Genomic DNA, 57,671 nt, shown 5'->3' with positions numbered 1-57,671 from the left:
GTCCCTTGAAACAGTCGGTGTTGAACACCTTTCTGACAGGACACTGAACAGCCTCAGTGGAGGACAGCGACAGATGGTGCTGATAGCCCGTGCTCTTGCACAGGAACCTGCACTGCTTTTACTGGATGAGCCTACTGCACACCTGGATTTTGGAAATCAGGTGTTGGTCCTTGAAACCGTTCAGAAACTTTCAGCATCAGGAATGTCAATTGTTATGAACACTCACATGCCTGACCATGCTTTCCTGGTAGGCAGCAATGCTGTTGCTCTGACAGGTGGAAAACTGCTCGCTTGCGGACCGGTTCCATCGGTTGTGAACAGTCAGATAATGTCATCGGTCTATGGCATAGATGTCACTGTGAGAGATATCACTGACATTAACAGAAAAGTATGCGTCCCATGTGGAAGTGGAAAGTGCTGATACTTTCCGCTTTTCAACCGGGAATCAAAAATTAGAATACAATTTAAAAAAGAAAATTGAGTTTGAAGATCAATCCAGAAGATCGATCTCAAATCCGACAACCGGCTGACCAAGGCCGAAGTTAACTATAACCTGTGGGAACAGTTCTCCCATGACACCTATTTTTTTGCCATTTACGAGAATGTCAGCCCTTCTGCCTTCCATAAATGCAGGGTCTTCTGATTCTACAACCTCATATTCCACAAGTCTTTCACGCATAAGTGCATCAACGAGTTCCCTTACTTCAGTGAAGTTTGCCTGTGGGCTTATGGAAACTGCTGCAAGGTGCAGACCGTTCTTTCCGTCGATAACAACATCACCAGCCTCAAAGATCCTCTGTGGAAGCTCCCTGTGCTGGTTCATGGAAAGGATCTCAATGAGGTTAGGCAGGATAGTTGTCCTGACCATAGTCTGATCCTCGCTTATCGGATGCATTACATAGGTGACATCATCGGTCTTTTCCCTGCACATCCAGTCGAAGTGAACCCTGTCGCTAGTAAGTGTGAAAGGCATGACCTGAAGATATCCAAGTCCGGTCATAATCTCACGCATATCAGAGCTAATGTCTGAAAGCATGTGTGACTTACCTACTGTTGCATTCATTGGGAATACTGCAGGGATCTTGTCAAAGCCATATCCGACTGCAATATCTTCAATGATATCTGAGTTATCAAGAATATCCGCACGGTAACGTGGGATCTGTACTTCAATGCGTCCGTCAGCAAGTTCTTTTGCACCAAAACCCATTCTTCCAAGCTGGTTAATTATCTCATCAGCCGGAAGTTCCATACCAATAAGACCATCGATCTCTTCTCTTTCGAGTACTTTTAACCTTGGGCTCAGGTCAAGAGGGATAGATTCGGTTCCATCTGCATTTACAACCTTAACATACTCAATCTCTCCGCCACGTTCTGCAAGAGCTGTTGTGACTATGTTCAGAGCTGTGTACACTTCGTTGCTAAGTCCTGTAACATCCACCAGAAGATCAGTTGTATCCTCAGTTACCATTGTAAGTGTACCGTTAATGATTGGCGGGAATGAGAGTACATTGTTGTTTGCATCAAGGATAAGTGGATACATGTCAAAACCATCAAGGATATGTGCAAAGCGTGTTCCTTTCGGATGCTTCTCAAGTATTTCCCTCATGGTCATTGGTTCTGTGAAATCAAGAGGAACAAAACTATAATCCGGGTCAGCTGCGATGTATCTGAAAGGAGGCTGTACTTTTGAGAGGTCGTGCACACCTATTGATACTTTCTTACGGTCACGTCCAAGTCCCCAGTGGAGTGATTCCTGAAGGTCCATCAGGGTCTTGATAGCACTTGAAGTAAACTTTACACCACGGACTATTGCACAGCCAAAAACAGGACGGACTGAATCTATATTCTCATCCTTTGTGATCTCTACTGTGTAAGGTTTGACCTCATATTCCCTGAAACCGGGATCAATATCCAGAAAACCACGCAGTGCACGTGCAACACCCTCAACACTGTAAAGGTCCGGGCGGTCAGGGAAGAATTCGATATCAATAGAATCATCTTCTATACGCTCGATATCTGCGCCTATCATCGGCACGCGTTTAATAATAGTATCCTTGTCTGTTCCAGTTAATTTTTCAAGGTCATCATATGGTAAGGTTATAATAGGCATAGGGTTTTCCTCAGTTCCTTCCCTGTTTTGTTCTAGCTATAATCTAGCAGAACATATCCAACTTTACATTTAATATTTGTGTTTAAATGTGGATAAATGGGGTTTTCAGGGAGACATGTAGTTAGTTTGGAGAGTTCTTGTTCGTTTTTTTAGAGGAATTGGAACCCTATGCCTGAAACATTATGAATGCTAAGATCGAATGTAAGATTAAATGCTCAGAAAACACTGAGCATTGCAACGTATTTTCCTGCAAATATGAATATTGACCACATGATAGGTTCAAATGCTGCGAAGACGTAAGATGTGTATTCTTTTCTGGACCTTACAACCCTGTTAATGTAGCTTACAGCATAATAGAACATTGGAATAATTGCAAGTGTGAAAGCTGGTAGTATACCCATTACAACACATTCCAGCATGAAGATGATTGATACTATATTGATAAGTCTGAGAATAAATGGGTATTTTCTGTCTCCAAGAATGGCAGGAACTGTCAGAAGACCATCTTTACGGTCGCCTTCCATATCTCTTACATCAAAGAGGATCTGTATATTCATCATGCGGATGAAGACAAAAAGTGCAAGCATCATTGCACCGTATGTTATTGGTAATGAATAATAGACAAAAGCAAAAATTGCCATGAATGCCCAGACGATAGAAACAAAGACGTTCTTGAATGCCGGTATCTTTTTTGTAAGCTTCTTAAAGTGGCTTCCATAAAGAAGACCAAGAACCAGGATTGCAATTCCTATTGCAGTTATAGTGAATGATGTGAAGAATATCATTATAGTAAAAAATACCGTAGATGAGATAATAACTGTACATTTGCTCTTGTTCTTGCATAATAGATACTTTGCACGGCTGCTGTTTGTAGCTTCATCAGAAGAGGCCCCCTGTGTATAATCATAAAGATAGATCGCGTAGAACATAAGATATGTCACAAAAAGAATATCCCAGCTCACAGGGATCATAAACATAATGCAGCAAGCCATTACAACAGAAACTGACCCTATAGCGAAGAGATGTCCACCAAAGACGAGTTCTCTCCAGAGCATATTCATAAGCATTACGATATCATTTCTAAATCCTAATCCGGAACTGACTGCATGTACATTAGAACTCATAAAAGTTGATAACTTTGGACATGCATGTCAATATAATGAATATAATTGTATATTTATAGAAAAAAATATGTACATCTAGTATATACCAATGAACATACACCACTTAGATAAATATCTACGAAACTACGAAGGATGAAAAGTAATGATATTGGGAATTTCTGCATTTAAAGTCTGCAGATATGTAGGAACTATCGAAATAAACTAATAATGTAAGAGAGAAAAGTTACATTCCTACAATACCTTTAATTACCAGTATAGTATAATTATAATAAGAATATAATATAATCAATCATGCTTCTGATACCTTAAACATTATCAAATAATTAATAATAGATTATGAAATCAAATTATTCATCCAGCGGTGAAAAAATGGCCGATGATCAATCTAATGTTTCTGAGGAAGAATCTTCCATTCATAATAAAAAAGATAATCCTAAAGAAGTTTCCAGTGATCAGGGAACTGATGATGAGATCCTGAACACGGATATAATGAAGGAAATGTCGGAAATAGAAAAAGACCGAGAGAAATTCGAGAAAGATTTTGCTCAACTGCTTAGTACCACTGAGGCCATAACTGCTGAAGACAACGAGGATCAGGAAACAGAAGAGGAAAATGATGATGACTTTGGGATATTACTTCCAAGATCACCTAATTTCGGTCCTCCAAAGCCATTGATCACTGATAATATTGACGTGGAAAAAACTCCAGAAACGACTATAGAAGAAGAGATCACTGGAAAGGAAGAAGAGACCAATACCAACACAGAAGAAATTGAGAGTATCTCGTTGGAAGAAGAATCAATATCAGCGGATACTCTGGAAATCGACTCCGAAAATGAAGAAGAGGAAGCTCCTCAAGAGCAGACGGAAGAGATAGAAGAGAAACTGGGATTTGTTGATAAGATCAAAAACCTCTTCAAGCAAACCGAGATAGAGATCGATCCGTATGATCCTGAGCTCCACGGGCCTATTGCTGAGTTTAAAGGCGTGGAAGGATATGAAGAAGTTGAACGCTACTGGGTCAATGAACCATATGCATTCATAGTTATCCTATACAACGAAGAACGCAACAGTCATCTTTATTATATCGTTGAACCTGAACTTACTGATTTTGAACATACTTTCCTTCTTGAAATAAAAGACAGGTTAAGAGATGTGCTTTTAGTGGAAGAGATCAACGAAGAGGAAGATGACAAAGAAGCTGTTCTTGACTCCAAGATAAGGTCAATTATTAAAGATTACACTATCGAAATTACACCACCAATGCTGGAAAAGATCTCATATTTCATCAAAAGGGACTTTGTCAGGTTCGGAAAGATAGATGCCCTGATGATGGATGACTCCATTGAAGATGTGTCCGGCAATGGCCATGATGTCCCAATTTTCCTTTACCACAGGGCACACCAGAATATCGCTACCAATGTCGTCTATGAAGAAGATGAACTGAACTCTTTCATTATTCAGATGGCTCAGAGAAGTGGAAAACACATCTCAGTTGCAGAACCTATGGTTGATGCGACCATGCCGGATGGTTCAAGGATACAGATGACACTGGGTACAAGTGTTACAGCACACGGCAGTACATTTACCATCCGTAAGTTCAGCGACACACCAATTACACCTGTTGACCTTATCAAATGGGGAACCTTCTCCTCAGAATCAATGGCATATCTCTGGCTTTGCATTGAGAACAACAAGAGTCTGATCTATGCAGGAGGTACTGCATCAGGTAAGACTTCTTCACTTAACGCAGTTTCACTCTTTATTCCTGAAAAAGCCAAGGTCATCACACTTGAAGATACAAGGGAACTCAAACTTCCACATCCTAACTGGATCCCAAGTATCACAAGAGATTCATTCACAGCAGATGAAAGAGGAGCTGTTGACATGTATGACCTGCTAAAGGCAGCCCTCAGGCAGAGACCTGAATTCCTGCTTGTGGGTGAAGTAAGAGGTAAAGAAGCACTCACACTTTTCCAGGCAATGTCAACAGGACACACCACATTCTCGACAATGCACGCTGACTCTGTTGCATCTGCCATTCACAGACTTGAGAACCCGCCAATAAGTGTTCCACGTACAATGATCCAGGCGCTGGATATCATGAGTATCCAGTCCCAGACATACACAAAAGGTAAGCGTGTAAGAAGGAACATCAAACTGGTAGAAATCGTTGACATTGATCCTAATACAAGGAACATCAGGACAAACGACATCTTTGTCTGGGATTCAGAGTCTGACATGTTCATACGTACTGGTGAATCAAAAGCACTTTTCGATATTAAGATGAGACGTGGTTGGGCACAGGGTAAGGTAGACCAGGAATTGTACTATCGTCAGAAGATCCTTGAATACATGGCAAACAACGGTATCACAGATTTCCAGGAGATCTCTGATATAATCAACGCTTACCAGTCCACACCGGAAAAGGTCCTGAAGAAATTACAACTGGTATAATGCTGGTGTAAAAAACTGGGTGTGATAATGTGACTGAGACAAATGAAAGTTCTGAGATACTGACAGAGAATGTCCAGGAAGATATTATCGATAAAATAGAAGATGGGGATATATCTGCCGAAGATCAGACAGCTCAGGAACTGGCAACTGATGATCAGAAGGGAAAAAAGAAAAAGAGATCAAAAAAGTCAAAGAATAATTTGGACCTTGATCAATACATAAAGAAGGCTTCAATTTATGTAGAGATACTTAAAAAGATACCTTACGTACTTCTTGGCGACAAGATAAAAGCCAGAAGAGAAAACTATGAAAACCTTCAAAAACAGCTTAACCAGGCACGTATACCAATATCTCACGAGATGTATATCTCAAATGCCATATTCTATTCTATTGTTGCAGGAATTGCAGGCGCTCTTATAGGATTATTCCTTACATATACAGTGGTTGTCCTTGTAGGATTACCGGACCAGTTAACAAATGTCACATTCAGTCCAAGAATGGCGTGGTTACTGTCCTTTAAGGAACTATTTGTCGGCGTTTTCATTACGGCTATTTTCATAGTAGGAATGGGAGGAATAGTCTATGCGCTTTTCATGCTTTTTCCGGGATTCCAGGCAAGTGAAAGAAAAGCAAAAATTGACATGCAACTCCCTTATGCTGTTACATTCATGTATGCGCTCAGTAAAGGCGGAATGAATATCATTGATGTGTTCAGGGCACTTGCAAGATCCGAGGACACATATGGAGAAGTATCCAAAGAAATAGATTCCATCGTAAGGGATATGGATTATTTCGGACATGATCTGAGAACTGCACTTTCAAGCGCTTCGGAAACAACTCCATCAGAAAGGTTCCAGGACCTTATGTATAACCTTCTTACTGTCATTGACAGTGGAGGAAATATACCTAACTATTTCCGTGACAAATCAGAACAATACCTTATCAAGGCAGAAGTAGATCAGAAAGGATTCCTTGAAACCCTGGGACTACTGGCTGAATCATACGTAACTGCCTTTGTAGCAGGTCCACTTTTTATTATCATCATGGGTGTCATGATGGCTGTAATGGGTTCAGGAACCACCACCATGGTATATGCCATCATCTACGCAGTATTGCCCATAGGTTCCATAATGTTCGTTGTGATGATCAGTATTATCACACCGACAGAGCTTGGTGAACCAAAGCTGCTTCCTACCACCGAAACGCTGAACCACGGGATACCGGATGTTCCAGAAAATCTGAAACAGATTTATGATGACGAGGGTGAGCTTCTAGATGAGACTGAAGATAAAGTCCGTAATAGAGGTTATTTCGAAGGTTTCATCAAATCCAAGAAATCCCTTGCTTTGAAGGGTATAGCATTGAACCCTCTAAAACCAATGCTTAAAGAGCCGCTTACCACACTTGCCATCACAATCCCACTGGCTTTGCTTGTAGTCCTTATACCCATGCTAATGAACATGAACATGATACGCAATCCAGTCTTCTTCGTGGATTTTATCGATGACAAGATAGTACTTGCACTGTTCATAATCATTTTACCACTTTCAATATTCCATGAGATAAAGACCAGAAGGAAAAGAAAGCTTGAGAACAGCTTCCCGGATTTCATGAAGAAACTTGCCAGTACCAACGAAACTGGTATGACACTCAGAGATTCGATCAGGCTTATGGCCAAGTCCGATACCGACACACTGAGCAAGGAGATCAGGAAGATCTGGCATGATATCTTCTGGGGACTTGAGATCAATGATTCATTGATACGATTTGCAAATCGTCTGAGAACTCAGGTGGTCACAAGGTCACTCTCACTTATCACTAAAGCCAATGAGTCAAGTGGAGATATAGGTGAGGTTCTGATGGTAGCTGCAAGGGATGCAGCATCCGAGCAGGGTATGAAGAGAGAACGTAGCATGAGCATGATGATCTATATCGTCATTATCTACATATCTTTCTTCGTTTTTGTCGGTGTTATCTTTGTCATTTCCACGACCTTCCTTACTGAGATGGCAGAAGCAGGACAGCAGATGGCAGCTTCGGGCTCACAGACGGGAGGCTTCCTTGGTAGCTTTGACCTTGAAGCATACACACGCCTGTTCAAGCATGCATCCATAATCCAGGGAATGAGTTCAGGACTCATGGCAGGTGCCATGGGAGAAGGAAATGTCATGTCCGGCCTGAAACACTCTGTTATCATGGTGGCAATCGGATATGCGATATTCACGCTTTTTGTCTGATAGAACGAATTTTGGAGAATAAATGCCAGGAAGTTAAACTTGTCCTGGCAAATACTTTTTTAGAATCAGAATCCTTTGTACTGTTAGTAAAGAGGATTTGTTCATGAAAATAGCCGGATTAGACGAAGCTGGAAAGGGACCGGTAATAGGACCAATGTGCATTGGCGGAGTTATGATTGATGGTGATAAGGAAAGCACATTAAAGAATCTTGGAGTTGCGGACTCAAAGAAACTCAGTCCTAAGAAAAGATCCCAGCTTGCCGGCCAGATAGAGAAGTATTCTGAAAAGGTATTTGTTTTAGAAATCTCTGCACAGCAGATCGACGAACTCAGAACCCTTATGAGTATGAACGATATCATGGTGCTGGCATTCTCAAAGGTGCTTGAACAGCTCCATCCTGAAACTGCATATGCCGATGCTGCAGATGTAAATGAGGAAAGATTTGGTGTCAGACTTCTGGAAGAATACAGGAAAAACAATCCTGAAAAAGCTGATCATCTGACAATTGTTTCAAAACATAGGGCAGATGCAAGTCATCCTATAGTATCTGCTGCATCAATCGTTGCTAAAGTTCGCAGGGACCAGCTTATAGAGGATTTAAAAGCTGAGAATGGTGTGGATTTTGGAAGCGGATATCCTTCAGACCCTAAAACAAAAAAGTTCCTTGCTGACTGGTATGGTGAGCATGGAGAATTACCTGATTATGTGAGACATTCCTGGAAGACGGTGGAGAATGTAATCAAGAATGCTGAAAATGAAATCAATCAGGAATAGAGAAAAGTCAGAATTAAAATTAATTGGAGTTTAAATAAAAAAGAGTAGAATCAATTTTTGGAGATGAACTCCACCATTGATTCGAATATTCTGATACCGTCTTTTGAACCGAGTATTTCCTCGGAAGCTCTCTCAGGGTGTGGCATCATACCAAGTACGTTCTTCTTTGCACTTACAATGCCTGCAATGTTCTCCTGTGAGCCATTAGGATTTGCTTCGTCTGTGACTTTACCTTCCTTGTCAACATATCTGAATGCGACCTGACCGTTGTCCTCAAGTCTTGAAAGGGTTTCTTCGTCTGCGTAGAAATTGCCTTCCATGTGAGCAATAGGAATACTGACTACTTCGCCTTTCTTGAATTTCGATGTAAATGGTGTGTCAGTTGTTTCAACTCTCAGAAGTGTGGATTCACATTTGAATTTCGGATAGTTGTTGGTCGTAAGAGCTCCATCCAAGAGACCTGATTCAGTGAGAATCTGGAAACCGTTGCATATACCTATTACAGGTTTACCTGCTTCTGCAAGTGTTTTGATGGAAGACATGACAGGAGTACGTGCTGCAATGGCACCGGCTCTAAGGTAATCTCCGTATGAGAATCCTCCCGGGACAACTATCCCGTCAAAACGGGAAAGGTCTTCTTCCTTGTACCATACAAGTTCAGCGTCAACTCCGAGAACATCCTTTAAGACATGCAACACGTCAAGGTCACAATTGCTGCCACCAAACTGTACAATACCTATACTCATTGCAGTTCCCTCAGGGAGATAGCATAATTATGGATGATCGGGTTTGCGATGAGCTTCTGGCACATCTGTTCGACTATTTCTCTGGCATCGTGGATGTTCTCTGCCTGAAGATCGATTGTGTATTTCTTTGCTGTTTTTACACTGTCGGTCTTATAGCCTAAATGTTCGAGTGCCCTTTTGATGGTTGTGCCTTCAGGGTCAAGCATACCGCTTTTAAGTTCAATGGTTACATCTGCCTGATATTGCATTTGGAATCCTCATTTGATGATGTATATTGATAATAATATGACAGTTAACTAGGCAATTAATAATAACGCCTTATATTATAAGCTTTGCATTGGGACATGCTATTTCCAATTCCCGAACACAAAAATAAAAACAAAAATAACAATGATGAGATCATAAAATAGAAGATCATGAAAGCTCTTTTTTTGCATATAGCAAACGCTGAACCATTGTTATGTGTGTAAGGATAACTATCAGGACAATGGATTCTACAAGATATCCGCTAAGTGAACCTGCAACAAGGATTAGCATACGTTCCGGTCTTTCGGCAATACCTATGTTCATTGAAGCTACACCTGCACTCTCTGCCCTGGAACGCACGTAACTCACAAGGTACGAACCCATGATGGCAAAGACGACCCATAACCAGAGTGGAACGGAGAAAAAACTGGTCTGAAAAATAGCACCGGTTACTGAACCGTAAATGATACCAGCGAATATAATTGCATCTGCATACCTGTCACATACGGAATCCAGTACAGCCCCGAATATTGTCATACGGCCTTTTGCCCGGGCAACAGCACCGTCTATCATATCGAAGAAACCGCTGAAAAGGATAAGTAAACCTCCTGTAATCAGGTCACCTGTAGCGAAAACAAACGCAGCCCAGACGCTAATCAGAAGACCGATTATGGTAAGCGAATTCGGAGATAATGGAATCCATTTCACAAACGGTAATATCGAAGACCTGATAGTATCTTTGAGTTCACTGAACATTATATTCCTCTGTCCTGTAATGGTTGTAACTATCTAGAATCTCATTCTATTTCATCTGTTGCATTTTATGAAATAAAAGGCCACAGAGTAAATAGAGTACCTCATCATAATGATACTCATCAGACAGTATAGTAGAGAAAAACTTAAATAGTTAATTGAGAAAGCTGCAATTGCAGTTAGTGATTTCGCAGGATAGAAAAATCAAGTTGTGAAAATACCTGGGGTTTTGTACCCTTTCTGCTAAAAAAATCGAGGATAGTAAATGAAGACCGAACGTAAGATTCTGGTATGCGAGAACGGAAAGCTGGTACTGAGGAAGATATCACTTGCCTATAAGGACTCCAATGGAGAGACCGCATATCTGTTCGAGCCTGAAAAGAAGGCAGAAAGCCAGACCGAGAACTACTACGAACGTATAGAGAACAATTTCCTGCTCATTGGTCTTCTCAGGAAAGTTGACATGTCCAAACTCAGCAACGAAAAAATTCAGGCTCTTATGCTCAGGAAGCACGAAAAGGAAGAGAATTTCCTCAGGGCCGGAAGAGCCAATGGGTACAACCTTGGCCTTGATATGAACCCTGATGATATTTTGAGATTCTACATATCACTTTCACCCGAAGAACGTGTTGCTCTGGAATGCAAGCCCTGAGCACATTTTCTTTTAACTTTATTTACAATTCAACTAAAGTTTATTCATTTTGTTCAAATAATCCTCTCTTTTTCATTTTTTACTTTTCACACCACAATACTCAAAGCATTTATCAGACTTTAACGCTTCTTTGAACTAAAACAGGTCACCGATCAGAATATGTGCTCAATTACAGGCTTTTTTAACAATGACAACTCACTGGAGTATACCCTCAGTTCCCTTGAGATCACAAAGAACAGAGGGCTCGATGGTATTGGGATCTGCACTGCTGAAAGTGTTTTTCGTGCAGAAAATGTTGATTCACTTAGAATAAACACTGAAATTCCAGAAAGTAATGTACTGGGACATAGGCTACATTCAATGGTCAACTTCGTCCTTCAGCCTCTTGTCTATAAAGGCAGGATAGTTGCTAATTGTGAGATATACAACTGGAAAGAGCTAGCTGAGAAATATGAGATCGAAGCCGAGAATGATACTGATCTGCTGATACAGCTAATTGAGAAGAGAAACGGAGATAATGAGAGCAACATGATGCATCTCATAGACGAGGTTCTCCGTGAGGTTATCGGTGTCTATGCCATCGCATACTGGCTGGGGGATACAGTTTATATTGCAAGGGATATTGTTGGCCTTAAACCACTCTGGTACAGCAACTCTGGTTCTGATGGATTTGCATTTTGCTCTGAGAAAAAAGCACTTGCCAGAAATGGTTTTGCAGATATCAAAGAACTGAATCCAAGAGAGATACTTGCCTACAATATCAGAACCGGAAACCTTGAAAAATTTAACAGGGAATTTTTTTCCATTACGCCGGAACACGAAGGCAGCATTGCTGAAATTGAAAAAGTAATGCTTGAAAAACTGGAAGATGCTATATCTATCCGCATGCCGGAAGAGAAGTTTGGTATCCTTTTTTCAGGAGGACTTGATTCTACAATAATAGCCTCCCTGTGCAAACTCATGGGAAAAAAGCCTGGAATTGATTTTACATGTTACACAGCAGGTCTTGCAGGAGTTCAGCTCCCACCTGATGTGGAATATGCAAAGAAAATGGCAGAAGAACTCGGACTCGATCTGAAAATCAAAATCATAGACCTTGACGAAGTAGAGGAATATCTCAAAGATGTGGTTCCTCTTGTTGAGGACAGCAACGTTCCAAAAGTTGGTGTTGCTCTCACCATATATGCAGCATGTATTGCTGCAAGAGAAGACGGCATCAGGGTGATGTTCTCAGGCTCAGGAGCCGATGAGATATTTGCAGGTTATGATCGCCACAAACGCTCCACAGATATAAGCAGGGACTGTTATGCTGATGTTCTGAAGATATACGAGAAAAATACCTACCGTGACGATGTTGTTTCCATGAACAACAACATTGAATTACGTGTTCCTTATCTTGACAAAAGGTTCGTTGATTATTGTCTGAAGATCCCACCTGAATACAAGATCAATGAAGAACAGAACAAGCTCATACTCCGCATGCTTGCAGAAGAGATTGGTATTCCTGCCGAAGTCAGTCAGCGCAGGAAACAAGCTGCACAATATGGAAGTCGCTTTGACAAAGCCATCGGCAAACTTGCAAAGAAAGCAGGATGTAAAACTAAGACTGACTATCTGAAGCAGTTTTACGGACAGCCAAACCTCAAACTCGGCGTGCTATTCAGTTCAGGCAAGGACAGTAATTATGCGATGCATGTGATGCAGCAGCAGAACTACTCAATTGAGTGCCTTATCACGATCAAAAGCCAGAATCTTGATTCATACATGTTCCACACTCCTAACATTGACCTTGCACGCCTGCAGGCAGAAGCAATGGAACTTCCACTCATCGAAGAACTCACAAAAGGGGAGAAAGAAAAAGAGCTAGATGACATGAAGAATGCCATTATCCGTGCTAAAGATGAGTTCGGTATTGAAGGAGTTATCACAGGTGCCCTTTACTCAAATTACCAGCGTGAGAGAATAGAGAGAGTTTGTGACGAACTCGGACTCAAAGCATTTTCACCTCTGTGGCATATTGACCAGGAGAAAGAAATGTACCAGCTCCTTGACCTTGGTTTTGAATTCATCTTCAGCAGTGTAGCTGCATACGGACTCAACAAAAGCTGGGTAGGCCGTATTATCAGCGAGAAAGATATTGAAAAACTTGTAAAGCTCAACGAGAAGATAGGATTAAACGTTGCAGGCGAAGGCGGCGAATTTGAGAGCTTTGTAACTGACGGACCGATGTATCACAAAAAGATAGAAATTAAGGAAATGGAAGTTATCGAGAGGGACGAATACACAGCAAAAGTGGTTATCACCAATGCAGTGCTTGTGGATAAAGAGTAATAATCATCTTGAAATAAAGGACATTCTAATTTCCGACCATAAGTCATAAAGTTTATAATATTGCATCAAAATATACAATAATTAATAGTAAGATAGAAGTAATAATATGAGTGATGGACTAGCTGCGGGTATAAGTGCACTCGCTATGATTATTGTTTTTCTTTTTGTTGTCCTTCCTGCACTGGAAGATGCAACAGGTGTTGTGCAATTCAGTGGAATTTTTACTTTAGGGTTCATTCTAATGGGACTGGCTATTTTTGCCACATTGTTGAAAGGGAGATAAAATGTCATTTTCAGAATGGATTGATAGACAAATAAATCGTCATTTTGGAAATTATATTCCTACAAAAATTATGACATTTTCAGCATTATTAGTCATTTTTAGCACAATTGGATTCAATACAAACATTTATGCATACTACACAGGTTTAACAGTAGAGAATAAAATATCTTTTGTATTTATAGTGCTGGTAGTGTTGCTAATTCTCATGTTTGTCTATTTAAATGACAAGATAGACCAACTTAACATATTAGTTTCAAAAGACAGTGATTGCGTTACAAGTGAAGAAAATAACATTAGTAAAAATGATAACAAAAAAAATTTGTGAAAACATTTAGTAAAGACTAATTCACATTTCCCTGTTATCAATAACTCTTTTACTCTTCTTTTCACTACGTGGCAATGCTCCAATCGGAACACATTCCACATCAACGCTTACACCTATGAAATCATGGAAAGCCTTGTTCATCTGCTTTGATCTTTCTTTGTTGACCTCTGGGTCATCAGCATTCTCGATCTCAACCCTGAAGAGCATACTGTCCCTTCCGCCTTCCCTTTCAAGGATGATCTGGTATTCACTGCTAACACCTTCCACCCTCATGATGACATCCTCTATCTGTCCGGGGTAGACATTCACAGCCTTGATCTTGATGCGGTCATCAGTACGTCCCAGCAGACGGTCAATACGCGGGAAAGGACATCCGCATTTACATGGTTCCGGGTAGATACGTGTCAGGTCCCTTGTCCTGTAACGTATGAGCGGAGCACCTTCTTTTGTGAGTGTGGTAATCACAAGCTCACCGAGGGTTCCATCCGGCAGGGTTTCACCTGTCACGGGGTCTATTATCTCAAAGAGCAGATGGTCAGACCAGTAATGAAGACCATCGTGCAGTGAACAGTCAAGAGCAATTCCAGGTCCGTAAATCTCGGTCAGGCCAAAGATATCATAGGTATCTATTCCCAGTTCGTCTTCGATACGTGCTCTCATTTTAGGACTCCATCGTTCAGAACCTATAATACCCGTAGTCAGGTGTATCTTGTCCTTCAGTCCTCTTTTTGTAATCTCCTCTGCAAGAAGGAGAGCATAGGATGAAGTGCTCGCAAGAGCTGTAGATTTCAGATCCTGCATCATCCGAAGTTGTTTCTCTGTGTTTCCCGGACCCATAGGAACAGCCATTGCACCCAGAAGTTCCGCACCTGCCTGGAATCCGATACCTGCGGTCCATAATCCGTAACCGGGAGTTATCTGTATCCTGTCCGTATTTGTGAGCCCTGCCATCTTATAGCAGCGCATCATCATATCAGCCCAGATTTCCACATCACCCTTTGTGTACGGGATTATAACAGGACTTCCGGTTGTTCCGGAAGATGAATGTATTCTCACGATTTCTTCATCGGGAACAGCCTGCAGCCCCAGTGGATAGGCATCCCTGAGTTCTTCTTTTGTAGTGAAAGGAAGCTTGCTGATATCTTCAAGAGATTTTATCTCGTTAATGTCAACGCCTGCTTCTGCAAATTTTTTCCTGTAAAATGGACTGCCTTCAGTAACTCTTTTCAGAAGGGCCATAAGACTGGCAGTTCTTGTTTCCACGGATGTATCATAATCACAGAGATTGCGGTAATCAGCATCGTTATTCTCTTTATCTGCAAGCTTCTTGCCGTTATTATCATGACAGTTACACATTCAACTCACCCTGTGATCATTTAGCCTCATTTGCTTCCTTGCCGGATTTTTCTGATTTTCCTGAAACACTTTCAATAGCATTATCAAAGACCCTGCGGTTGACTTCCCTGTACTTTTCAGGAATCATCTTCTCAAGCACACCCCACAGATATTCTTCGGAGAATGGAAGAAGACCAGCACCTGCTGCCGCTGCTATCATGGCAACATTAGCAGCCTTGTATGTTCCGGCATCCCTTGCAAGTCCGGTGAAATCAGCTGTAATGGTTTGCGGACAACTGTCCTTCAGGAATTTCAGAATCGTTTCTGGGTCGTATTCATCGAAACCCTGTGTTGAAGGCATAATGGCATGCTCATTGACAAGCATATTACCATCTTTTCCAAGGAAAAGAATATTCCTTGCAGCCTCGGCAGGTTCAAGACCTATAAGCAGGTCTGCTTTTCCATGTGGTATAAGTGAACCGCATACATCCTCACCAATTCTCACATGGCTGGTAACAGAACCTTCCCTCTGGGCCATTCCTATGGTTTCGGCAGTGGCTACATGATAACCTGCATCCATGGCAGCGGTAGCAAGCAAACGGGAAGCCAGCACAACACCCTGACCACCGACACCTGCAATGATAATATCGAATTTCATTTTCAGGCCTCCTTCAGTACAATTGCACCAGCCGGACATATCTGTGCACACAGGCCACAGCCACTGCATGTGTCCTGAATTACCGGAATTCCAGATGCGATTGAGAATATGGCAGGACAACCAAGCTGGTTGATGCATAACTTACAGTTGGTGCATTTGTCCTCATCAACGACATATTGTCCTGTTGCCTTGCATATAGCAACACATTTACCTTTGAACACCACAGCAGACGGACCTTCAAATTCCATTGCCTCGATGGCTATATCCATACACTTATCGAGGTCATCGGCTTCAATTGTCTTTACCATGCCGACGCCACAGCTTTTGAGAACTTCTGCAATATCGATCATCTTTGCAGGTGAACCCATGGCTGTCAAACCTATACCAGGATGAGGCTGGTGTCCTGTCATTGCTGTTGTGCGATTATCAAGCACTGCAATCGTTATGTCAGCATTATTATAGACAGCACTGACCACAGCAGCAATTCCCGAATGGAAGAATGTGGAATCTCCTATGAAGGCCACCTGTTTTGCTTTCTTACCCTGCATGAATTCAGGAGTATGAGAAAGACCTGCTGCAATGCTTATGCCTGCACCCATACAAAGACAGGTGTCCACCATGTTAAGAGGACGGGCATTTCCAAGAGTGTAACATCCAATATCACCTGAGAATACAGAATCGATTCCTGACTGCTTTTTCATTTTAGCAGCGGCTTTCTTGAAAGCATAGAATACTGTGCGGTGCATGCAACCTGCACATAATGTCGGAGCACGAATTGGAAGTGGTGGAATATCCTCTGGTTTTACAGCTGCAGTTGAATGAGAGAGAACGATATTCTCAGTACCTATTTTATCAAGTACACGGTTGATGCTATCGACAACAACATCAACATTATACTCGCCACTTACAGGGAAAGAACCGTTCTTCTTTCCGCGGATATTGATACTAAGATGATATTTGCCTGCTATCTGCAGGAACTGTTCTTCCATATAAGGGTCAAGTTCCTCCACAACTATCAGATCGGTTAAACCTTTCATGAACTCAAGAGCCGCTTTTTCCGGGAAAGGATATGCAGTGCCTGCTTTGAAAATGGAGAAAACATCAGAATGCTCCTTTATTGCTTCCTTTGCGTAAAGAGAGGAAACACCGGAAGCTGCAATTCCTATCTTGCTGCTTCCTTTTGTGATAGAGTTGAAAGTATTATCGTTAAAGTACTCTGAGAAAAGGTCAGACATTTTGACCTGCAGCTCTTCAAGAAGAGGATGGCGCTGGGCTGTCAGTTTTGGGAATATAATCCATCTGCTGTCTTTCACAAATCCTTCAATGTCCTTTGATACCGGATCGATATCCTCGATAAGCACATCCTCGCAGCCGTGGGAAACCCTTGTAGTCGTTCTCAGTATAACCGGAGTTTCAAGCTCATGTGAAAGCTTAAAGGCCAGTTTTGTCATGTCATAGGCTTCCTGTGGGTTTGAGGGATCAAGAACCGGAATGTTGGAAAAGTGACCGAACGCTCTTGTGTCCTGCTCGGTCTGGGACGAATGTGGTCCGGGATCATCGGAAACGAGAATTACAAGTGAGCCTTTGATGCCTATGTAGGAAAGACTCATGAGAGGGTCTGAAGCTACATTCAAGCCGACCTGTTTCATTGTTACTATAGTGTTCGCACCGGAATATGCAGCTCCGACTGCTGTTTCAAGTGCTACTTTCTCATTGGTTGCCCATTCGGCATAGATGCCGTACTTTTTTGCATGTGAAATGATAGTTTCCATGACCTCACTGGATGGTGTGCCAGGATAACCGCTTGCGATCTGGAGGCCAGCTTTCATGGCTCCAAAAGCAATGGCTTCGTTGCCCATTAGTATACGTTTACCGGTCAATGTCATTCCTCTTGAATGAAGATAATTAGAAGATAAGAAAGCGAGTTTAAGATATGCATATGTGGAATATGAATCCATATATCGATTAATGCTGACCTATGCACTTGTTTGATGAAATATAAATGTTTTGACGGTAGATTTTTGGAGTTCATAGGACTAATCAAAAAAGAACAAAAAAGATGAAGAACGCCACCTTAAACAGATGGCGTTATCTAAATTCAACTTTTAAAATTGTCCGAGCATACAACAACTGATACACCAGATCTTGTAACTATCTTACACAGGTTCTCTATCATTTCAGAATATTCGTCACTGTCAACTGATTTTCCCTTACGGAGAGTTTCCTTCAGGAGATCATCATCCACATAAATGCAATGTGTACCATGCATGGAAAGACGATCATATTTTGCCATTGCTTCTTCTTTTTTGTCAGCAGGATAGGAAATGACCCTGACCTTTACAGATTTGCATCCTTTATCAGGTGATACCTGTTTGTATTTTGTTACCATACCAGCAGCAGCGGTTTGATTCGTGTGAGGGTCAATAACTATAAAAGAACCAGTTGCCCTGTTCTCGGAATAGAGATCTGCAAATACCGGACTCTTCAATTCAACCTTGGCCTTACCGATACTATTCAGTCCCAGGGACTGCGATGACTTCATGCTGATATCGTCAGGGTCGAACTCATGTATCACTTCTTCGAAATTACCCTTTACTACACTGGTTGTATGCTTGATCAGGTAATCCTTACCAATCTCCATCGGAGTGTTGTCCATCCAGACTATATTCGCCTCAAAACTACCGGCAATAGCAGGAATATCGTCTGCCTTGGCGATCATATCACCGCGACTTATATCGATATCATCTTCAAGACAAAGTGTCACTGCCATAGGAGCAAAGGCATAATCTAAGTCTCCATCATAAGTTACAATCCTTGAGACCTTGCTTGTCTTACCAGATGGAAGCACCCTTATTTTATCACCTTTATGGACCACACCTGAAGCTATTGTACCACAATAACCCCTGAAATCATCGCCACCACCCCAATTCACATACTGGACAGGGAACCTGAGATCATTCATATTACGCCCACCGGAAACGTTCACATTCTCCAGATAGTCAAGCAATGTGGAACCCTTATACCAGGGCATATTCTCACTTCGCTCAATGACATTATCGCCTTCAAGCGCACTTATTGGAATATAGTAAACAGATTCATCCGCTAACTTGTCAGCAAAAGCATTGAACTCATTCACAATATTCTCGAACACCTCTTGCGAATAGTCTACCAGATCCATCTTATTGACAGCAATAACGAAGTTACGGATACCAAGAAGTGATGAGATGAATGAATGCCTTTTAGTTTGTGTAACAACTCCGTTCCTTGCATCAATAAGGATCAGAGCAAGTGATGCATTGGATGCACCTGTAGCCATGTTCCTTGTATATTGTTCATGACCCGGTGTGTCAGCAATAATGAAGCGTCTCTTTGGAGTTGAGAAGAACCTGTAAGCAACATCTATGGTTATTCCCTGCTCTCTTTCCGACTTCAGACCGTCGGTAACCAGTGAATAATCTATTTCCTGATTCCTGTGGGTTCTGGAAAAGGTCTTAATAGTGTTTAGCTGATCCTCGAATATTGATTTTGAATCGTAGAGCAACCTGCCTATGAGAGTGGATTTTCCATCATCGACACTACCTGCAGTGGCAAAGCGCAGCAGATCGATATTCTGGCTCTGTTCGATGAGAGATTCGGAACTCAAAAGTATCCCTCCCTCTTCTTTTGCTCCATAGAGCTATCCTGATCGTGGTCTATCACCCTTGTAATACGCTCTGAGTGACGTGCAACCATCATCTCCTCGATGATCTTCTCCAGAGTATCAGCCTCAGACCTCACTGCACCTGTACAATAATGGCATCCAAGCGTCCTGAAGCGACACATAACATCCTTGACCTCGTCCTCATACTCATCTGTATAAACAGGAATAAGCTGGCCATTCTTTTCAATAACAGGTCTTTCCTTCGCAAAGTAGAGAGGAACAATATCGATATTCTCATGATAGATGTAAGTCCAGATATCAAGCTCTGTCCAGTTAGAAAGTGGGAATACCCTGATTGATTCCCCTTGGTCTATCTTTGAATTGAAGAGGTTCCACAGTTCAGGCTTCTGGTTCTTTGGATTCCACTGACCATGTTTGTCACGGAAAGAATATATCCTCTCCTTTGCCCTTGATTTCTCCTCATCCCTTCTTGCACCTCCGAATGCAGCATCATAGCCGCCTTCTTTCAGTGAATCAAGAAGTGCTTTTGTTTTAAGATCTGCACAGCACTTGACAGTTCCAACTGAGAGAGGATTCACTCCTCTTTTGAGAGCTTCCTCATTCCTAAGAACCCTCAGGTCAAGCCCATTTTTCTTTGTATACTCATCTCTGAATTCATACATTTCAGGGAACTTGTATCCGGTATCGATATGCAACAACGGGAAAGGCACTTTTTTAGGGTAAAAGGCCTTGATAGCAAGATGGGTCATTACCGATGAATCCTTTCCCACAGAATACAGCATTACAGGATTCTCGAACTCCGCAGCTACTTCCCTGATGATACCAATACTTTCAGCTTCAAGTGTTTTCAGATTTGAAAGATGGTAAGATTCTTCCGTAGTTTTCATGCAGAACCTCCATTAATTGTTATAGGTGATTTCAGTGACATTCGTAATTGTCCTTAGAATTGTCCATTGATATGATATTCCCGGCCTTCTGTCATTTTTGAGACTTTATATTTCCTGAATGCAGACCGCATTCCTTCTTTGTAGCCTCTTCCCACCACCAGCGTCCTTCGCGCTCATGTTGTCCCGGCAGGACAGGCCTGGTACATGGTTCACATCCAATACTAACGTATCCTTTCTCATGAAGCTCATTATAAGGAACATTGTTCTCCCTTATATAGTCCCAGACCTGTTTTGAGCTCCAGTTTGCCAGAGGATTGAACTTTATAAGATTACCATCTCCAAATACAGGATCTAACTCTATCACAGGGATATTTGCACGTGTATTCGGACTCTGGTCTTTGCGCTGTCCTGTTATCCACGCAGCTCTTGTGCTCAGTGAACGCCTGAGAGGATCCACCTTTCTGGCAGCACAACATTCACTATGTCCGTCTTTGTAGAATGAGAACATACCCTTTTTCAGGACAAGTTCTTCGGTCTTTTCCCTGTTAGCGAAGAAAATCTCAAGCGGGATTTTATAGTGCTCTTTTACAACATCGAAGAAACTGTATGTTTCAGGATGGAGGCGACCTGTATCCAGAGAGAAAACACTTACCTCAGGAATTATCTTTGTAGCCATATCAATGAGCACAACGTCCTCGGCACCACTGAATGCAATGGTGATATCCTTGCCAAACCTGTTTAGTGCGTACTCGAGTATCTCCTGTGGAGAACTGTTTTTGTACTCATCAGCTAGCTCTTCTATTTTTGTTTTTTCTGGCATAGTTGAATTTCCATGTAATATGAATTAAAATGTAAGGTCATTTTGTATAACATAGAAAGGAACCACATCACAGATATATGCTACCGCTCACCTTAATTGCAGTAAATTCCGTACAAAGTAATCAAAACCTTTTTAAAATATTGATATTTTGTATTGTGCATTAAAGCACATTTTAGTTCATTGAAGGAGGAGATTAATACTTGGTGTTGATACGCAACATTTTAGCTGAAGTTTACTTCAAACCCCGCTATGTGGATGAACGGAGGAAAAGCTGATGCCATTGCCTTATCTATATTTAATTGCGGCTGTTATTGTTATGCTTGGAATAACTTTCTTTTTCGTACTGAGGCGTGACCATGATTAACCAGATACTTCTTGTTTTATACGTTATCGGAATATTGTTTTTATCATTGAAACTCAAACAGGGGACCTTTTCAGGATTTGTGATATCAGACCGTAATATCACACACCCTGCTGTTATCGGTATAGCATACATGGCAGCATATTTCAGTGCAGCCTCATTCCTTGGAGGCGGTGGATACGGACTGGTTGCAGGACTGCCATGGGTAATATGGGCAGTTTTCTTCCACGTTGCTTTTGCATGTATAGCATTCCTTGTTGCTCCAAAAATATGGGCAGCTTCACAGGAATACGACGCAAAAACAGTGCCACAGCTTCTGGAACGTCGCTACGGTTCCCAGAAAGGAAAGGTGCTCCTTGCGGCCATAATGCTCCTGATGTACACTGTTTATCTGGTTGCCATCTTTAAAGGATGTGCAAATCTTTTCCAGGGACTTCTAGGAGTAACCTATGTTCAGGGACTGATAATAGCTGTAATAATTGTTGCTCTCTATTATGTGATCGGTGGACTGCCAGCCATTCTCTGGATCAGTTTCCTTCAGGGACTTATCATGTTAGTTGGTGCCGTATTCCTGTATGGCGGACTTATATCAAGTGGCGGCGGTGCTGACATATGGACCGCTATTCCTGCAGATATACTGAACATGAGTGGAGCCATGGTTCCGTGGCAAAAGACATTCGGAACTGCCTTTGCCATAAGTCTTGGACTGCTGGCACTTCCTGACCTGCTTATCATGCTGTTCTCAGCAAAGGATAAGAGAGTTGTTAGATTTGCAGGAATATACGGACCGATCTCCATCACAATCTACGCCCTGTGTATCTTCTCACTGGGAATTCTGGCATACGGAGCTTTCAGTCAGGAACAGCTTGCACCTTACATCGCAAACCCTGACGGACTTGTGCCATTCCTTGCAACTTCACTTCTTCCAACAGGATTTGACAGCATAGTTCTTCTTGCAGCTATTTCAGCCGCAATGTCCACTATGAGTGCAATTGTACTTGTTACAACAACATCCCTTACTTCAGACATATTGAAGTACTTCAAACCGGAAACAACAGATGATACAGAGCTAAGGATAACAAGAATGGTCGGAGTTGTTATCATCATTGTCTCTGCTTTCTTTGCAATTGATGTACCACAACTTATCGTGCCCCTTGTTTCCGTAAGTATGGGGGTTATCGCATGCTGTGTTTTCGTACCACTTTTCTTCGGCCTTTACTGGAAACGCGGTACATCAACCGGATTCATTGCAAGCCTTATTGCAAGTTTTGGCTCCATTGTCCTGTGGCAGCTCTTTGGCAACCCACTTATCCATCCGGTTTTCATCGGGCTGATATGCGGAACTGTGGCTTATCTGGGTGGCAGTCTTGCAAGTCCTACACAGGCAGCCGGAACAGACAATTAATAAAAGAATTTAAAAAAAATGATTTGAAACTATGCGGAGAATTACTCCGCAATGTCTTTTTTTATACATTATTGCAATAGCCTGAAACCGTATCACAAAAACAGTTTTAAGTCTTTAAATCTATGAAAATATCAGGTGTTCTGATTTGAAGAATGTAATAAGCAAAAGTTTTGAGATACAGGACTACATGCTTGATGATACAGTAATCAATGGCTTCTGGATGAATCTTATAGACAGGGAAAAGCTGACAACGGAACTTGTTTATTCTCCTGCAGAATCTACATCTTTTAATTCAGAGGAAACTAAAAGACTTGTCACTGAGATTACAGGAAAATGTGATTATTTTAAGTCTCAGGTCCCTGAAAATATAAACTGTGAAGTTGTCTTCAAGGATTTTGAAGATATGAAGTATTCAGCAAATACTGGTGAACTTCAGTTTGATTCAAAAGAACTGTATGAGATAAGAGTCGTTTACCGGTTCTGTGTCGGATACCATATCTGACATTATTATTTTATTTCAAAGAAAGAAAAAAATGAAAAGAGCATTAAAACTGCTCTTTCTTATTCTGATTTCTGTCTTCTGTTTACAAGGAATGCTAGTGAAAAAATACGATTCCTGCAAGCACAGTCTGTCTGAGGTATCAGAAGTTGTTTTATCTAATGAAATCCTCACCAAGCACACTTTCAGCCAGCAACACCGAAACATCCTTGATATTCATTTCCTCGTCCTTAGACTTGCAGGCACCTTCCATGTGATGCACACAGAAAGGACAGTATGAAGCAAGCATATCAGCCTTATCTTTGTAACTCTGCACCGTCAGCATGGCGATGTCATTTGCAATATCCGGGAAGTTTGGTTTCAGACCGGCTGGTCCTCCACAGCATACCTGTTCGCCGTCAAAGAGCTCTTTTATTTCCACGCCCATGCTTTCAAGGATACTACGTGGAACATCCTTTGAATCTCTCAGTGGACAGGCATCCCTGACAGCAACAGTGAGATCAAGTTTCTTCGGCTTGAGTGTGCCATCTGCTATCATATCCTTAAATACATTCAGGGAATGCTCAACCTCAAAGTTCAGTTCACGATAAAGTTCAGGATAATCATGACTCAGGACAAGATAACAACCCGGACATGAGGCTATAACCTTCTTTACTCCAAGTGACTCAATATAATCCACGAACTTCTTTGCATGCTCAGCAGCCTGCTCAAAATGACCACTATCAATAAGGAAAAGTCCGCAGCATTTCTCCTCTTTTAGAATCATGGGTCTTATTCCTGCATGATTAAGCAGGCGGATAGTGGCTCTGGCAACTTCTTGCTGACTATATGATACCCAGCAGCCTGCCATGTAAGCAATCTCTGAACTTTCGGCAAGGTCAATGTCATCAGTAATCCAGTCAAATCTCTTTGAAGGATCTTTAGCACCTGGACTGTTGTGCTCAATGATATTATTTGAAATAGTTGTGGTCTTTGCAGGCTCTCTTCCCTGTTCTGCCAGCAATTGCCTCTCATACTGGATGATATCGGTAATTGGTATATTTACAGGACAGACATCATCACATGCACCGCAGCGGGTTGAAAGATAAATGTTGTCGTACTCTTCCTTTGTAAGCTCCTCACCTGCAACTACCTTTGCAAGACTCTCTATCTTACCCTGTGGAGTGTAAATGTTACCTTCTGTAACCTTATTCACAGGACAAACATCCCAGCATTTCTTGCAGTCGATACAATAACTTACCTCAAGCTCGAATTTATTCATCATTTCACCTTTGATTCCATTCATTATCCCAGTAATCTTTGTCCCTATTCTCATCTGCCGGAGCTTTTAACTCCTCAGGATAAGGATAAAGGAACCTATCTTTATATGAATCCTCATCAAGAAACCTAAAGGAGATCATTCTGAGAACTTCAATAATAGCATCCCAGCTAATCCTGTTTTCAGCATAGCGTCCCAGCATTTCCTCAAAGAAAGAAGTTTCTTTATTATCTTTGTCAGCAAACATTAAGAACATCTTCCTCGCAGTTTCAATTTTTAGAACGTCAGAACCAGGTTTTCTTAGTATTTCCTTCAAAAGTGACATGTACTCTTCAAATACCTGGCCTGTATTCTCAGCGTCTGCAAGCAATCCGGACATCTTATCAAACACTGCCGGATTGCATGACATGAAAAGAAAACGGTTCTCCTCATTAAAATCCAGCAGTGAACCTATGGAAGCATTGGCTCTCATCTGCCTGAAATCTGCAAAGGCATAGAGACTTGTCAGGAAATGATGCCGTATGCGTGGATTCAGCAGTCTTTCACTCTCTTCCATGGGATAACCAAGGTATCTGTTGATAACATGACCTGCAAAGAATCCTGCAGACCTTTCGACAACCGGAGACATTGCATCCCTGGCATAGACCTTCACATTTCCAAGACCCATGCTAGGAGAAAGTCCCTTGAAAATAAAACCATCAACCTTTCCCAGACCGTCAAGAAAATTGTCAGCAAACTTATTCATTTTCTCTGTTAGGTCCAGACCTGTGTCGGGCTGAACAAGCCTGTATTCATCATTCTTTCTGATTATCCTTAGAGGTGCTCTGGGAACACCAAGACCAATTTCAACTTCCGGACAGACTGTTTTCACATCTGCAAATTGCATCAGGTCCCGAACAATAGGAGAGCTTACCTTCTGTCCATTAAATCGCACTTTATCAAATTCAAGGCACCTGCTTACCAGAAGCACCGGTCTTGGAAACTTTTCCATGTTAATAATATTGTAACTGATGGATTATAATTATGACCTTGATTTCTTACCTTTGGATCTCTTTTTAGACTTGCCACTTTTTTTGCTTTCCTCTTTCTCGGCAAAAGATTCCAGCAATGCAATCAGGAAATCCCATATTTTCCTGATGGAAGGAATGTGAAGACATTCATCCGGTGAATGTGGATTTATTATGGTAGGACCAAAGGATATCATATCCATATTCTCAAACTTTGAACCGATAACAGCACATTCCAGACCTGCATGTATTATCTCTATCTTTGCTTTTTCATCAAAAACAGATGAATAGACTTCCATGCAGCGTTTCAATAAAGGTGAAGACATATCCGGCTGCCATGCAGGATAGCCAGAATTATGCTCATAAGCTGCACCATATTTCTTTGCAATTTTCTCGATTGATGAAGTGAGAGACGAAAGTCCCTGATCACTGGAACTGCGCTGGCTTGAGATAATTATAAGTTCTCCATCATCAATGTTGATCGTAGCCAGATTACTTGAAGTTTCTACAAGTCCTTCTATATCAGGTGACATGCAAGTAACGCCATGCGGAAGCTCCTGCAAAAGTCCGATGATCTTGGATGTTGTTTCAGAGTCTATTGAGTCTGTTATTTCTTTTTGTAGATCAGAAGAATCAGCTTTAACTCTTATATTGATACCGTTTTCGATCTCTGAATACTCTGACTTCATTTTACTTTCAAAATCAGATATCATATCCAATATTACTTCTTTATTATCAGTAGCAGCAGCAACCATAACTTGAGCATAACGGGGAATCGCATTATGAGCAGAACCACCGCTTACATCCAGAATTCTCACATCTATCCTGTCAGCGATCAGGCTTAAAGCTCCTGCAATCAGTTTGTTGGCGTTTGCACGGCCTTCATGAATATCCACACCTGAATGTCCACCAGAAAGACCATCGACAACAAGACTGAAAGTCAGCATGTTATCAGGTAGCGGGGAAAATCTGAGTGGCATCTTTATTGTAGTATTAAGCCCACCGGCACATCCTACGGTGAATATACCCTCGTCTTCAGAATCAACATTAAGCAATACGTACCCGGAGATAAAATCAGGTGTCAGGGCATTGGCTCCGGTAAGACCGGTTTCCTCATCCACCGTGAAGAGAAGTTCAAGTGGAGGATGCTTTAAGCTTTTATCTTCCGCCAGTGCAAGTGCAAGTGCAATAGCTATGCCGTTGTCAGCACCCAGAGTAGTACCCTGAGCCCTGAGCCATTCATCATCCACAACAGGAATTATCGGATCCTTACTGAAATCATGGCTACTGTCCTGCGTCTTCTCGCATACCATGTCCATATGACCCTGGATTACAATTGAAGGCAGGTACTCACATCCTTTTGAACCCGGAACTCCTATAACAATATTATTCATGCTGTCGAATTTCACACTGAAACCGTGATGTAATGCCCACTTTTTAAGCCACATGGCTATTTTTTCCTCATTTCTGGAGCATCTGGGTATTCTACTGACTTCCCTGAAATGTGAAAGGATTTGTTCTGTGATATTGTCCATGTGTCTTACCTGCCTTTCTGCCTTTTACTACTTATACTGAAATAATTCTTGTCGTTACTACAATACTGCATGCTCTGTATAAAATTATATCATACAACAAAGATAAGAATAATCTGGATAATCTCATTCTATAGAAAAATCCACGAATACATGGTAAAAATGAGGAACTGACATGGGCTATCATGACATGATAAGTGTGATCTTAGGTGATATCGTTGAGCAGGAAGTTGATGCAATAGTGAATGCAGCTAACAATTCCCTGCTTGGTGGAGGGGGTGTTGACGGTGCTATCCATCGTGCAGCAGGTCCCGGACTTCTGGAGGAATGCCGCACTCTAGGAGGATGTCCTACAGGAGACGCCAGGATAACAGGAGGTCATCTTCTGCCTACAAAGTGGGTGATACATACCGTGGGTCCTATCTGGAACGGAGGATATGATCAGGAGGATGAGCTTCTTGTAAGTGCTTACAGGAATTCTCTTTTACTGGCAGAGAAATATGATATAAAAAGTATCGCATTCCCGGGGATTAGCATAGGAGCATATGGTTTTCCGGTTAGCAGGGCGTCCGTACTGGCTGTGAGAACAATTCTGGAACATATGGAGAATGGTGGGTCGTTTGAAGATATCAGGCTTATTTGCTTTAATGACGAAGCCTACCATTTTTATTCAAGTGCACTTGAGATTGCTGTATCAGAAATATACACTATTGAATAAATAGGATTTTCGATGCATCATCATTATGAGAATTAGTATATTTCACACCAACGATATCTATTTATAATATGAATTCAAGGTTAACTCATAATAAGTTTGGTTCGGAGATAAAGACACCAGACTTAAAAAGCCTTGCAGGCATGGAACTTATCCGTGTGGTACGGTAGGTTGGTTGGTAAAAAATTGGTTGGTGGTTACCGGGATTTTCCGGTAAGCAGGCCCGTAGAACAGGATTCCCTAATAGAAAAACAAAAAAAGTTCTGTTATCAGCACTTTAAAAAACAAACATGGGATCCTGTTCAGGGTACTCTTTTATTGCGCTTTGCTATTTCTGCTAGCTAGCTTATTCATAAATCATTTATCAGATTTCTGCATACTAAAAGTCATGAGCCTGCTTATCGTAAAGAACATCACCAGGGAAGGACCCGGTATACTGGAAAATATACTGAAGAAAAACAATATTGATTTCCATATTGTTGATCTGGATTCAGGAGAAAAACTACCGGAACCTGACAATTACTCTGCGGTTATTGTATATGGTGGACCGGATAGTGCCAATGACAAGAACATAAAGATGGAACGAGAACTTACAATGATAAAAAAGGCAATCGAACTTAAAATTCCTTATCTTGGCATCTGTCTTGGAATGCAGACACTCGCAAAATCCCAGGGAGCTGTTGTTCGCAAGAACGAAGTAAGAGAAATTGGTTTTAGAGCTGAGGATGGAAAGTATTATTCTGTCAATATTGAAGATGAATGGATGAATGATCCTCTGTTCAGCGGGCTGGAAAATCCTGTCAAAATATTTCATCTGCACGGTGAAACCGTGGATCTGAATGACAATATTGAATTGCTGGCTACTGGGAAATACTGCAGGAATCAAATAATCAAAGTCGGTAGCAATGCTTACGGAATTCAGGGTCATTTTGAGCTTACTCCTGAAATGTTCAATATCTGGCTAGATAATGACCCTGAACTTATGGAACTTGACAAAAATAAGCTTCTTCATGATTTTGAAGAGCTTGCTGAGGAATACAGTAACAACGGTTACACACTTTTCAGCAACTTCCTTAAAATAGCAGGGTTAGTTTGATCTGCCTAAAAAATCAAAACTTTTTAGTATAAGTCAGGAAAATAGCAGAACATGAGAATTCCCAAAAGGCTGGAAACATGTCGTCTAATCATCCGGAGATATACTGCAAATGATCTGGAGATGTTGCATGAATTCCTGAACAATAAGGATGTTATCGGCTTAACTGACATGCCATTGAATACAAGTAAAGAAGAAACAGAAGCTTTTCTCCAAATGCTCATTGATTCATATACCACAGAAGAACCTGTTGCTGCAATGGCCATCTGCCTTAAGGAAACCGAGAATGTGATAGGTTCCTGTGGATTCGCTGCAGTTGACTTCTCAAATGACACGCAAATATATTATGCACTTGAACCGGAGTTCAGGAACAATGGATTTGCAACTGAAGCTATGGAAAAATTGATCGAGTACATGATACTTGTTCTTGATATTGACAGGATCTGCATTTATTGCCATCCTGAGAATATTGCGTCCATGAACCTTGCAAAAAGAATAGGAATGCAACAGCAGACCATTGTTCAGGAAAAAGACAGGGATGCACATTATTTTTTACTGACAAGAGAGAAATATCTTTCCGGTAATAAAGTTTAAATTATACAAGCTCTTAAAGTTAAGTGAGAGGAAAATGCACAAATGCGAAGTTTGTGGAAAAACAGTTAATGATGCACTTCTGATACGTGGCAAAAGAGTTTGCAGGGAGTGTATTGCAGATCTGTCCCTGGAAGAAATGTCTACCAACGGACTGGACTTTAGTGCCTGCATCTGAACGTTTTTTCAATAGCTAATTGGCTCCTGAAGAGCTGGAATTGTAGATTGTCAGTCTTAATGCTAAGTATCTGACTAAAATAATAAAATATAAATATATACTAACTAATGTAATTCTCACAGTTTCAGGTGTGAGAATGATCAGGGTACAAAAGGTATGGGGACATGGCAGTATAAAGAAGCCATTTTTTCTGATAATAGTTGCAACACTACTTCTAAGCATTCTTGTGTTTACTGCATCTGCATCTTCTGTAGTAAGCATAGAAAAGGTAACACCGGAAGTGCAGCAAGATAGCGTTTTTGAAATATACATCAATATAACGCCAGTAACAGCAGTTGCAGGTGCGCAACTTGATCTCAATTTTGACAGCGATATGTTAATGGTGAATAATGTTGAAGAAGGTGACTTCTTTGACAAGAATAATGTTATGTCGATCTTTATCCCCGGCACTGTCGATAACCAGCAGGGACTTGTCAGCGGACTATTTGCAGTCACTCTGGGACAGGTTGAGATAGAATCTCCCGGAACCTTCGCACATATTACTTTAACAGCAGGCAACCAGTCAGGAGAAAGCACCATTTATCTCTCAAATGTGATATTAAGTGATGCAAGCGGAAATGCGATTCCCACTAGCATTGAAAATGCACATGTTACTATAACAGGAAATTCAACAACGGATATCACAGGAGAAGTATCAGCAAGTTCAGGTGGCGGTGGTGGAGACACCGGAGAGAACACTGACAACATCGAACTCAAGGAAGTCAACAAATTATACATCATAGGAAACACTGCTGTTACTTACACTTTTGATGAAAACGATAATCCTGTAAAAGCCATCAGCTACACTTCACTTAAGAATGCAGGCTTTATCAGCAGTACAATTGAAGTCCTGAAAGATGTTTCTACAATGGTCCCACAAAAACCTGGTGGCCTTATTTACAGAAATATGAATATCTGGATCGGAAAAGCAGGATACGCAACTGAAAGCAATATGGAAGACATGAAAATCTCCTTTGCAGTGCCTAAAAACTGGGTTCAGGTCAATGGTGTTAAAACTACGGACATCCGCTTAAACCGCTACCATGATGAAAACTGGCAGGTCCTTGATACCGAAATGACCGGAGAGGATAATGATTTCTATTTCTTTGAAGCAACTACACCGGGATTCTCCCCGTTTGCAATTACAGCAAATGTGGCAAGCAAAAATATAACAGAAAATGAACAGGTCAATGCAGCTTCATCTTACGATGACAACAGTCCTGACGAGCAAATTGAAGAGATCGAATTAAAACAGGTTACTGATGTGGCTTCCACATCAATTAGCGATAAAGCAAGTTCTGCAAAGCTCTCACAGAATAGTGCGTTGGTATTATTTATTTCAATATCTGTTGTTCTATTCCTGCAACGTAGAAAATTTATATGAATATAAATAAAATAATCGGAATGTTGCTTTCAAGTAACTACTGATATTGTAGGTTTTTCATGTGTTGGGAAAAGTTCAAACATATGTTTTAAGATAAAAACAATATGAAAGTTACAAAAATGATCAGAACTTCCGAATCAAAGATACTCAATAAGGGTACACCAATAATTTTGCAATGACATCATATGCCCTGAAAGGTAACCAAGAATGTTTTATTGAAACTGGTATGGCTTTTTTACAATAGCCGACCTCATTGGATGTTATTAGGAAAGTTCTGGACAATGGATGGTTCTATATATTATCGGAACAAAATTAGCTAGTTAAAACATTAACATAACTTTCGAATGTTTGTGACCGGGGCATCTGAAAAAGAATAAATCCTCTCCGAACCATTCTTTAGTAGTGGAGAGATAAAATGATCGGAATCATGTCAGACTCGCATGACAATATGGATGCTATCAAAGCTGCTGTGGAATTATTCAACAAGAAGAAAGTAAAAACCGTTCTTCATGCAGGAGATATAATATCACCTTTTACTGTATCTGCTTTCAGCAAACTTGAAGCTGATCTGTATTTTATTTTTGGGAACAATGATGGTGACAAATTGCTTCTGAAGCAGAAGTTTGAAGAAATCGGAGCTGAATGCTGTGGTGAGTTCGGTGATCTTGAGATAGAAGGAATGCGCATTGCACTCATCCACGGAATATATGAAGCTCCCGTTGATGCTCTTGCAGAATCAGGAGATTTTGATGTGGTTATAAGGGGACACACCCATCACGCCGGCGTTACTGAAATTAATGACACACTATTGATCAATCCAGGTGAGACAGCCGGGGTGCTCACTGGGAAACGCACTGTTGCACTGCTAGATCCGGAACTTGGAGTGGAAATAGTAGAGATATGATAAAGGGATGCTTTAGAGCATCTCCTCCACCTTTGACAGGAATTCCTGAACCTGTGAAGGGTCAAGGTCAAGTTCCTTATTCTTTTTGATATCCATGTCGGTGAGCAGTATGTGTTTACCTATTGGAATACCTGCTTCTTCCATTGTTGCCTTTGCACAGTTTACCGGGCAACCGTCAATCACTATAATAGATTCACAGGCTTCTGCAGACTTAAGCAGACCTGAGCGTTTGCCACCGATACCTACGGTGCACATCATATTACCAGTACCCTTCTTATGTAACTCTACAGCAATAGCGTTGCTTAGCTGACCTACATTAGATGCACCTGCGCATGGGAATATTCCTATAATAGAAGCACCACATGAACATTTTGCTTTCTCAGACACAGGTATTACTGTGTTATCCATTCAATAACCTCCTCGACCTTTGGAACCCTGCCAACGATCTTAACATCGCCGTCTACGACAACTGCAGGAGTTATGAGAACACCATATGCAATTATATCATCCATGTCCTCTACCTTCACGATCTCAGCATCAACACCTGCCTTGGCAACTGCTTCTTCAACGAACCTCTTTGTCTTGTCGCATTTAGCGCAACCTGTACCCAATATCTCTATTTTCATATTATTCATCTCTTAAACTCAAATCAACTCAAGGAAACACTTTTATAGCGTCAAAATCACAGGCATGAACGCAAGTCATGCAATATTTACATGAATCCATCCTTGCAGGGAAACAGATTCCATCCTTAAGCTCAAGGATACCGTTCTGGCATGCATCAACACATGATCCGCAGCCTGTACATTTTTTATCATAAACTGCAACAAATACCATTAGAATACTTCCTGTCCTTTAATGGACTTGTATGAGAATGTCAGTACCCTCTCTTTAATATAGCTATCAGTTCATCAGGATGAGGCATACTTTCTTCTATTTTACAGCATGTTCTATCAATATCATAATCAAGTCGGATAATCTCAGCTTCACCTGATGCAGTGTCAAACACTGCACAACTGGCTTTACATTCACCATCTCTTGGCTGACCTACGGAACCAGGATTTACTATCAGCATATCCTTGAACTTTCTGACAAACGGTTGATGTGAATGACCAATAAAAAGAACGTCTGCATCAATTCCACAGATCATCTCTTCAAATTCATCATCAGGAGTTTCCGGTTTCATGTACTCATAATTTGATCTCGGACTTCCGTGTGTGAAATATAGTTTTAGCCCATCAATTTCCTTCTGGATACTGAATGGAAGATGGCGTAAAAAATCCATCTGTTTTTCAGATGTCACATCCCATGTATAATCCCGGGTTGCAACTGAAAGATGCTTGTACTTATAACCACAGCCACATTCCATACGTGAACCTACCGCAGCATCATGGTTTCCAAGAACAGTTTCGATTTTGTTCTCCATGATAAAATCAATACATTCGGAAGGTGAGGGACCATAATCCGCAAGATCACCAAGGCATACAACTATATCATGGCGAACAGACATTGCGGCATCAAGAGCTTCCTTATTTCCGTGAATGTCTGATATAAGTAATATTTTCATCTTAGCACCAATCTTTTAGTTTTAGTAATTGGGAATTATGTGTTAAAAAATATACATTCCAAACACGTATCCTGCTATTGCTGCTACTACTACTACAAGAGAAATATAGGTCATTCCTTTCTGGAAACCCATTATCCTGTTTATTACGATCATATTTGGAAGACTCAGTGCCGGGCCTGCAAGCAGCATTGACAGAGCAGGACCTTTTCCCATTCCAAGAATTGTGAGTGCACTTATGATGGGGACCTCTGTCAGTGTGGAGAAATACATCAGAGCTGCAGCAACCGAGGCAATTATGTAGGAGGTTACAGTGGTTCCACCTACGTATTTAACAACGTATTCTGCTGGAAGAAGTTCCACAATGATACCTGCAAAGAATACACCTATAAGCAGAAGCGGGGTAATCTGTTTCACAAGGAACCAGGTTTCTCCCATCCAGCTTTCAAGTTCATCCCTGTCAAACCATTTCAGAGATACATATACTGTGATAAGTATCAGGGGAATCTCCACAAAGAGCATTGGATTCCATGTTGGCAGGATTTCCGGTGTTACAAGGATTGCAAGCAGCAAAAGGAAAAGCCATACTGTATGAGCATGCTTTTCGTCACCGAATGTCTTGATACCTTTTTTCTCGACATCCTTTCTTTCGTATAGGAAAGACATTACAAGACCTATGAAAACTGAAAGCAGAATTGCAATGACAGCTCTTGCAACACCAAGGTCGTATCCGAGTATCTTTGCAGTATAAACAATGGCCAGTACATTGATAGCCGGGGCTGAGAACAGAAACGTGGTGGCCGGGCCGATTCCGGCGCCTCTCTTATAGATACCTGCAAAAAGTGGCAGGACCGTGCAACTACACACGGCAAGGAGACAACCGGAAATGGCGGCAACCGAATAGGAAACATATTTTGGTGCGTCAGCCCCGAAGAATTTCAAGACCGACTCTTTCGAGAAGAGCGAAGCTATTGCACCTGCCAGGAAAAAGGCAGGGATCAAACAAAGTAGTACGTGCAGGGCAAGGTACTCTTTGACCGATGCAATACCAATATAAGCCAGGTCTATGATGTAAGATGTCATTGTTTCAAAATATGTTGAAATACTATTTATAGATTTGGTTTCAAATGTTTTTGAAATATCTTCGATAACTGAATTCAAGATACTAATAAATCATATCATTATTTCCATCTTCAAGAACAATAATATCCAAATCTAAGTATATAATAAACATGAAACAATTAAAAGCAATTTGGGAAGATTATTATAGATGAAATATAAAATATGTATGTAAGGATCAAAGTTCGGGGGTTGAACTTTACACTATGTCTGTCCGGATAGCTGGCATATATTCCTCTTACCACAAGAAAGCGATTAAGCTTTTTGCGCTCTGTACAATTTACCTGTTGATAGGATCGAGCATTTACCCTGCTTTAGCTACTTCCAACGATAACAACTTTTACAATTCTTCCGAGGAAAAAACATCTATTTCACCCTCTGAAATTTCTTCACTAAATGCACTTGCACAATCTGTTGCTTTTGCGAACCAGCATAATCCTGGAGTGGATATTGATACTATAATAGTCTCGATACAAAACAATATTACAAATCAAAATAACAATGGAACGTTTCAGGGTATCCGTGCACTTGCAACTGATGTTTCTGATATTGATATGAACCTGACAAAATACGGTCCAGACAGTGACGGGGACGGTATCCCTGACTCTGTTGAACTTATACTGGGAACAGATATTAATAACACTGATTCTGATTTTGACCAGCTTGATGACCTCTTTGAGATCAATAACGACCTTGATCCCCTTGAACCTGATTCTAATTATGATGGCCTTGCAGATTATTTTGAAGTTCACAATGTTTCATCGAATGACATCGATGGCGATGGATTTGTAAACGCATGGGACCTTGATAACGACAATGACGGTGTTATCGATGCCCTTGATCTTTCTCCTTTTTCAAGATCCAGCCCAAATGAGAGCTTTGAATTCAATATATCATCGAATGGAAATCCCACCTACCTCAACTTCCAGATAAGACCGGAAAACGAAGAGCATTTGAAATTGCTTTCCCAGAGCTGGGACTGGCCTGATGATTCACTTGCAACCATGAAGGATCTAAATGGTTCTACAGAGGATGTCACGGTCACTCCAATGCTGGAACTGACAATTCCTGTTGACTGCAGGATAATATCTGTTGAGAACGGAGAAAGTCTGCAAGCTCCTACAGATGCTGGTAAACTGAATGTAACCACTGGTAATTATTCCGGTGAAGACTATCAGCTCTGGAGACTTGAATTGAGAGATGATGGTTATTATAGAATTATTTCCAGTAACAGCAGCAAATGCCTTGAGGTTTTCAATGCCAGCACAGAGGATATAGCAAATGTCACCCTTGGAAACTACACAGGCGATGAATATCAGCTCTGGAAACTGGAACTAAACAGCGACGGGGTCTATCAGATCACTGCCAGACACAGTGATAAGTGTCTGGAAATACATTCCGATATCAATGGAACCACTGTGGTCCAGAATAGTTCTACCGGATCAGATCTGCAGTTATGGGAAATTGAACTTGTTGGTGGTATAGCATCCGATTCTGATGCTAAAGAGAATTATGGAATTGTCACCACACTGGGCAAAGCCTACGTTCCCCTTTCTCCTGTGAAGGATTTTGGTGATACCGTGGCTTTGAACGGTCGCATGTTCTATCCACAGGACTCCTCACTGGAAACGATTACGCAGGCACAACTTACGTGGATGGTGTCAGGAAAGACCGACAGGCCAAAGAAAGTACTGCTAAAAGCGTTCAAGGATCAATATGTATCAATAGATAATACAGACTCCAGACTTGTTGCAGAAAGTACCTCAGTAGCAAGCGCTGAAACATTTGAGATAGTGTACCTCAATAACAACAAAGTCGCATTGAAATCCTCCAGTGGAAAATATGCATATGTTTCCGATACAGAAGAACATAAACTAATTGCAGGCAGCAATGACATTGGTAGCAGTGAGATATTTGAACTGCTTGATCTTGAAAATAACCAGATAGCTCTTAAAGCTGACAACGGACTTTACGTTTCCGCAAAAAATGGTGGAGGATCCACACTAATTGCGAACAGTGATAAAAGAGGAGACTGGGAAACTTTCACACTGGAAACAAGTGAATATGAATCGGTTACCACAACCCTTGCACAGTATCACGAGAATTTTATGCTCACTGGCTTTAATGTTGAAGAGAACCAGAGGTCGGATTTCGGACTATTCTATAGTGATGATAAGAACCGAACCTTTGAAGCTGGTTTCGTTTTTTCCTATGCATACTTAAGGGACCAGACACCCTTTGAACAGATGCCAGAAAAGTTGCAGAATGAGTATAATGTGACTATTAACTATGAAACCGGCTCTGCAAGCCATCAGGACGAAGCCCTTGCAAAGATAACTGGTGAAATGACCTCAGATATACTGTCAACCCTGCCTTCCGGTATGATACTGCCTGTAATAGGTTTGTTTGAGGATGAATTCAGATATCAGTCCATGGATGACATGGCTATGGGCTCATATATTACAGGGAATAGTTTTGATATCGGACTTAGGAGTCAGCCTCTTATCACCTCAAAGAGCATGAAGATGACATGGTACGATACTGACACAAATGAAAGTATCACTACTGAAGAAATGCTGGAAGAAACCAGGCAATGGGGTCTGTCGAGGAATCTTGATGTTGAAACACTTGCAACATTTATGAATCTCATGATCGCCTGGGAGACCGGCGAATCAACGGTGACAAAAATCGGCCAGGTAGAGACTGATTTTAATTTCCCTGAAGGAAATGATGTACTTGATGCCATTGATAGTTACGGTATATCAGCTATTGACTTTGTATGTAACCTGATAATCGGAGGAGCTGCACTCTATTCATATCTCACCTTTGTAAAGCTAGAGCCACTCGCACCAATTGCAGGTCAGACTAGCTGGAAACTCATGGCAGCAATGACCGAATCGGTCTCAGAGATACGTAATGGTTTCCTTGGTGCAGTTAACAGGATATCCAGTGTATTATCTGCAATAGGCTGGGTCGTCATAGGTGCTATCGCATTCTACGCCTTTTGGTCAATAGCTTCCAGTGAAGGTTGGTCAGGATATGGTATATTCGTTGGTACAATGTATGCTGTGCTCATGATCATATATGCAGTTGCTCTGGCAGCTATAGCTGCGATTCCTGTGGTGGGATGGGCCATCGCATTACTTGTTGCCCTGTCAGACCTGATAGTAGGATGGATATTCGGTAAAGGCTGGTCCCAGATGTTCTTTGAATGGTTTATCGGGCTTTTCCTTGATGTGAGGGTCAAGACTGAAGTGGACCTGAAAATGCTGGATACTTCGGTGAATGTAGTGGACTATACTGAAAACGGCCTGACAGCAGGTGACCGTATCGAGATGGAAAGCAAGTTCAAGGGAATTGTTACAAGAACATCCCGTGGATCATATACAAACCTACAAAATAGCTACATACGCCCCAATTACCAGTACAGTTCCGCATATACATTAGCAGGTAGCAGTTCCACTACAGAGGGTTTGACGACCTATCTGAATAATTACTATAAGAAAGAAACAGAATATACGACTGATCTGTGGGTTGAACCTGATGCAGCTGTTAACTTCCCATTTAAGTTCTGGCTGAGTACAGGCTATAGAGTATACTATGATAAATGCTGGTGGCTCTTTGGATGGCACTGCAGTGAGAAAAGCAATTCAGGCATCTCTGATTCAGATCCTTCTACACTCTACTTTGATGTCATGCCTGCAGATATTGATGAATTCTTAGAGTGGACAGCCATTTCACCCAATGATCCCGATGGTGATGGTGTCCTCTACACTGATGAGCTGCTTAATGGCACAAGTTACCTGAGACTGGACACCGACAATGACGGATTGTCCGATGGATATGAGATCGAGTATGGCACCATTCCTGTGAACAAGGATACAGATGGTGACGGACTTGAGGATGGGCTTGAACTGCGTTATGGTTATGATCCGCTTGTATGGGACACCGATGGTGACAAGCTCAGTGACTTCGAAGAGTATCATGGATGGGACATTGAATTTGATTTTTATGATGAGACCTTTTCGCAGCACGTGTGGTCAAGCCCATTGGTCAATGATACGGATGATGACGGACTTACCGATTTCTATGAGTTCCTCAAAGGATTGAACCCCAGATCCAAAGATACTAACGGAAACGGTATTTCAGACCTTTATGACACGAACTTCACAGCTAAGGCTTATGTCAGCAATGTAGACATGAACGGCATGGGAAGGAATATAAAGACAGACCCTGAAACGAACATCACAGCAGTTATCGATTATACACTGATTGGAAAGGTAAATTCCACAAATGAACCTGCAAGGTGCTGGCTCTTTGTAAGTCTGGATAATTCCACACTGCATGAGGAAATATACAACGGCACACCTGCCATTGGTAATGAGACCTATGGATCTGCGACCCTGAACTTTACTGCACCTAATAGTACTGACATCTTTGCACTTAGATTCTACCAGACATGGAATACATCCATGCCCGCTCCTGCTGAAGATGACAGGGAGATCATAGGAATAGTTGACACCAGCTATTATCCTGCCAGGGAAGGATGGGTAAACTCCGGTGCTGACAAGGATAAGGACAGCCTCATAGATGAAAATGAACAGATAGGCTGGTCAGTAACCATTACCAATTCGTCAGGTACATACACCATCCACGTTACAAGTGATCCCCGCTACAAGGATAGTGACTTTGATGGTCTTACCGACCACGAAGAATGCTACCTTGATGAGAACAGTAGTTCTAATCCCAGAAACTCCGACACGGATAATGACGGTCTTAATGATTTCACTGAAAAATCACTTAACACCAGCCTGATTAATTATGATACTGATGGAGACGGGCTGGATGACAGTACGGAGGTATTCTTCGGAAGTGATCCACTTATCCAGGATACGGATGGTGAAGGCCTTAATGACCTTGCAGAGTTCGTTCTGTCATCCAACCCACTGAAGAAAGATACGGATGATGACAACCTGACGGATTATGAAGAAGTATTGTTCAATTCAAACCCTCTCAAACCGGATTCCGACGATGACGGACTATTCGATAGTCTTGAGAAGTCTTTCACATCAGATCCGCTCGATCCTGACACCGATGACGATGGCCTGTCTGACGGTACAGAAGTGTATGGTTCCGGTACAAGTCCCCTGCTGAATGATACAGACTTCGACGGACTTAGAGACAATGAAGAACTTGAAATGAAGACAAATCCATTGTCTGCAGATACCGATAACGATGGATATACTGATCTTCAGGAAATCAACTTTGCCACCAATCCATTAAAGGAAGATACTGATGGCGATAACATCAATGACTCACTTGATACTGATTCGGTTCTGGCAAATGTCAGGAACATTACGGTCGTATATGATGCAAGCGAGGACAATGAAGAACTGCTGGACACCTTGAGCAGGTATACCAACATTAGCGTTTATTCTGCAGATGAGTTTTTGATGAACCATTCGGATGAAACTTACGTACTTCTGCTGGGAAGACCGGAGAATGTGAATGGAACAGCCGGCAACATCAGCTATAATGTGCTCAGTAACGATGAAGATACACTTTCCAGGATGCTGGCATCTGATTATGACCGGATGGTTGTCAGGTATGGAGTATGGAACAGCACGCAAACAGTTTTCGTGCTTTCTCAACCCTACATGTATGATTATTGCAGGATACTGCACACATTCAGAAGCCAGCGTGTCACAACTTCCTCTGACTCTGTACTGACAGAATTCATGGCGCCTTCTAATATTTTTGTAATCGATTCCGCCGATTTGATTAAAAGGACTGACTCAACAGTAGGAATGGTCCTTGATGCCAATGTAACACCATGGATCAAGATCAGAAAATCAGGTTCATCGGTACGTACCTTGACTTCGGGCACCGGACTTGCATCAAATGAATATGCAATTGGAAAATACCTTGATATTATAGTCAGTGAGAATGTCGAGAATGCAACTACTGATATTATCAATGGTACCCTGATCACGATATACTATCGCTTCAATGAACTGGACCGCAATGGTGACGGAGACCTTACTGACAGGACTGACATTAATGAGAACACTCTGTGCATATACTATCTGGATGAAAATACCGGCAGGTGGACAAAGTTATCTAATGCAGGTGTGGACACTTCCAATGTAGAAATGTATGGAGAGGTCTATGAAGGTCATGTGTGGGCAAGAGTCTCACATCTTTCCAGCTTTGCCCTGGCAGGAAAACAGATCACACCGGAAGATGATGGTGCTCCCCTGGATTCAGACAGGGATGGATTGCCAAATGTGGTTGAGTACAGGATAGGAACCGATCCGTTCAACCCGGATACTGATGGCGATGGCATAATCGATTCAAAAGATGATGAACCTCTGGTGGCGTTTAGATCTGTGCAGGAAAATGCTGACGATACAGTAATAGAAGTTCCCGCTGAAGAATCTGAACTGCACACAGATATACAGGAGATTCCTGTGCCTGAAAGTACAGCACCTGTGAATTATATCTGGTTTGCTGTTGCAGGTATTATAGTCCTGCTGGCATGTGTGATTGTTGTTCTGAAGAGGAAGAAATAGAAACTAAAATAACTGGCATTGAGAAAACAAACATGTTTGTAAAACGCAGGTGATTCAAAGTGTCTGATAAAAAGGGAATTGACAGGCAGATTTTTGTTATTCTTGGTATCATCTGTGTTTTGATAGTTTTTGCTCTGTTTTATGTTGAGCACCGGGAAATAAATGATGCATACGCTCTTGCAGGCAGGATCATCGATACTTCAAAAGATGTTGATTCCTACCAATTCAACATATATAGCAATATTTCAATGCTAGGTGAGTCTTTCAGGCTGATGGAAGGAACAGGATCAGTGAATTATCCTGACAGGGAAATGTCTGTCAGCCTTTTATCTATGGAAGATTCCATGGACCTTATTGTAGCTGAAGAAAATGCTTACACTAGAAATAATAATGATACCTGGAATAAAAGAAAACTCAACCAGCAAATGTGGGACAATTATGACCAGTTGACCCAGACAAACCTGCTATTAGCAAATTCAACTGAACTGAGCATGGAAAGAACAGATTCCTACCTTATCCTCACTGCATTGCCGGATAATAGTACATTGATACAGGAAGCTGAAAAAGCTGGCCTGAAGCTGAAAGGTGATGAGAGACTGACCGACTACAGCATCCGATTCTTTATCGAAAAGGAAAGTTATCGAATTGCTGCCATAGAAAGCCATACGGAATTCATGATGAACGTACAGGGTCTGGTGTCGCCTGTGGCTATACGCAACCGTGTCGAGTTTTACAATTATGATAATGGAGATAAGATCGAAGCACCTGTCATAAATGTTCAATAAGACATAACAAACTCGGGATTTTAAGTACTGCATCAAATAGTACTAGTTTTTCAGCACACCATTAAAGGTATATCTGAAAAATACAATTGTGCACTATGTCACTGAAAGCCATTGGAAAAGTATCTAATTTTGCAGATGAAAAAACAATGCAGCTACTTGCACTCTGGAAAGAGAGTGTCAGTATTGTCGAGCTTGAGGACACAGATGCTGAAAATTTCATCTATGAGGATTATTCGCATTACATTATAATCCACGATCCTCTTGACATGGAATTCCCGGAAAAGAGAGATGAGTGGAATAAAAGATTCTGCGGGGACGCAGGTGTGTCCGTTGTTGAACTTATAAAGGTCAATGAAAAACAGATCTATCTCAAAGGTCTTTTTGCCATGAATCATGCTTCAGTTTATGGAATTGTTCCTTACACATCATTTGATAATCCGGATGCTGATTTTCCACCAGCCGGAATGGAGATACTTAAGAAGCAGACCATGGAAGTTGCAATGCCACAGGCCAACGGCAAGAGCATACTGGATGTTGGATGTGGTGTCGGAAGCCTTACATTGCAGATGGCAAGGATGAATCCGGAGTCACAGGTTATGGGAATCGATCTTCTGGAAAAGACCATGGAACAATGCCGCTTGAACGCTATTGCATATGATATTAAAAATGCGGAGTTCAAGGCTGAAAGTGTCTATGAACTTCCTTTTGATAATGAGAGTTATGAAACTGTAACTTGTTTCTTTATGCTACATCATCTTGATGATATTCCAAAGGCTCTTTCAGAGGTCAGAAGAGTGGTTTCAAAGAACGGTACTGTACTGGCAGTTGAACCACTGGACCACCACCATGGAACTGAAAGAGGTATTCAGGACTGGGTAGACCACTTTGAGAAAGCGGGTTTCTCAGTTGAGACACAACAGATAAGCAGAGCCGTTTTTATAAAGGCTGAAGTAAACTGCTGATCAAACAAAAGTTGCATTTACAGTTTAATATAAAAAGTATTGCTGACCACAAAAAAGGATGTGGATAATTCTAGAGAAAGTGGTCAACAATAATTGAAGCAGGACCAAAATTGAATTGGGGTTGGGGAAGGGGTGGTACTTTGTTGGTTGTGTAAAGTTCCTGCTTCAACTCAATATCGTTGAGAGTACATAGTATTTAAATATATTCTATTTTTATAAAGTACACAGTGTCTACTGTCCCCGAAATAAACTTAAAACAACTTATAAATGGTTTATTTTGTATAGTTGATCGTGCAGAGATAGACTTAGCTAGCGAATGACCTTTTTTGATAATACATTCATCGATACTGGTTATCTTTTTATTAATAATAAGGAGGAGCGGGCGCATGACACCCGCAGAAAAAAGATGTGCAATGTCCTCTTTTTAAGAGGAAGTGCCTGACATGTTTTTGTCATTGCACCGTTTTAGTTCAGTGTTACAATCACTACTTGTTTTTAACACTAAATCTAGTGTGACTCGTTTTTATTTATAATTAATGCCAGACTTCAATCCAATAGATAAAATTTAAATGTCTGAATTATATCGAAAAGTTAAAGTACGTTTCGTGTTAACAATTGCCATTATCACTATTGGAGTTGCTAATTATGCTGGGAATAACAGACCCACAAATATGGATTGCATATATCTTATGCTTTGTAAGTGCCATTGGATGTGTCATCTATGGACTTATACACTGGAACGACGATGAAGAGGAGGAAGACTGATGGCTGTCAGTACTCCTGTTCTTGGACTGGCTGTACTCGCCTACATGATGGTGGTCTTCTACCTGGGCTGGGTCGGCTACAAACAAACAAAAGACAATGACGACTATATGCTTGCTGGAAGGAAAGTCAATCCTTTTGTGCTTGCATTCTCCTATGGTGCTGCATTTATCAGTACTTCAGCTATCATAGGATTCGGAGGTTATGCCGGGGCATTCGGTCTTGGAATACTGTGGCTGGTTTTCATGAATATCTTCGTGGGAATCTTTATCGCTTTTGTAGTATTCGGATCAAGGACAAGACGCATGGGTGTAAACCTCAAGGCTGTCACCTTCCCGGAGCTTATCGGAAGAAGGTTCCAGTCAAGGTTCATCCAGGGATTCTCTGGTGCACTAATCACTATATTCATGCCACTTTATGCAGGCAGTGTTCTGATAGGCGGTGCACGTTTCATGGAAACAGCCCTGAATATCGATTATAATATCGCTATCCTTATTCTTGCAATAATCGTTGCAGCTTATGTAATTACAGGCGGACTTATTGCTGTTATGTACACTGATGCCCTGCAGGGTGTGCTTATGTTCGTAGGAATGGCCATTTTGCTTGTATTCACTTATTCAAAGCTGGGAGGGGTCACCGAAGCTCACCAGGCACTCACAAATATGGCATACCTTGTGCCGGATAACCTTGCTGCCATCGGACACACGGGATGGACTACCATGCCAACATTTGGTTCACCAACATGGTGGACACTTGTATCAACCATAATACTTGGCGTCGGTATTGGTGTACTTGCACAGCCACAACTTGCAGTGAGATTCATGACCGTAAAGAACACACGTGCCCTTAAAAGAGCGGTTCTTTCAGGCGGGCCTTTCATTTTCATGATGGCAGGTGTGGCATACATTGTCGGTGCACTGTCCAATGTATATTTCTTCAACACCCAGGGAATGATTTCACTTGAGGTTGCAGGTGGAAATATCGACAAGATAATGCCGGAATACATTAACAGCGCAATGCCAGATTATTTTGTAGTGTTCTTCCTGCTGACACTTCTTGCAGCAGCTATGTCAACACTAAGTTCACAGTTCCACGCCATGGGAACTGCCTTTGGACATGATTTCTATCGCCAGGGAGTTATGAATGGAAAGATAGGAAAGACGATTACTGTTACAAGAGTCGGTATCGCTGTAACAATTTTCATCAGTGTTGTCCTTGCATACATTCTCCCACCGGGAATTATTGCAAGAGCAACAGCAATATTTTTCGGACTCTGTGCAGCAGCTTTCCTCCCGATGTACTCAGGAGCTATTTTCTGGAAGCGTATGACAAGACAGGGAGCTGTAGCAAGTCTTCTTATTGGTACTTTCAGCAGTCTTTTCTGGCTCACATTTGTGCATGCCAAGGAAGCTACCGCGCTTGGAATCTGCCAGGCACTTTTTGGACAGGCAACACTTCTTACGGGAACATGGACCCTTGTAGACCCGATCCTTGTTGCTACACCACTGTCATTTTTGGTGGCGATTATCGTGAGCCTTATGACAGAACCAATGGCAAAAGAGCATGTTGAACAGTGTTTTAAGAAAAATTAATATACATTTTAGGTAATGATCAATTAACAGGATTCGTTGGTTGATCAGTTCTTTCTTTTTTAATGGTTTGATTTCTATTTTGCATGAATACAAAATTGTGTCAGAAAAAGTAAAAGAAAAGATAGCTTATGGCTCTTCTTTAACCTTATTTTATTCTCGTCAGAACCGCGAGTGAAAAAAATACAATTCCTGCAAGAGCAGTGAATCCAGGAGTGTCCTGTGTTTTTTCTTTTGCTACAGGTTCTTCTACTTCCTCATTCATTGATGATGGTGCAGGAATCTGCTCTATGGTTTCACTTACTTCGATGCAAATAACTAAAAATATGTTTTGTTCGACATATTGATGGTTAAATAAAATATGTTCAGGAAAAAAATATTCGGCATAGTAAACCAAACTCAATAGACGTGTTTTATAAATAAGATGTCCATCACATCTCGTATTAAGTACATATAGTATATATTCATGTACATTATTTCATATAAATTTACAGACTTTTTTTATATTAGTTCATATATTGTATGAATTGCAATCAACTACATGGATGAAAGAGAGTAGTTGAAGAAGTCATCACTAAAAAGCCACTTTACCGTGGAAATCTGTGAAGAGTAACCTTCACCACAGAAATGCAGTGGCATGATCACATTTATATAAATGCTGGCAACAAGTTTCCTCTCTATAAAAGAAAGTCCCATTTCATCACCCTTTTATAAATAATGGTTTGCTTTCAAAACGCCAGCATTTATATTTTTTATATTGTTTTTATGAAAATACTTAAGCACATAAAATTCTAATGAGTAAAATAATACCTTCATCAAAACTTTTTTACCAGCCGCAGGCATACAATTTCATTTACTAACCTTTAAATACAGTGCCATGCTAACAAATGACATGTTAACAACTATCATTATTATTTATACAAAATATATGGAAGGAGAAAAATGCTTGGAATAGATGACCCACAGATATGGCTGGCTTACATACTATGCTTTGTAAGCGCCATTGGCTGCATGATCTATGGAGCCCTTAAATGGAACGACGATTCCGACGATGGAGAGGTGGACTAATGGTACTAAGTACGCCAGTTCTCGGAATAATTATTCTTATATACCTCATGGTGATCTTTTACCTCGGGTGGCTCGGATATAAGAAAACAAAACAGACTGAAGACTATATGGTAGCCGGAAGGCAAATACATCCTTATATTCTTGCACTGTCCTATGGTGCAACATTTATCAGTACTTCAGCCATCATCGGTTTTGGTGGAGCCGCCGGTGCCCTTGGTATGGGACTTTTATGGCTTGCATTTATGAACATTTTTGTAGGTATCTTTATCGCATTCGTATTCTTTGGTTCCAAGACCCGCCGTATGGGACTTAACCTAAATGCGGTTACATTCCCAGAACTTATCGGAAGGCGTTTCCAGTCAAGGTTCATACAGGGATTCTCAGGAGCATTAATAGGCATCTTCATGCCACTCTACGCAGGTATTGTACTTATCGGAGGAGCAAGGTTCCTTGAATCAACCCTAAGTATAAACTATGACGTTGCAGTCCTTATTCTCACAGTAATCGTTGCAGCCTATGTAATTACAGGCGGACTTATCGCTGTTATGTATACAGACGCCCTTCAGGGAACACTTATGTTCATAGGAATGGCATTCCTTCTGGTATTCACATATGCAAAACTTGGCGGAGTAACTGCAGCCCATTCAGCACTCACAGCTATGAATAATCTGGTACCTGAAAGTCTTGCAGCAGGAGGACATCTGGGATGGACATCCATGCCTGCATTTGGCTCACCAATATGGTGGACACTTGTATCAACACTTGTACTTGGAGTAGGAATTGGTGTAGTTGCTCAACCTCAACTTGCAGTCAGGTTCATGACAGTAAAGAACGACACTGCACTCAACAGAGCCGTACTTGTCGGAGGACCTTTTATCCTCATGATGACAGGAGTAGCTTTTACGGTCGGTGCGCTCTCAAACGCATACTTCTACCAGACACTAGGTAAGATATCAGTTGTCGTTGCCGGTGGAAACACTGACCTTATCATGCCGGAATTTATCAACAGTGCGATGCCAAGTACTTTTGTAGTTCTGTTCATGCTAACCCTGCTGGCAGCAGCAATGTCAACACTGAGTTCACAGTTCCACACAATGGGAACATCAATAGGACATGATTTCTACCGTGAATACCTGAAAAAAGGAGAACTCGGTCAAACTATCAATATCACAAAGGCAGCAATCGCATTCACAATCCTTGCAAGTGTCGTGCTGGCATACATACTTCCGATCAGTATCATTGCCCGTGCAACTGCGATATTCTTCGGACTTTGTGCAGCAGCTTTCCTGCCAATGTACACAGGAGCACTTTTCTGGAAGCGTATGACAAAGGAAGGAGCAATTGCAAGTCTGCTTGTTGGTACTTTCAGCAGTTTGTTCTGGCTGGCATTTGTGCACAAATCAGAAGCTGTACCACTTGGAATCAGCAAGGCAATATTTGGTGTTGATACTATCCTCACAGGAACCTGGACTGTCGTAGACCCGATACTTGTGGCGACACCACTTGCATTTGTAGTTGCTATCGTAGTCAGTCTTATGACAAAGCCAACACCGCAGGAACACCTTGATACCTGTTTTAAGAAATAAGATCAATTCGAAATTCGGGCATTAATTGCCCATACTTCTTTTTTTGAAAACGACTTACTCAGCCTCAAAGAATACATTACTCTCAGGATTCATCAAAGGCAGATCAATATGGAAAGTCGAACCTTGATTAATTCTGCTCTCCACCCTGATATTACCCTTATGACAATTAATAATCCTCTGACAGATATTAAGTCCAAGTCCCATACCTGAATATTTCCGTGTTAGTGAACTGTCTCCCTGATAGAACTCTTCGAATATACGGGAAATATTTTCTTCAGGAATACCGACCCCATTATCCCTGATACTCAGATATAGACGATCATCTTCATGTCGTGCAGATATGGATATAGTGCTACCTTGCGGAGAAAATTTGATCGCATTGTCAAGCAGATAACTAAAAGCATGGAACAGTTTTTTACTATCACCACGAATGACCGGCATATCATCTGGGAATTCCGTGTGTAATTTCAACTGCTTTTCCTTTATTGAACGTGCAGAATGCACAAGAGTAGTTTCTACAAGGTCAGAAAGATTCAGTGGGAGAAAATCGTATATGTGAGTATCTGAGTGATCTATTCCCACATATTGTAACGAGTCAACTATTCTTTCAAGTTTGTTAATATTAATAAGAGATTTATCAAGTGCCTCGCTCTGGGCATTACAAACAGGTCCTAAGATCCCGTCATATAGAAGTTCATTGTAGCCTTTGATGATTGATAAAGGAGTTCTCATTTCATGACTGAAAATGGATATCAATTCTTTTTTCATCTGATCCAGGGAACTTATTTTTTCTCTGCTGGAAGAAAGCTCTTTTTCATAATCAACCAGAAGCGATTCATAAGTCCTGAGTTTCAAATTGAGCTTTCCGGCATTTACAAGAAGATCAAGGAATTTACATGTACGTGATATAAACATCTCTATATCTGAATTTTTAAGTACCGGTACATTACATACAACTCCCTTACATCCCATATCATATTCCTGGAGGAAGGGACCTATAAAAATCGAGGCAATGTGCCTGCCTTCAAAAACAAACTGGAACATAGCATGTGTCAGATCATGGGTGCATCGGTACAGATGATAGGTTTTTTGACCAATGTCAGTTTCATTATTCACATTATCTTTTTCATAATGCAGACAACCACAGGTGTAACATCTGATTGTATTGTTCCCTTCACATGGAACAGACTGATCATCCGGTAAGGACAAAACTGTATTATTAAATGAATCAAGCACGGTACAAGATATACTGTAATCCCTGCAGAAAACATCCATGAGTTCATGTAGTTCTCCTACATTTACAAGGTCAGTAAATCCATATTCCATAGTTATCACTACTCAATACCTGCCACTTTGAAATAAAAAAGCAATAACATTGCATTTTTTTGTTGTCTTAGTACTTCACTAGTATATATAATAATAGGAAACATAGTTACATTTTGAGAAAATATATTTATAATGATTTAATGAGATGGATTTGGTTAAAGAACACATCAACATTATTAAATACTAAATAATAGTACATGCCCTTCCTGGCACATAATACATCATGCGGCAAGTGATGATATCAGTAATAAGATTACAATAAATCTAATTATAAAGGCAAAAGCCGTATGACGAGAACTAGAGGGGATATATGTTATAAATAAATGTAACTCGACTTTTGCCTATGACTCCTTCGACATAATGAAATATAAAGCTATCCGTAGTATATAAATGAAGAATAAAATATTTTATAGCAAAACCCTTATAAAATTATAGGGCAGTCAATTTCCATAATCAACACTTCCGCATCAGACACCGTTTTTACGAGACTTACAAAGTACTGTGAATCCTGAGCAATACCATCAAAGGTATTGTAATGCATAGGTACAACCGTTCTGGGGCGCAACATCTCCACTGCCAGTGCGGCATCTTCGGGGCCCATGGTGTAACGTCCTCCAATTGGAAGAAGTGCTATTTCTGGATCATACAGTCTGGATATAAGTGTCATGTCACCAAAAAGTCCTGTATCACCTGCATGATAGATCGACCTTTCACATGCTTTTATAACAAAACCTGCAGCTCTGCCGCCATCTATCTTCCTTCCTGCTTCATCAATAGAAGAAGAATGCCTGGCATCGGTCATCGTAAAACTTAAGTTCCCTATCTTAACTGTCCCACCTATATTCATGCCCTCTGTTTTAATATCCTTAGACTTCAGGTACTGGGACAACTCATGTATGCAAACCACTGTACAACCTGCTCTTTTAGCAATTTCCACGGTATCACCAAGATGATCCCAGTGCCCGTGAGTAACTGCAATAATATCCGGCCAGAGTTCATCTGCTTTGACCTTTGCTGAAGGATTTCCTGTAATAAAAGGATCAATAAGGACCATGGTGTCATTCACATCTATCCTGAAACAGGAATGACCTATCCAGGTAAGTACAACATTATCCATGAAGCAAAAACAGTACAGCAGAATAAGAGTTTGTCGACAGAAGTAATAATAGATTTAAACTGAGAAACAGAATAACTAGCCATGGAAATAGGCATTGTCGTGCATGGACCAGATGTTGTGGACACAGGAATGGCCTCAAAAGTAATTGACAGGACAAAGGAACTTGGAAATGTTTCTGTGGTCATGGCAGGTACCATCGGGAAAACAGCAGTCCTTGACGCACATCTTGAAAATATAATAGACATAAGTAAAAGTTTCAAGCCCAGCAGGTGTATAGAGGAATATTTTCTTACAAAGGATCTGGTCATACTTCTGAACCATGGTAAGACAACTGAAAATGGCCTTCTTTTTGCAAATATTGTTGTTTCAAGAATTGAAGACAGAAATGTAAAACCGCTTGTGCAGATCGAGCGTCCGGGTTTATTAGATGGAAAGATAATTCCATGGAATTTCAAATCTACAAACGAAGCTAAGAAAATCTCAGAAATGTTTGATCTGGAACTTGAAGATGTACCTGAACTTGTCATGCCAATAAGTATTGAAGACCATGGACACCGTATAATCAGAAATGTTTACGGTGTTCATGTGGGAGAAAAGATCATGATCAACGGAATAATCGTAGGATTTGCAGAATCCGAAGATATCCGTATTATAAGCGAGAATGGATTTATCCATGAGATTACAGGTGCCAGAATAAAAGAACACGGTCTTGAGAAGCTGCATGGCTACAATAAAAGGATCCCCATTGATCTACGCGCATGCTGGGTCAAAAGTGGACCTTTAAGAAATGGCAAGTTCTCTGTTCGCAGGAAAGAAAGAACTTCTGAAACCGATGAAAAAACGGAACCGAGCATCTCAGATACAAGCAATAATACAAATCCAGAATCAGAGAAGATAAAGGCTGTTATCATTGACCATGAAGCTGAAAGAACTTTTGAACTAATAGACGATGCAGACATTGCAGTGACCATAGGTGATGATACCACAGATATTGCTGCGGACATACTCTACAGGCTGAGAATACCAATCATAGGAATAACTGATGGGGATATTGATGGGTTTTCACACATGAAACACATTTATCCCGGCTCTGTTGTGATACGTCTTGAACCAGGTAATGATGACATTATCGGTAAAAGGATACGAGAAGAGATTTTTAATGGAAATACAGTTGCTGAGTTCAATTCGATTAATTCATTAGTGAACAATATATTCACATTGTCGAAAGAATTAATCATTTTTAGAAAAGATTATTAATTATTATCTGCTTTAAATTTGCGCATATATAACTTTAAATATAATAATGTCATACTATGAAGTAGAGCTCACTAGAGCATAACGTAATAAGGGGTTATTATGAAAGATTTTGAAGTAAAGATACTTGATGACACAGACTATAAGTTCATTGAAGCACTGAAAAGCCTGGGAATGTCCAGGAACGTAGCAACCACACTCACCTACCTTTCAAATGTGGAAGAAGCATCTTCTCAGGAGATCGAGATGAGCACTGGTCTGAGGCAGCCAGAAGTAAGCGTGGCCATGAGGCACATGCGTGAAAGAAACTGGATTGATATCCACAACAAGAAAGCAGTCGGAAAAGGCAGACCTACAAAGATCTACAGACTTTCCGCTCCTGTTGAAGATATCATCAAACACTATGAGCAGAAGATCATAGAAGACACTAAGACAACGATGGACGCCATCACTAAACTTAAGGACATTACAAAAAGAATGTAAAGTTTTTAAGTGTGTCCGGTCGGAATCATCCTTGTGAAGCAATACACATGATGGTCAGATTGCCGGGCACAGCAATTCCATCAAATGGAACACTTTTTTTATCTTTTAAAAGAAGGACAGTTTCCTGGTTTATACCAAGAATGTCCAGAACGTTTTCATAAGTAGTATCAACCGGAACAGTCAGTTTTTTGTTTGAAAGGTCCGAATTGATCAGTTCAATGTCAAGCGTTATTGTCACTCTACTATCTCACCATCCGGGGACCTTAAATCTTTGAGGTTTTCCTGTATAAGTTTTGCATCTAGTTCTTCGTACTTCTTTTCACCCTTACGTTCATAGTCTCTTTTATGGAACTTTGACATACGAAAACACCTCGAGTAAAATCTGCTGCAATAGGTATTAACCTTTTCGGGAAAAATAGGATACTTACCTCACAGATAAGATACAAATCGATATTAGATTTTAAAATACTGGAAAAGTCCAGCATAAATTAGAAAGATATAAATTCTCCCCGGTACAGTGTAATTATACATCGTAAATAATAAAATGGCAGTGGTAACGATAGAGATGGCCAATAGTACGCATGAGAGAACACTTATAGATTTTCTTGCTGTGCTCAGGGAAAAAAGCTCAGTTTTTTGCTATAAGGATAATTTGCAGGCACCAGAATTTGTGACAAGGATCACACAGGAAATAGAAAAAGAAGATAGAATTCCTGTGATCAAGATCTGCTGGAATGAGAATGAATTGGATAACGAGGGGTTTGCAGGCAATACAACTTCATTCTATATTTTCAGGAATTTTACCACCACACTTATCAAAATTGAAAGGATGCTCTCTAAGAAAAAACATCTGATAATTGTATCGGACATAAGCAACCTTGAAATAGAACAGAATTCACGTCCATATATTCGCTTCCTGTCAATACTTCTTCGCAAAAGCGAGGAATATGAAAGTACCATGATAGCCCTTGTCGGGGAGAAATGCAGTAATCCACTGGTAAAGGCAGAACTTATACCCCATTTCAATAATGCATTCCTCCTTACAGAAGGAAAAGTAATAAAGAACAGAGAAGGATTTTCTGATGTTAAATATTCAATAAAAGGTGATACTGTCTACCTTGAACCATTCATGCAGGATGATATGAATAAAATAAAAGAGATCTTCAGTCTCACACCTGAAGAAAAGAAAGAACTTGACAGGATAGTTGGTGAGAGTCTTGAAGAATACAGGACATCCCTATAAACCAATCCTATCCAGAACTATTTAATTTACAAGCTTTTCTGCGATCTTTTTTAACTCATGGCAATATTCACATTCAGGATCGTCCTGCATTGCGATCTTCCGAGACCATGATTTTGCAACGTAATCATCGTATGTGATAAGTCCTAATAGCTCAGTACCAAGCTTATTACTGAAATCAGACACAATAGACATTATATCATCCCTTTTTTCAGCCGGTATCCTGTTAAACAGAAGAGCTGCATGAGTTTCCAGTTTTGCAGACATACTGGACAATACATAGGTCCCCCTGATATCCTGAATATCAATAGTTGAAACGATCACTGCCTTATCAACTATGTTCATCGTCAAAAGACTTGATTTATTGATACCCGGACTGCAGTCAAAGAGAAAATGATCAATCTCAAGCTTGTCTTCAAGTTTTTTTACCAGAGAAAGTATTTTATCCCGGGCTTCACCGGGTGTGTTAAACATTGCAGATATGTCTTCTTCACATGCTTTAGAAGGAACTACATAGACACCTGTGTCACCATATTTGTAAACAACATCCTCTGCACTGCAGACACCCTGCAGATAATCGATGAGTGTCATATCATATCTTATATCAAACAAAGAATGCAGACCCGGACCATTTACATCAGTATCGATTATGCACACTTTGTTTCCCTTTTGAGAGAGCATGACCCCCAGATTTCCAACAAATGTTGTTTTTCCCGTACCACCCTTATATGAATGAAAACTCAAAAGCATTTTACTCACCCAAGTAATTGGTCAAGTTTGTTCTCAACCTCTTCCACTGCAGACCAATATTCATTGTTCTTGTTATCAACTTTCTTGCTAAGAGAATAATAGATCTTTTTACCTTTTCGCTCTCTTTCAAGCCAACCGGCTCTGTAAAGCTCATTGAGGTATTTATTCTCTATTGAACGATGTCTTCCTGTGATATCGCTCACTTCATCTGCAGTGCATGAAGCTAATTTAGAAACGGCGAACAATGATTTACGGATAGAATCAGGAACTGTCAGGAAAACAGCCATTTTATCATTGATTGCTGGCGAATTACGGGCTTCAAGATCTGCCATACGTAATTCCAGTAACTTCAAACGCTCGTTTATATCCCTAAGATATTCCAAAATCCCGTTGTTGTTTTGAAGGTCGGACATGATAATCAACATGAAGAAGAATTATTTGATTGTAATATCAAATTTAATAGGGCTGATTATATATAAGCTTGCTTAAATACATTCTATATTAAATGATATATTATCGTTAATCTTTTTAAAATTACGACAACCTTATAAAATATCAATACATAAACGGGATAAAGTGGACGAAATGAGAAGCCCATCATATATCACAAAGCTGGATGATCTTCTTTACGGAGGACTGATCAAGCCATCATCCATTCTGATCGCGGGTTCTTGTGGGACGGGTAAGACAAATCTCTGTATGCAATCACTTTTCAATGCTGCCAGAGAAGGGGAAAAATGTGCTTATGTCTCACTGCTTTCGGAATCAAAAGATAAGATAATCAGAGCAATGTCTTCGTTCTCATTTTATGATGAGAAACTTATAGATGACAGGCTGAAAGTATTTTCCATAAATTCAGATGTTGTGGCAAAAGGTGATTTTGCTATTTTCGAATACATCAATGAAAATATCCTGAAAAGCAAACCTTCCAGAGTTGTAATTGATACCATGAATGTTCTGGAAGATATTGAAAGTACTTTCGATGAACGGCCATTCCACAAATCTGAACTTCGTGCTTTTGTACAAAATCTGTTCCAGGAATTTGACGATAGTGATATACTTCTATTAGCTACCGGTGAGATACCTGCTGAAAATATAAATTCAAGTATCTGGTCATATATCTTTGACACAGTAATAGTACTTGATACAATGATCTATGATGACAGCAGTTATCGTTTCCTTGAGATAATCAAAGAGAGGGGAAGTGATTTTATCGCCGGAAAACACAAGTTTACTATCACAAAGGATGGAATTACTTTTTAGATGATTCTAGTTCACTAAAACATCTTTTTCAAAGATGGATGGTAAGGTCATCCAGTTCACGCTGGCAATGGTTCTTGATAATATTGTTAAGTCTCATACGTACGGTTTTTATTCCTTCCTCACTGGTGAAATGTGAAAGTACGTCTGTAAGCTGGTCAACCATCAATTGATAATCCCTTTCCGTGCCTACATCCCTGAGTTTTTGCATTGCAGACTCTGCTACCTCAGGAGTCCATTCCTCATTTGTATAATATATCTTATCTTCAATCTCAAGCTTTTTTCTTGCCACATCATTATTGACCCTTGCAAAGATAAGTTCAACAGTATGAGGATCACCTACAAATTCATTCATGAACTGCATGATGTCCATAACAACTTCAAAATAAGGAATCTCCGGATTCTCAGAGTCTTTAAATATCTGAGACAACTCCAGTCTGATGTTCTTCTCGGCTGGTTTTAGAAGATAGCTGGTAATATCATCTATAATAGCCGCACAATTACTACCATCCATATTAGAGGATAATTCATACGTATTAGTCGGTAATACGTTAAACTTTCCGTAATATTTCAATAAATTCTTACGCAAACGCTGGACATCTAAATTTGCCAAAATATCACCTGAATTATCTGATTATTTAAAGTCAAATCCCCTGATAAAAGAGTTCATCTCGCCTTCCAGTTTACTATCCAGAAGCTCCTTTGAACTTTCAAATAGTGTTAAAAAATCACTTATATCTTCTGAAGTGATGCTCTTTCCCATATTACGTCTGAATTTGAGTGCCTCGTAACTGCCAATAAGTTCAGGCATCACCATTCTGGGATAATCTTCAGCCATTATTTTCAGCATGCTCCTTGCACGAGGATATGGAAGCATCAGATATCCTTTATACCTGGGAGAAAGGCCACTGCTTTTAGTATTCAGAGCAATAAAACCCAGTTTATTTTTGAAGAAACGTGCTGCACCTGAATTATCTGGCATTGTAATTACATTGGTCTTCAAGCGATTAACAGCAATAGCAAAAAGCAGGCGACCTATGCCAACATGCCTGTGTGCAGGATGTATCTCAATACTTCTTAACAAATGAATAGAATGATTTACTACATTGGTTCTGCCACGATAGGTTCTTTCTGTTTCCTCTGATATTTGCTCAAATCTTGCAAAACCAAGTAGTTTATTAGTGTCTTTAACTGCAACAAATAATGAATGACCAGAACTTAGAGAGCTTTTGAGCAGGAAATCGTATGGCATACCAAACTTGTTATGGAAATAATTAAAGCCGATATTAGAAGAATTTCCAATATCAATATCAAGCTGATCCACCGATGAGCCTGCTTCAAGTACACCATAACTGATGTTTCCTGCTACGTGTAATATATTCATACCTTCAACTGACATTTTTAATCATCTGATCTCAAACATTTACAGTGCCTGCAACCGAATAGAAAGTATACCTGCCTTTTTTGACAGTATCCACCATCTGTTCCTGTTCCAGATAGCCCATGACAAGAGAGAGCTTTTCAAAGTCTATCGGATAACCGCTTTCTTTTATCTGTTTCTCGAGCTGTTTCAGGGTTGCTGATCCTGCAATTGAAAGTTGCCCGACTATTACTTCCTCTATAGGCATGTCCTTTAATCTTATAGGCTGTATCTGCTCAGGAGCTTCCGGTATGATAATTTCAGCTTCAGACAGGGTCAGATCCGTTTGATTTTTCAAAATCTCATTGGGACTAAGATCTAAAGACTCAAGATCAAGAGGAACTTCCTCGGGAACAAATTCTGAAGACTCAAACTCAACTGGAACATCATCGGGACTCATATCCAAAGATTCAAGATCAAGAGGAACTTCTTCAGGTACAAATTCTGA

At 40.7% G+C, this 57,671-nt stretch carries 57 protein-coding genes (1 of these 57 only partly in view); 27 read left to right on the top strand and 30 right to left on the bottom strand.

Features of this window, described 5'->3' with window-relative positions:
- Positions 1 to 421, top strand: partial view of an ABC transporter ATP-binding protein gene (locus BLP52_RS09620; RefSeq protein ID WP_091710271.1) — the 3' portion only. Its footprint begins 374 nt before the window's first position; only the last 421 of its 795 coding nucleotides appear in the window; its start codon lies off the left edge, out of view; it ends in the stop codon at positions 419 to 421.
- Between the two features lie 69 nt (positions 422 to 490).
- Here the strand turns inward: BLP52_RS09620 and pheT are convergent, their stop codons facing one another.
- Together pheT and BLP52_RS09610 are read right to left on the bottom strand one after the other, a co-directional pair.
- Positions 491 to 2,110, bottom strand: a complete 1,620-nt coding sequence (gene pheT / locus BLP52_RS09615; RefSeq protein WP_091710270.1) for a phenylalanine--tRNA ligase subunit beta — start codon at positions 2,108 to 2,110, stop codon at positions 491 to 493.
- A 215-nt stretch (positions 2,111 to 2,325) separates the two neighbouring features.
- Positions 2,326 to 3,234, bottom strand: coding sequence for a UbiA family prenyltransferase (locus BLP52_RS09610; RefSeq protein WP_091710269.1), 909 nt, complete (start codon positions 3,232 to 3,234; stop codon positions 2,326 to 2,328).
- Between the two features lie 369 nt (positions 3,235 to 3,603).
- Between BLP52_RS09610 and BLP52_RS09605 the strand changes: the two genes are divergently transcribed.
- The 3 genes from BLP52_RS09605 (at position 3,604) to rnhB (ending at position 8,703) form a co-directional block, all read left to right on the top strand.
- Positions 3,604 to 5,691, top strand: a complete 2,088-nt coding sequence (locus BLP52_RS09605) for a type II/IV secretion system ATPase subunit (protein ID WP_238380779.1) — start codon at positions 3,604 to 3,606, stop codon at positions 5,689 to 5,691.
- Between the two features lie 29 nt (positions 5,692 to 5,720).
- On the top strand, positions 5,721 to 7,928 hold the full coding sequence (locus BLP52_RS09600; RefSeq protein ID WP_238380778.1) for a type II secretion system F family protein: 2,208 nt from the start codon (positions 5,721 to 5,723) through the stop codon (positions 7,926 to 7,928).
- A 103-nt stretch (positions 7,929 to 8,031) separates the two neighbouring features.
- Positions 8,032 to 8,703, top strand: a complete 672-nt coding sequence (rnhB, locus tag BLP52_RS09595) for a ribonuclease HII (RefSeq protein WP_091710267.1) — start codon at positions 8,032 to 8,034, stop codon at positions 8,701 to 8,703.
- Between the two features lie 50 nt (positions 8,704 to 8,753).
- On the opposite strand, the gene purQ is transcribed toward rnhB, so the two are convergent.
- The 3 genes from purQ to BLP52_RS09580 all read right to left on the bottom strand — a co-directional run bounded on the left by purQ (position 8,754) and on the right by BLP52_RS09580 (position 10,451).
- Positions 8,754 to 9,449: a phosphoribosylformylglycinamidine synthase subunit PurQ gene (gene purQ / locus BLP52_RS09590; RefSeq protein WP_091710266.1), complete on the bottom strand. Its 696-nt coding sequence runs from the start codon at positions 9,447 to 9,449 to the stop codon at positions 8,754 to 8,756.
- Positions 9,446 to 9,697 (bottom strand): phosphoribosylformylglycinamidine synthase subunit PurS, encoded by a 252-nt coding sequence (purS, locus tag BLP52_RS09585; RefSeq protein ID WP_091710265.1) that lies wholly within the window; start codon positions 9,695 to 9,697, stop codon positions 9,446 to 9,448. Before purS ends, purQ begins: the two co-directional genes overlap by 4 nt.
- Positions 9,698 to 9,863: 166 nt before the next feature.
- Positions 9,864 to 10,451, bottom strand: a complete 588-nt coding sequence (locus BLP52_RS09580) for a CDP-alcohol phosphatidyltransferase family protein (RefSeq protein WP_091710264.1) — start codon at positions 10,449 to 10,451, stop codon at positions 9,864 to 9,866.
- 262 nt (positions 10,452 to 10,713) lie between these two features.
- Here BLP52_RS09580 and BLP52_RS09575 point away from each other — a divergent pair, with 262 nt between their 5' ends.
- The 4 genes from BLP52_RS09575 to BLP52_RS09565 all read left to right on the top strand — a co-directional run bounded on the left by BLP52_RS09575 (position 10,714) and on the right by BLP52_RS09565 (position 14,039).
- Positions 10,714 to 11,100, top strand: a complete 387-nt coding sequence (locus tag BLP52_RS09575; RefSeq protein ID WP_091710263.1) for a hypothetical protein — start codon at positions 10,714 to 10,716, stop codon at positions 11,098 to 11,100.
- A gap of 159 nt (positions 11,101 to 11,259) precedes the next feature.
- Positions 11,260 to 13,431 (top strand): diphthine--ammonia ligase, encoded by a 2,172-nt coding sequence (locus tag BLP52_RS09570; protein ID WP_091710262.1) that lies wholly within the window; start codon positions 11,260 to 11,262, stop codon positions 13,429 to 13,431.
- Positions 13,432 to 13,537: 106 nt separating this feature from the next.
- A complete protein-coding gene (locus BLP52_RS14420; RefSeq protein WP_154717844.1) occupies positions 13,538 to 13,714 on the top strand; it encodes a hypothetical protein in 177 nt (58 codons plus the stop codon).
- Position 13,715: 1 nt separating this feature from the next.
- The gene (locus BLP52_RS09565) at positions 13,716 to 14,039 is read left to right on the top strand and encodes a hypothetical protein (protein WP_091710261.1); all 324 of its coding nucleotides are present in this window, start codon (positions 13,716 to 13,718) and stop codon (positions 14,037 to 14,039) included.
- 21 nt (positions 14,040 to 14,060) lie between these two features.
- On the opposite strand, the gene BLP52_RS09560 is transcribed toward BLP52_RS09565, so the two are convergent.
- From BLP52_RS09560 to BLP52_RS09535, 6 genes are all read right to left on the bottom strand, one after another.
- Positions 14,061 to 15,395: a phenylacetate--CoA ligase family protein gene (locus tag BLP52_RS09560; RefSeq protein WP_202905765.1), complete on the bottom strand. Its 1,335-nt coding sequence runs from the start codon at positions 15,393 to 15,395 to the stop codon at positions 14,061 to 14,063.
- A 16-nt stretch (positions 15,396 to 15,411) separates the two neighbouring features.
- Positions 15,412 to 16,032, bottom strand: a complete 621-nt coding sequence (locus tag BLP52_RS09555; protein ID WP_091710260.1) for an indolepyruvate oxidoreductase subunit beta — start codon at positions 16,030 to 16,032, stop codon at positions 15,412 to 15,414.
- A gap of 2 nt (positions 16,033 to 16,034) precedes the next feature.
- A complete protein-coding gene (gene iorA, locus BLP52_RS09550; protein ID WP_238380796.1) occupies positions 16,035 to 17,918 on the bottom strand; it encodes an indolepyruvate ferredoxin oxidoreductase subunit alpha in 1,884 nt (627 codons plus the stop codon).
- Between the two features lie 212 nt (positions 17,919 to 18,130).
- Positions 18,131 to 19,675, bottom strand: coding sequence for a sulfate adenylyltransferase subunit CysN (gene cysN / locus BLP52_RS09545; protein ID WP_162272969.1), 1,545 nt, complete (start codon positions 19,673 to 19,675; stop codon positions 18,131 to 18,133).
- Positions 19,672 to 20,580, bottom strand: coding sequence for a sulfate adenylyltransferase subunit CysD (gene cysD, locus BLP52_RS09540; protein WP_091710257.1), 909 nt, complete (start codon positions 20,578 to 20,580; stop codon positions 19,672 to 19,674). The genes cysN and cysD overlap by 4 nt, the downstream gene beginning before the upstream one ends.
- A 91-nt stretch (positions 20,581 to 20,671) precedes the next feature.
- The gene (locus BLP52_RS09535; protein ID WP_091710256.1) at positions 20,672 to 21,400 is read right to left on the bottom strand and encodes a phosphoadenylyl-sulfate reductase; all 729 of its coding nucleotides are present in this window, start codon (positions 21,398 to 21,400) and stop codon (positions 20,672 to 20,674) included.
- A gap of 356 nt (positions 21,401 to 21,756) precedes the next feature.
- Between BLP52_RS09535 and BLP52_RS09530 the strand changes: the two genes are divergently transcribed.
- Together BLP52_RS09530 and BLP52_RS09525 are read left to right on the top strand one after the other, a co-directional pair.
- The gene (locus BLP52_RS09530) at positions 21,757 to 23,166 is read left to right on the top strand and encodes a sodium:solute symporter family protein (protein ID WP_091710255.1); all 1,410 of its coding nucleotides are present in this window, start codon (positions 21,757 to 21,759) and stop codon (positions 23,164 to 23,166) included.
- Positions 23,167 to 23,311: 145 nt separating this feature from the next.
- Entirely contained in the window at positions 23,312 to 23,668 is a 357-nt protein-coding gene (locus BLP52_RS09525; RefSeq protein ID WP_091710254.1) for a hypothetical protein, read from the top strand.
- Positions 23,669 to 23,819: 151 nt separating this feature from the next.
- Here the strand turns inward: BLP52_RS09525 and BLP52_RS09520 are convergent, their stop codons facing one another.
- The 3 genes from BLP52_RS09520 to BLP52_RS09510 are packed head-to-tail and all read right to left on the bottom strand — an operon-like array spanning position 23,820 to position 27,465.
- Positions 23,820 to 24,980 carry a (Fe-S)-binding protein gene (locus tag BLP52_RS09520; RefSeq protein ID WP_238380777.1) on the bottom strand — a complete coding sequence of 387 codons (1,161 nt, stop codon included), beginning with the start codon at positions 24,978 to 24,980 and terminating at the stop codon, positions 23,820 to 23,822.
- The gene (locus tag BLP52_RS09515) at positions 24,931 to 25,914 is read right to left on the bottom strand and encodes a YbgA family protein (RefSeq protein ID WP_091710253.1); all 984 of its coding nucleotides are present in this window, start codon (positions 25,912 to 25,914) and stop codon (positions 24,931 to 24,933) included. Before BLP52_RS09515 ends, BLP52_RS09520 begins: the two co-directional genes overlap by 50 nt.
- A 30-nt stretch (positions 25,915 to 25,944) precedes the next feature.
- Positions 25,945 to 27,465, bottom strand: coding sequence for an aminoacyl-histidine dipeptidase (locus tag BLP52_RS09510; protein WP_091710252.1), 1,521 nt, complete (start codon positions 27,463 to 27,465; stop codon positions 25,945 to 25,947).
- A 172-nt stretch (positions 27,466 to 27,637) separates the two neighbouring features.
- On the opposite strand from BLP52_RS09510, the gene BLP52_RS09505 reads away from it, so the two are divergent.
- From BLP52_RS09505 to BLP52_RS09485, 6 genes are all read left to right on the top strand, one after another.
- Complete coding sequence (locus BLP52_RS09505) at positions 27,638 to 28,180, top strand: O-acetyl-ADP-ribose deacetylase (protein ID WP_202905764.1); 543 nt, start codon at positions 27,638 to 27,640, stop codon at positions 28,178 to 28,180.
- 385 nt (positions 28,181 to 28,565) lie between these two features.
- A complete protein-coding gene (locus tag BLP52_RS09500) occupies positions 28,566 to 29,273 on the top strand; it encodes a type 1 glutamine amidotransferase (RefSeq protein ID WP_091710251.1) in 708 nt (235 codons plus the stop codon).
- A 51-nt stretch (positions 29,274 to 29,324) separates the two neighbouring features.
- Positions 29,325 to 29,864, top strand: a complete 540-nt coding sequence (locus tag BLP52_RS09495) for a GNAT family N-acetyltransferase (protein WP_091710250.1) — start codon at positions 29,325 to 29,327, stop codon at positions 29,862 to 29,864.
- A 34-nt stretch (positions 29,865 to 29,898) separates the two neighbouring features.
- Positions 29,899 to 30,039, top strand: coding sequence for a hypothetical protein (locus tag BLP52_RS14415; RefSeq protein WP_154717843.1), 141 nt, complete (start codon positions 29,899 to 29,901; stop codon positions 30,037 to 30,039).
- 136 nt (positions 30,040 to 30,175) lie between these two features.
- Positions 30,176 to 31,462, top strand: coding sequence for a PGF-pre-PGF domain-containing protein (locus BLP52_RS09490; protein WP_091710249.1), 1,287 nt, complete (start codon positions 30,176 to 30,178; stop codon positions 31,460 to 31,462).
- 415 nt (positions 31,463 to 31,877) lie between these two features.
- A complete protein-coding gene (locus tag BLP52_RS09485) occupies positions 31,878 to 32,366 on the top strand; it encodes a metallophosphoesterase (RefSeq protein ID WP_091710248.1) in 489 nt (162 codons plus the stop codon).
- Positions 32,367 to 32,378: 12 nt separating this feature from the next.
- Here BLP52_RS09485 and BLP52_RS09480 read toward each other — a convergent pair whose 3' ends face one another.
- From BLP52_RS09480 to BLP52_RS09460, 5 genes are read right to left on the bottom strand one after another with little or no spacing between them, the layout of a single operon-like run.
- On the bottom strand, positions 32,379 to 32,774 hold the full coding sequence (locus tag BLP52_RS09480; RefSeq protein WP_238380776.1) for a putative zinc-binding protein: 396 nt from the start codon (positions 32,772 to 32,774) through the stop codon (positions 32,379 to 32,381).
- A complete protein-coding gene (locus BLP52_RS09475) occupies positions 32,759 to 32,992 on the bottom strand; it encodes a thioredoxin family protein (protein ID WP_091710247.1) in 234 nt (77 codons plus the stop codon). Before BLP52_RS09475 ends, BLP52_RS09480 begins: the two co-directional genes overlap by 16 nt.
- Positions 32,993 to 33,020: 28 nt before the next feature.
- Positions 33,021 to 33,203, bottom strand: coding sequence for a 4Fe-4S binding protein (locus BLP52_RS09470; protein ID WP_091710246.1), 183 nt, complete (start codon positions 33,201 to 33,203; stop codon positions 33,021 to 33,023).
- Positions 33,204 to 33,243: 40 nt separating this feature from the next.
- Positions 33,244 to 33,933 (bottom strand): metallophosphoesterase family protein, encoded by a 690-nt coding sequence (locus tag BLP52_RS09465; RefSeq protein WP_091710245.1) that lies wholly within the window; start codon positions 33,931 to 33,933, stop codon positions 33,244 to 33,246.
- A 42-nt stretch (positions 33,934 to 33,975) separates the two neighbouring features.
- Positions 33,976 to 35,013, bottom strand: a complete 1,038-nt coding sequence (locus tag BLP52_RS09460) for a permease (RefSeq protein WP_091710383.1) — start codon at positions 35,011 to 35,013, stop codon at positions 33,976 to 33,978.
- Positions 35,014 to 35,255: 242 nt separating this feature from the next.
- Between BLP52_RS09460 and BLP52_RS09455 the strand changes: the two genes are divergently transcribed.
- The 5 genes from BLP52_RS09455 to BLP52_RS09440 all read left to right on the top strand — a co-directional run bounded on the left by BLP52_RS09455 (position 35,256) and on the right by BLP52_RS09440 (position 45,722).
- Positions 35,256 to 41,621, top strand: a complete 6,366-nt coding sequence (locus BLP52_RS09455) for an RICIN domain-containing protein (RefSeq protein WP_091710244.1) — start codon at positions 35,256 to 35,258, stop codon at positions 41,619 to 41,621.
- Between the two features lie 59 nt (positions 41,622 to 41,680).
- Complete coding sequence (locus BLP52_RS09450; protein WP_091710243.1) at positions 41,681 to 42,406, top strand: hypothetical protein; 726 nt, start codon at positions 41,681 to 41,683, stop codon at positions 42,404 to 42,406.
- A 95-nt stretch (positions 42,407 to 42,501) separates the two neighbouring features.
- Positions 42,502 to 43,368 carry a class I SAM-dependent methyltransferase gene (locus tag BLP52_RS09445; protein WP_091710242.1) on the top strand — a complete coding sequence of 289 codons (867 nt, stop codon included), beginning with the start codon at positions 42,502 to 42,504 and terminating at the stop codon, positions 43,366 to 43,368.
- Between the two features lie 645 nt (positions 43,369 to 44,013).
- Positions 44,014 to 44,133 (top strand): symporter small accessory protein, encoded by a 120-nt coding sequence (locus BLP52_RS14825; protein ID WP_324292515.1) that lies wholly within the window; start codon positions 44,014 to 44,016, stop codon positions 44,131 to 44,133.
- Positions 44,133 to 45,722 (top strand): sodium:solute symporter family protein, encoded by a 1,590-nt coding sequence (locus tag BLP52_RS09440; protein WP_091710241.1) that lies wholly within the window; start codon positions 44,133 to 44,135, stop codon positions 45,720 to 45,722. Before BLP52_RS14825 ends, BLP52_RS09440 begins: the two co-directional genes overlap by 1 nt.
- A 145-nt stretch (positions 45,723 to 45,867) precedes the next feature.
- Here BLP52_RS09440 and BLP52_RS14410 read toward each other — a convergent pair whose 3' ends face one another.
- A complete protein-coding gene (locus BLP52_RS14410; RefSeq protein ID WP_154717842.1) occupies positions 45,868 to 46,116 on the bottom strand; it encodes a hypothetical protein in 249 nt (82 codons plus the stop codon).
- A gap of 140 nt (positions 46,117 to 46,256) precedes the next feature.
- The gene (locus tag BLP52_RS14405) at positions 46,257 to 46,415 is read right to left on the bottom strand and encodes a hypothetical protein (RefSeq protein WP_154717841.1); all 159 of its coding nucleotides are present in this window, start codon (positions 46,413 to 46,415) and stop codon (positions 46,257 to 46,259) included.
- Positions 46,416 to 46,661: 246 nt separating this feature from the next.
- On the opposite strand from BLP52_RS14405, the gene BLP52_RS14805 reads away from it, so the two are divergent.
- Together BLP52_RS14805 and BLP52_RS09435 are read left to right on the top strand one after the other, a co-directional pair.
- Entirely contained in the window at positions 46,662 to 46,787 is a 126-nt protein-coding gene (locus BLP52_RS14805) for a symporter small accessory protein (RefSeq protein ID WP_274377647.1), read from the top strand.
- Positions 46,787 to 48,373, top strand: coding sequence for a sodium:solute symporter family protein (locus BLP52_RS09435; RefSeq protein ID WP_091710240.1), 1,587 nt, complete (start codon positions 46,787 to 46,789; stop codon positions 48,371 to 48,373). Before BLP52_RS14805 ends, BLP52_RS09435 begins: the two co-directional genes overlap by 1 nt.
- 54 nt (positions 48,374 to 48,427) lie before the next feature.
- Here BLP52_RS09435 and BLP52_RS09430 read toward each other — a convergent pair whose 3' ends face one another.
- Both BLP52_RS09430 and BLP52_RS09425 read right to left on the bottom strand, forming a co-directional pair.
- Positions 48,428 to 49,699 carry an ATP-binding protein gene (locus tag BLP52_RS09430; RefSeq protein ID WP_091710239.1) on the bottom strand — a complete coding sequence of 424 codons (1,272 nt, stop codon included), beginning with the start codon at positions 49,697 to 49,699 and terminating at the stop codon, positions 48,428 to 48,430.
- A 421-nt stretch (positions 49,700 to 50,120) separates the two neighbouring features.
- The gene (locus tag BLP52_RS09425; RefSeq protein WP_091710238.1) at positions 50,121 to 50,816 is read right to left on the bottom strand and encodes a metal-dependent hydrolase; all 696 of its coding nucleotides are present in this window, start codon (positions 50,814 to 50,816) and stop codon (positions 50,121 to 50,123) included.
- A gap of 81 nt (positions 50,817 to 50,897) precedes the next feature.
- On the opposite strand from BLP52_RS09425, the gene BLP52_RS09420 reads away from it, so the two are divergent.
- Both BLP52_RS09420 and BLP52_RS09415 read left to right on the top strand, forming a co-directional pair.
- Entirely contained in the window at positions 50,898 to 52,073 is a 1,176-nt protein-coding gene (locus BLP52_RS09420; protein ID WP_091710237.1) for a DUF2117 family protein, read from the top strand.
- A gap of 99 nt (positions 52,074 to 52,172) precedes the next feature.
- Positions 52,173 to 52,553 carry an MreA family transcriptional regulator gene (locus BLP52_RS09415; protein ID WP_023843847.1) on the top strand — a complete coding sequence of 127 codons (381 nt, stop codon included), beginning with the start codon at positions 52,173 to 52,175 and terminating at the stop codon, positions 52,551 to 52,553.
- A gap of 25 nt (positions 52,554 to 52,578) precedes the next feature.
- Here the strand turns inward: BLP52_RS09415 and BLP52_RS09410 are convergent, their stop codons facing one another.
- Together BLP52_RS09410 and BLP52_RS14800 are read right to left on the bottom strand one after the other, a co-directional pair.
- On the bottom strand, positions 52,579 to 52,791 hold the full coding sequence (locus tag BLP52_RS09410) for a hypothetical protein (RefSeq protein ID WP_091710236.1): 213 nt from the start codon (positions 52,789 to 52,791) through the stop codon (positions 52,579 to 52,581).
- Positions 52,788 to 52,913, bottom strand: coding sequence for a hypothetical protein (locus BLP52_RS14800; protein WP_274377646.1), 126 nt, complete (start codon positions 52,911 to 52,913; stop codon positions 52,788 to 52,790). Before BLP52_RS14800 ends, BLP52_RS09410 begins: the two co-directional genes overlap by 4 nt.
- Positions 52,914 to 53,097: 184 nt before the next feature.
- On the opposite strand from BLP52_RS14800, the gene BLP52_RS09405 reads away from it, so the two are divergent.
- Positions 53,098 to 53,796, top strand: a complete 699-nt coding sequence (locus tag BLP52_RS09405; RefSeq protein WP_154717839.1) for a hypothetical protein — start codon at positions 53,098 to 53,100, stop codon at positions 53,794 to 53,796.
- 21 nt (positions 53,797 to 53,817) lie between these two features.
- Here the strand turns inward: BLP52_RS09405 and BLP52_RS09400 are convergent, their stop codons facing one another.
- Both BLP52_RS09400 and BLP52_RS09395 read right to left on the bottom strand, forming a co-directional pair.
- Positions 53,818 to 54,543, bottom strand: coding sequence for a MinD/ParA family ATP-binding protein (locus BLP52_RS09400; RefSeq protein ID WP_091710234.1), 726 nt, complete (start codon positions 54,541 to 54,543; stop codon positions 53,818 to 53,820).
- Positions 54,544 to 54,548: 5 nt separating this feature from the next.
- The gene (locus BLP52_RS09395; protein WP_154717838.1) at positions 54,549 to 54,956 is read right to left on the bottom strand and encodes a helix-turn-helix domain-containing protein; all 408 of its coding nucleotides are present in this window, start codon (positions 54,954 to 54,956) and stop codon (positions 54,549 to 54,551) included.
- 172 nt (positions 54,957 to 55,128) lie between these two features.
- On the opposite strand from BLP52_RS09395, the gene BLP52_RS09390 reads away from it, so the two are divergent.
- Entirely contained in the window at positions 55,129 to 55,806 is a 678-nt protein-coding gene (locus BLP52_RS09390; RefSeq protein WP_091710232.1) for an RAD55 family ATPase, read from the top strand.
- A gap of 28 nt (positions 55,807 to 55,834) precedes the next feature.
- Here the strand turns inward: BLP52_RS09390 and BLP52_RS09385 are convergent, their stop codons facing one another.
- The 3 genes from BLP52_RS09385 to BLP52_RS09375 all read right to left on the bottom strand — a co-directional run.
- Positions 55,835 to 56,416: a hypothetical protein gene (locus BLP52_RS09385; protein ID WP_154717836.1), complete on the bottom strand. Its 582-nt coding sequence runs from the start codon at positions 56,414 to 56,416 to the stop codon at positions 55,835 to 55,837.
- 21 nt (positions 56,417 to 56,437) lie between these two features.
- On the bottom strand, positions 56,438 to 57,202 hold the full coding sequence (locus BLP52_RS09380) for a GNAT family N-acetyltransferase (protein WP_091710230.1): 765 nt from the start codon (positions 57,200 to 57,202) through the stop codon (positions 56,438 to 56,440).
- A gap of 16 nt (positions 57,203 to 57,218) precedes the next feature.
- Positions 57,219 to 57,671, bottom strand: a 453-nt coding sequence (locus tag BLP52_RS09375) for a hypothetical protein (protein ID WP_162272968.1), incomplete at its 5' end; no start/stop codon positions are given.

Origin of the sequence: Methanolobus vulcani (genome assembly GCF_900100715.1) — an archaeon.
Classification (GTDB): Archaea; Halobacteriota; Methanosarcinia; order Methanosarcinales; family Methanosarcinaceae; genus Methanolobus; species Methanolobus vulcani.
The sequence above is the reverse complement of the archived record's forward strand: the minus strand, read 5'-3'. Positions and strand labels throughout refer to the sequence as shown.

Coding starts and splice junctions, on each gene's coding strand:
- BLP52_RS09435 (WP_091710240.1), top strand. CDS start 46,787: ATGGTACTAAGTACGCCAGTTCTCGGAATAATTATTCTTATATACCTC.
- purQ (WP_091710266.1), bottom strand. CDS start 9,449: ATGAGTATAGGTATTGTACAGTTTGGTGGCAGCAATTGTGACCTTGAC.
- BLP52_RS09515 (WP_091710253.1), bottom strand. CDS start 25,914: ATGGAAAAGTTTCCAAGACCGGTGCTTCTGGTAAGCAGGTGCCTTGAA.
- BLP52_RS09570 (WP_091710262.1), top strand. CDS start 11,260: ATGTGCTCAATTACAGGCTTTTTTAACAATGACAACTCACTGGAGTAT.
- BLP52_RS09505 (WP_202905764.1), top strand. CDS start 27,638: ATGGGCTATCATGACATGATAAGTGTGATCTTAGGTGATATCGTTGAG.
- BLP52_RS09500 (WP_091710251.1), top strand. CDS start 28,566: ATGAGCCTGCTTATCGTAAAGAACATCACCAGGGAAGGACCCGGTATA.
- BLP52_RS14405 (WP_154717841.1), bottom strand. CDS start 46,415: ATGGGACTTTCTTTTATAGAGAGGAAACTTGTTGCCAGCATTTATATA.
- BLP52_RS09470 (WP_091710246.1), bottom strand. CDS start 33,203: ATGGTATTTGTTGCAGTTTATGATAAAAAATGTACAGGCTGCGGATCA.
- BLP52_RS09430 (WP_091710239.1), bottom strand. CDS start 49,699: ATGGAATATGGATTTACTGACCTTGTAAATGTAGGAGAACTACATGAA.
- BLP52_RS09485 (WP_091710248.1), top strand. CDS start 31,878: ATGATCGGAATCATGTCAGACTCGCATGACAATATGGATGCTATCAAA.
- BLP52_RS09575 (WP_091710263.1), top strand. CDS start 10,714: ATGAAGACCGAACGTAAGATTCTGGTATGCGAGAACGGAAAGCTGGTA.
- BLP52_RS09440 (WP_091710241.1), top strand. CDS start 44,133: ATGGCTGTCAGTACTCCTGTTCTTGGACTGGCTGTACTCGCCTACATG.
- rnhB (WP_091710267.1), top strand. CDS start 8,032: ATGAAAATAGCCGGATTAGACGAAGCTGGAAAGGGACCGGTAATAGGA.
- BLP52_RS09395 (WP_154717838.1), bottom strand. CDS start 54,956: ATGTCCGACCTTCAAAACAACAACGGGATTTTGGAATATCTTAGGGAT.
- BLP52_RS09490 (WP_091710249.1), top strand. CDS start 30,176: ATGATCAGGGTACAAAAGGTATGGGGACATGGCAGTATAAAGAAGCCA.
- purS (WP_091710265.1), bottom strand. CDS start 9,697: ATGCAATATCAGGCAGATGTAACCATTGAACTTAAAAGCGGTATGCTT.
- BLP52_RS14415 (WP_154717843.1), top strand. CDS start 29,899: ATGCACAAATGCGAAGTTTGTGGAAAAACAGTTAATGATGCACTTCTG.
- BLP52_RS09580 (WP_091710264.1), bottom strand. CDS start 10,451: ATGTTCAGTGAACTCAAAGATACTATCAGGTCTTCGATATTACCGTTT.
- BLP52_RS09465 (WP_091710245.1), bottom strand. CDS start 33,933: ATGAAAATATTACTTATATCAGACATTCACGGAAATAAGGAAGCTCTT.
- BLP52_RS09565 (WP_091710261.1), top strand. CDS start 13,716: ATGTCATTTTCAGAATGGATTGATAGACAAATAAATCGTCATTTTGGA.
- BLP52_RS09480 (WP_238380776.1), bottom strand. CDS start 32,774: ATGGATAACACAGTAATACCTGTGTCTGAGAAAGCAAAATGTTCATGT.
- BLP52_RS09420 (WP_091710237.1), top strand. CDS start 50,898: ATGGAAATAGGCATTGTCGTGCATGGACCAGATGTTGTGGACACAGGA.
- BLP52_RS09390 (WP_091710232.1), top strand. CDS start 55,129: ATGAGAAGCCCATCATATATCACAAAGCTGGATGATCTTCTTTACGGA.
- BLP52_RS14825 (WP_324292515.1), top strand. CDS start 44,014: ATGCTGGGAATAACAGACCCACAAATATGGATTGCATATATCTTATGC.
- BLP52_RS09535 (WP_091710256.1), bottom strand. CDS start 21,400: ATGCCAGAAAAAACAAAAATAGAAGAGCTAGCTGATGAGTACAAAAAC.
- BLP52_RS09415 (WP_023843847.1), top strand. CDS start 52,173: ATGAAAGATTTTGAAGTAAAGATACTTGATGACACAGACTATAAGTTC.
- BLP52_RS09560 (WP_202905765.1), bottom strand. CDS start 15,395: ATGTGTAACTGTCATGATAATAACGGCAAGAAGCTTGCAGATAAAGAG.
- BLP52_RS09495 (WP_091710250.1), top strand. CDS start 29,325: ATGAGAATTCCCAAAAGGCTGGAAACATGTCGTCTAATCATCCGGAGA.
- BLP52_RS09475 (WP_091710247.1), bottom strand. CDS start 32,992: ATGAAAATAGAGATATTGGGTACAGGTTGCGCTAAATGCGACAAGACA.
- pheT (WP_091710270.1), bottom strand. CDS start 2,110: ATGCCTATTATAACCTTACCATATGATGACCTTGAAAAATTAACTGGA.
- BLP52_RS09555 (WP_091710260.1), bottom strand. CDS start 16,032: ATGAAATTCGATATTATCATTGCAGGTGTCGGTGGTCAGGGTGTTGTG.
- BLP52_RS09530 (WP_091710255.1), top strand. CDS start 21,757: ATGATTAACCAGATACTTCTTGTTTTATACGTTATCGGAATATTGTTT.
- BLP52_RS09380 (WP_091710230.1), bottom strand. CDS start 57,202: ATGTCAGTTGAAGGTATGAATATATTACACGTAGCAGGAAACATCAGT.
- BLP52_RS09445 (WP_091710242.1), top strand. CDS start 42,502: ATGTCACTGAAAGCCATTGGAAAAGTATCTAATTTTGCAGATGAAAAA.
- cysD (WP_091710257.1), bottom strand. CDS start 20,580: ATGAAAACTACGGAAGAATCTTACCATCTTTCAAATCTGAAAACACTT.
- BLP52_RS09605 (WP_238380779.1), top strand. CDS start 3,604: ATGGCCGATGATCAATCTAATGTTTCTGAGGAAGAATCTTCCATTCAT.
- BLP52_RS09520 (WP_238380777.1), bottom strand. CDS start 24,980: ATGAGAATAGGGACAAAGATTACTGGGATAATGAATGGAATCAAAGGT.
- BLP52_RS14800 (WP_274377646.1), bottom strand. CDS start 52,913: ATGTCAAAGTTCCATAAAAGAGACTATGAACGTAAGGGTGAAAAGAAG.
- BLP52_RS14420 (WP_154717844.1), top strand. CDS start 13,538: ATGAGTGATGGACTAGCTGCGGGTATAAGTGCACTCGCTATGATTATT.
- BLP52_RS14805 (WP_274377647.1), top strand. CDS start 46,662: ATGCTTGGAATAGATGACCCACAGATATGGCTGGCTTACATACTATGC.
- BLP52_RS09425 (WP_091710238.1), bottom strand. CDS start 50,816: ATGGATAATGTTGTACTTACCTGGATAGGTCATTCCTGTTTCAGGATA.
- BLP52_RS09510 (WP_091710252.1), bottom strand. CDS start 27,465: ATGGACAATATCACAGAACAAATCCTTTCACATTTCAGGGAAGTCAGT.
- BLP52_RS09400 (WP_091710234.1), bottom strand. CDS start 54,543: ATGCTTTTGAGTTTTCATTCATATAAGGGTGGTACGGGAAAAACAACA.
- iorA (WP_238380796.1), bottom strand. CDS start 17,918: ATGACATTGACCGGTAAACGTATACTAATGGGCAACGAAGCCATTGCT.
- BLP52_RS09405 (WP_154717839.1), top strand. CDS start 53,098: ATGGCAGTGGTAACGATAGAGATGGCCAATAGTACGCATGAGAGAACA.
- BLP52_RS09610 (WP_091710269.1), bottom strand. CDS start 3,234: ATGAGTTCTAATGTACATGCAGTCAGTTCCGGATTAGGATTTAGAAAT.
- BLP52_RS09455 (WP_091710244.1), top strand. CDS start 35,256: ATGTCTGTCCGGATAGCTGGCATATATTCCTCTTACCACAAGAAAGCG.
- BLP52_RS09460 (WP_091710383.1), bottom strand. CDS start 35,013: ATGACATCTTACATCATAGACCTGGCTTATATTGGTATTGCATCGGTC.